This window comes from Arenibacter troitsensis (assembly GCF_900177645.1).
In the GTDB taxonomy this organism is placed as follows: domain Bacteria; phylum Bacteroidota; class Bacteroidia; order Flavobacteriales; family Flavobacteriaceae; genus Arenibacter; species Arenibacter troitsensis.
In genome coordinates, this window is sequence record NZ_FXAO01000002.1 from 346,027 (window position 1) to 403,697 (window position 57,671).

33 protein-coding genes and 1 pseudogene (1 of these 34 running past the window's edge) are annotated in these 57,671 nt (G+C 37.8%); 17 read left to right on the top strand and 17 right to left on the bottom strand.

Features of this window, described 5'->3' with window-relative positions; all coding sequences use genetic code 11:
• Nucleotides 1-307: 307 nt before the first annotated feature.
• A complete protein-coding gene (locus B9Y87_RS06170) occupies nt 308-2,173 on the top strand; it encodes an AAA family ATPase (protein ID WP_085497213.1) in 1,866 nt (621 codons plus the stop codon).
• Between the two features lie 284 nt (nt 2,174-2,457).
• On the top strand, nt 2,458-3,099 hold the full coding sequence (locus B9Y87_RS06180; protein WP_139827173.1) for a hypothetical protein: 642 nt from the start codon (nt 2,458-2,460) through the stop codon (nt 3,097-3,099).
• 432 nt (nt 3,100-3,531) lie between these two features.
• On the opposite strand, the gene B9Y87_RS06185 is transcribed toward B9Y87_RS06180, so the two are convergent.
• From B9Y87_RS06185 to B9Y87_RS06220, 8 genes are all read right to left on the bottom strand, one after another.
• The gene (locus B9Y87_RS06185; protein WP_085497219.1) at nt 3,532-4,167 is read right to left on the bottom strand and encodes an MCP four helix bundle domain-containing protein; all 636 of its coding nucleotides are present in this window, start codon (nt 4,165-4,167) and stop codon (nt 3,532-3,534) included.
• A gap of 79 nt (nt 4,168-4,246) precedes the next feature.
• The gene (locus B9Y87_RS06190; protein WP_085497220.1) at nt 4,247-4,615 is read right to left on the bottom strand and encodes a hypothetical protein; all 369 of its coding nucleotides are present in this window, start codon (nt 4,613-4,615) and stop codon (nt 4,247-4,249) included.
• Nucleotides 4,616-5,238: 623 nt separating this feature from the next.
• Complete coding sequence (locus tag B9Y87_RS06195) at nt 5,239-6,642, bottom strand: sulfatase-like hydrolase/transferase (protein ID WP_085497222.1); 1,404 nt, start codon at nt 6,640-6,642, stop codon at nt 5,239-5,241.
• A 13-nt stretch (nt 6,643-6,655) separates the two neighbouring features.
• Nucleotides 6,656-8,317, bottom strand: coding sequence for a sulfatase family protein (locus tag B9Y87_RS06200; protein ID WP_245808660.1), 1,662 nt, complete (start codon nt 8,315-8,317; stop codon nt 6,656-6,658).
• Nucleotides 8,304-9,851: a sulfatase family protein gene (locus tag B9Y87_RS06205; protein ID WP_085497224.1), complete on the bottom strand. Its 1,548-nt coding sequence runs from the start codon at nt 9,849-9,851 to the stop codon at nt 8,304-8,306. Before B9Y87_RS06205 ends, B9Y87_RS06200 begins: the two co-directional genes overlap by 14 nt.
• Nucleotides 9,852-10,031: 180 nt before the next feature.
• Entirely contained in the window at nt 10,032-11,540 is a 1,509-nt protein-coding gene (locus B9Y87_RS06210; RefSeq protein WP_085497226.1) for a RagB/SusD family nutrient uptake outer membrane protein, read from the bottom strand.
• Between the two features lie 15 nt (nt 11,541-11,555).
• Complete coding sequence (locus B9Y87_RS06215) at nt 11,556-14,942, bottom strand: SusC/RagA family TonB-linked outer membrane protein (RefSeq protein WP_085497228.1); 3,387 nt, start codon at nt 14,940-14,942, stop codon at nt 11,556-11,558.
• Nucleotides 14,943-15,111: 169 nt separating this feature from the next.
• The gene (locus tag B9Y87_RS06220; RefSeq protein ID WP_085497230.1) at nt 15,112-16,278 is read right to left on the bottom strand and encodes a FecR family protein; all 1,167 of its coding nucleotides are present in this window, start codon (nt 16,276-16,278) and stop codon (nt 15,112-15,114) included.
• Between the two features lie 110 nt (nt 16,279-16,388).
• Here B9Y87_RS06220 and B9Y87_RS06225 point away from each other — a divergent pair, with 110 nt between their 5' ends.
• The 3 genes from B9Y87_RS06225 (at nt 16,389) to B9Y87_RS06235 (ending at nt 20,010) form a co-directional block, all read left to right on the top strand.
• Nucleotides 16,389-16,985: an RNA polymerase sigma factor gene (locus B9Y87_RS06225; protein ID WP_085497232.1), complete on the top strand. Its 597-nt coding sequence runs from the start codon at nt 16,389-16,391 to the stop codon at nt 16,983-16,985.
• A gap of 329 nt (nt 16,986-17,314) precedes the next feature.
• Nucleotides 17,315-17,779: a (2Fe-2S)-binding protein gene (locus tag B9Y87_RS06230; protein ID WP_085497234.1), complete on the top strand. Its 465-nt coding sequence runs from the start codon at nt 17,315-17,317 to the stop codon at nt 17,777-17,779.
• Between the two features lie 32 nt (nt 17,780-17,811).
• Nucleotides 17,812-20,010 (top strand): xanthine dehydrogenase family protein molybdopterin-binding subunit, encoded by a 2,199-nt coding sequence (locus B9Y87_RS06235; RefSeq protein ID WP_085497236.1) that lies wholly within the window; start codon nt 17,812-17,814, stop codon nt 20,008-20,010.
• A gap of 348 nt (nt 20,011-20,358) precedes the next feature.
• On the opposite strand, the gene B9Y87_RS06240 is transcribed toward B9Y87_RS06235, so the two are convergent.
• Complete coding sequence (locus tag B9Y87_RS06240; RefSeq protein WP_085497562.1) at nt 20,359-20,712, bottom strand: pyruvate kinase; 354 nt, start codon at nt 20,710-20,712, stop codon at nt 20,359-20,361.
• 203 nt (nt 20,713-20,915) lie between these two features.
• On the opposite strand from B9Y87_RS06240, the gene B9Y87_RS06245 reads away from it, so the two are divergent.
• Both B9Y87_RS06245 and B9Y87_RS06250 read left to right on the top strand, forming a co-directional pair.
• The gene (locus tag B9Y87_RS06245) at nt 20,916-21,494 is read left to right on the top strand and encodes a PhnA domain-containing protein (protein ID WP_085497238.1); all 579 of its coding nucleotides are present in this window, start codon (nt 20,916-20,918) and stop codon (nt 21,492-21,494) included.
• Nucleotides 21,495-21,599: 105 nt separating this feature from the next.
• Nucleotides 21,600-22,871: an MFS transporter gene (locus B9Y87_RS06250; protein WP_085497240.1), complete on the top strand. Its 1,272-nt coding sequence runs from the start codon at nt 21,600-21,602 to the stop codon at nt 22,869-22,871.
• Between the two features lie 51 nt (nt 22,872-22,922).
• Here B9Y87_RS06250 and B9Y87_RS06255 read toward each other — a convergent pair whose 3' ends face one another.
• Both B9Y87_RS06255 and B9Y87_RS06260 read right to left on the bottom strand, forming a co-directional pair.
• A complete protein-coding gene (locus B9Y87_RS06255; protein WP_085497241.1) occupies nt 22,923-23,384 on the bottom strand; it encodes a GNAT family N-acetyltransferase in 462 nt (153 codons plus the stop codon).
• A 36-nt stretch (nt 23,385-23,420) separates the two neighbouring features.
• Complete coding sequence (locus B9Y87_RS06260; protein WP_245808661.1) at nt 23,421-24,731, bottom strand: phosphoribosylamine--glycine ligase; 1,311 nt, start codon at nt 24,729-24,731, stop codon at nt 23,421-23,423.
• Between the two features lie 414 nt (nt 24,732-25,145).
• Here B9Y87_RS06260 and B9Y87_RS06265 point away from each other — a divergent pair, with 414 nt between their 5' ends.
• Together B9Y87_RS06265 and B9Y87_RS06270 are read left to right on the top strand one after the other, a co-directional pair.
• Nucleotides 25,146-25,886: a tyrosine-protein phosphatase gene (locus B9Y87_RS06265; protein WP_085497243.1), complete on the top strand. Its 741-nt coding sequence runs from the start codon at nt 25,146-25,148 to the stop codon at nt 25,884-25,886.
• Nucleotides 25,887-26,015: 129 nt separating this feature from the next.
• Nucleotides 26,016-26,756 (top strand): tyrosine-protein phosphatase, encoded by a 741-nt coding sequence (locus B9Y87_RS06270; protein WP_085497245.1) that lies wholly within the window; start codon nt 26,016-26,018, stop codon nt 26,754-26,756.
• 239 nt (nt 26,757-26,995) lie between these two features.
• Here B9Y87_RS06270 and B9Y87_RS22355 read toward each other — a convergent pair whose 3' ends face one another.
• From B9Y87_RS22355 to B9Y87_RS06295, 5 genes and pseudogenes are all read right to left on the bottom strand, one after another.
• Nucleotides 26,996-36,025, bottom strand: coding sequence for a putative Ig domain-containing protein (locus B9Y87_RS22355; protein ID WP_085497246.1), 9,030 nt, complete (start codon nt 36,023-36,025; stop codon nt 26,996-26,998).
• A gap of 470 nt (nt 36,026-36,495) precedes the next feature.
• A complete protein-coding gene (locus tag B9Y87_RS06280; RefSeq protein ID WP_085497248.1) occupies nt 36,496-38,877 on the bottom strand; it encodes a GumC family protein in 2,382 nt (793 codons plus the stop codon).
• A gap of 28 nt (nt 38,878-38,905) precedes the next feature.
• A complete protein-coding gene (locus B9Y87_RS06285; protein ID WP_085497250.1) occupies nt 38,906-39,676 on the bottom strand; it encodes a polysaccharide biosynthesis/export family protein in 771 nt (256 codons plus the stop codon).
• Nucleotides 39,677-39,731: 55 nt separating this feature from the next.
• Complete coding sequence (locus tag B9Y87_RS06290; protein WP_085497252.1) at nt 39,732-41,681, bottom strand: polysaccharide biosynthesis protein; 1,950 nt, start codon at nt 41,679-41,681, stop codon at nt 39,732-39,734.
• Nucleotides 41,678-42,769 (bottom strand): annotated as a pseudogene (locus B9Y87_RS06295) (DegT/DnrJ/EryC1/StrS family aminotransferase). Before B9Y87_RS06295 ends, B9Y87_RS06290 begins: the two are co-directional and overlap by 4 nt.
• Before the next feature lie 282 nt (nt 42,770-43,051).
• Between B9Y87_RS06295 and B9Y87_RS06300 the strand changes: the two are divergent.
• The 4 genes from B9Y87_RS06300 (at nt 43,052) to B9Y87_RS06315 (ending at nt 48,063) form a co-directional block, all read left to right on the top strand.
• A complete protein-coding gene (locus tag B9Y87_RS06300; protein ID WP_085497253.1) occupies nt 43,052-44,449 on the top strand; it encodes a nucleotide sugar dehydrogenase in 1,398 nt (465 codons plus the stop codon).
• Nucleotides 44,450-44,591: 142 nt separating this feature from the next.
• On the top strand, nt 44,592-45,632 hold the full coding sequence (locus B9Y87_RS06305; RefSeq protein WP_085497255.1) for an NAD-dependent epimerase: 1,041 nt from the start codon (nt 44,592-44,594) through the stop codon (nt 45,630-45,632).
• 76 nt (nt 45,633-45,708) lie between these two features.
• Nucleotides 45,709-46,707, top strand: a complete 999-nt coding sequence (locus B9Y87_RS06310) for an SDR family oxidoreductase (RefSeq protein ID WP_085497256.1) — start codon at nt 45,709-45,711, stop codon at nt 46,705-46,707.
• A gap of 75 nt (nt 46,708-46,782) precedes the next feature.
• Complete coding sequence (locus tag B9Y87_RS06315; protein ID WP_085497258.1) at nt 46,783-48,063, top strand: nucleotide sugar dehydrogenase; 1,281 nt, start codon at nt 46,783-46,785, stop codon at nt 48,061-48,063.
• A gap of 550 nt (nt 48,064-48,613) precedes the next feature.
• Here the strand turns inward: B9Y87_RS06315 and B9Y87_RS06320 are convergent.
• Nucleotides 48,614-49,720: an acyltransferase family protein gene (locus tag B9Y87_RS06320; RefSeq protein ID WP_317045114.1), complete on the bottom strand. Its 1,107-nt coding sequence runs from the start codon at nt 49,718-49,720 to the stop codon at nt 48,614-48,616.
• 1,563 nt (nt 49,721-51,283) lie between these two features.
• Here B9Y87_RS06320 and B9Y87_RS06325 point away from each other — a divergent pair.
• The 4 genes from B9Y87_RS06325 to B9Y87_RS06340 form a co-directional block, all read left to right on the top strand.
• Nucleotides 51,284-52,855 carry an Ig-like domain-containing protein gene (locus tag B9Y87_RS06325; protein ID WP_085497262.1) on the top strand — a complete coding sequence of 524 codons (1,572 nt, stop codon included), beginning with the start codon at nt 51,284-51,286 and terminating at the stop codon, nt 52,853-52,855.
• A gap of 1,083 nt (nt 52,856-53,938) precedes the next feature.
• Nucleotides 53,939-55,243: an oligosaccharide flippase family protein gene (locus B9Y87_RS06330; protein WP_085497264.1), complete on the top strand. Its 1,305-nt coding sequence runs from the start codon at nt 53,939-53,941 to the stop codon at nt 55,241-55,243.
• Nucleotides 55,240-56,430 (top strand): O-antigen ligase family protein, encoded by a 1,191-nt coding sequence (locus B9Y87_RS06335; protein ID WP_085497266.1) that lies wholly within the window; start codon nt 55,240-55,242, stop codon nt 56,428-56,430. Before B9Y87_RS06330 ends, B9Y87_RS06335 begins: the two co-directional genes overlap by 4 nt.
• Nucleotides 56,431-56,829: 399 nt before the next feature.
• On the top strand, nt 56,830-57,671 hold the 5' portion of the coding sequence (locus tag B9Y87_RS06340; protein ID WP_085497268.1) for an MBOAT family O-acyltransferase. Its footprint extends 544 nt past the window's final position; 842 of the gene's 1,386 nt are visible here — the first part of the coding sequence; its start codon is at nt 56,830-56,832; its stop codon lies off the right edge, out of view.

Genomic DNA, 57,671 nt, shown 5'->3' on the forward strand with positions numbered 1-57,671 from the left:
CATCATTAATATTTTTGCTGTTCATGCTCGATTGTATAAAGAAATTCTGTAGGGAACACAAAAGCTAGTTTTGAATCGGTAAATGAGCGCCAAAAGGTCACAGAAGGATAAACCACCAAAATGGCATACTTTATAAGCCGTATTTTTAAGGTATTCTAATTGTTGACTTGATTATAATTAACTTGAAATACAAAAGCCAACCCACTAAAAATATTTGCGATACCCAGGACCCGATGCAAAGTTAAAACCTTATAATAATACTCCACTTACGAAATATCCACTCCTACTTACTCTAAACTGCGATAAGATGCTCAAAGGAATCAAACTTGATAAAAAATTAGAAGAATCATTTAGCGGACCTAAATACTTTGGCATAATTAACAATATTGAACAGGTTAATACTCTTGTGGGTGTAAACAACACTGGGAAAAGTAGGTTTTTGAGAACAATCTTTTCTGAAGCGAAAAACGTAAAGTTTATTTTTGATTTGGACGAGAAAACAAAGAAAATATTTAAAAATTCCATCGACCCAATAATTTCGCAGATAGACAACTTAAAAAGGTATGGTATCAATTATAATTATATTAGTACCATAAAGTCTTATGCCCAAAACATATTTGATACCAGTGAACAAGCGCTTGATAGTATCCTTAATTTATATTGGTTTTTAAGCACAATTGAAGAAGATGAGTTCAAATTGACGAATAGTTCAATGGCCTACCATCTATCGCAAGGGTTATCCCAAGTTAAAACCTTAACCACCTCATTAGGCAGCACTATAGACCAACTAGGCGTTGAAAATGGTGAAATTGACAAGATTTACATTCCTATTTTAAGGGGGCTAAGACCAATAGCTCAAGAGAGTTCAAATTTTTCAAAAAATGACATTTATTTAAATCGAACTAAACATGATTACTTTAAAGATAAAATTTCGAAGGGTCTTATCTTTACAGGTTTGTCCATTTATGAATGGATTAAAAAACTTCTTTTGGGAGATGAATCGGAAAGAAATGAGATAAAGCATTTTGAAGAATTTTTGGAAAAAAATGTCTTTAAAAAAAGGATAAACCTTATTCCAAAATATGATGATGACGTCCTTCACATAAAAATTGGAGATGAAACTCAATTTCCAATTTATAAACTTGGAGATGGCCTCCAAACATTAATAATTATTCTGTTTCCTATATTTATCAATCGTAAGAAACCTCACATAGTTTTTATCGAAGAACCTGAAACACATTTGCACCCTAAATGGCAAAGACTTTTGTATAGATCAATTTGTCTCTTTGAAAAACATACATATTTCTTATCTACGCACTCATCCGTTTTCATCAATTCTTCTAAGAATTCGATATTCATAGTTTCGAAAAAAAAAGGGAAGACCCATTTGCATCATTCTGAAGTTAAAACCGAAAAGATTTCTATACTCAAAGATCTTGGATACAAGCCGAATGATTTGTTTCAAACTAACTATTTATTGTGGGTGGAAGGGCAAAGTGATAAATTGTATTTAAACTATTTAATACAGAAAATCGATGATTCCTTAGTTGAAGGAGAAGATTATAGTGTAATGTTTTATGGTGGAAGTTCTTATAAACATTTTTTAATGAATAATGGAGATTTAAATCTAGAATTTATAAGATCTTTAAATCAAAATTATGCACTAATCATGGATAGTGACAGAATAAAATCAGGACAAAGATATAATATCAAAAAAAAAGAAATCGTTGATTTGTTTAAGAAACATAAAGCGATTTGCTGGTTAACTAAATTGAGAGAAATAGAAAATTATATACCCTACAACAATTTCGAAAATGCAGTCAAAACTGTACATAAGATTAAAAATATTGAAATTGATAGAGGGGATTTTGGAGATAGATGCAAATACATTGACTTAGATGCAAAACCCACATTCAAGCCAAATATAAAATTGAGTAATGAATTTTTTAGTAAGATACAAAAGAATAGAGATAGTACACTTATCGGAGTAAAGGAACAAGAATTACGTGAAGAAATAGAATTGTGCTTAGAAAACACAAAAAAAAACTTTAATCAAATCGATAAAATTAAGGTAGCCGAAAAAATAGTTCAGAACGGGTTTGCCATTCAAAATGATGAACTACAAAAAGTACTTACTAGTATTGTAGAAGATATTAGGAAAGCGAATGAATAGTATTAATAATAACAATTCGAATAACGATTTGCCCTAAAACTGCAACAATCTGATTATAGGGACAAAACACCATAAAATAACACTTACTGTATTTTCATCAATGCCAAATGTTCATTATATATTAGTGTTCATTGTCAATGAACGCAGCATACAAATGAATATTTATGATTACAACCCGATGAATTCGGTTACCCTCCAGTTGAACGCGATGAAGTTTACAAAGAAATTTTTGAGCAAGCTGAGAATTTTAAAAAATACAATAAAGTATAAAAAAGTAAAGGCTTATGCACCCAAGAGCAAAGAAACCAATAGAAATGCTATCCGAAAGTTTGAACGAAATATTAATGTCAGTTAAATTCAGTATGCAATATCGTAAAAGTTATGACTCAGAGTTTTGGCAAGTAGCTAAAGAAAATGATGGAATCTTAGGATTCCCTTCTTGTATGTTGCTCTTTTGTATAGTTGATACTTTAGGAAGTTATTTTGAAAATAATCCAGAATTTAAGATAAATATTAAGGGGTTATCCAGTCCACAAATAATAAATAATGAAAATAGGTCTCATTTTTACATACTTAATTCGGAGCTATTCAATTTAAATTTATCCAAAGGGGATATCGATAGACTATATGAATGTAGAACTAGTTTATTACATAATAGCGTATTAACTGATGGTGTAATTTTGAGGGAAACAAACAAAAAGGATTTTATAGAAAAGATAAAATTTGGAGAGAAAACATTAATATCTATAGGCATAGAAGATTTTTATTATGCTTGCCAAGATGCCGTTGAGAGTTTTTTTAATTATCCAATTGTAATAAACGACCAATTAAAGCATAGGTCTAAATTTCACTATAAGGGAATTAGTAATGAAAAAGGATTGTGCAAATTAACTCATGGGGAATTTTGGGGTATGAGGACAACATAGATTCAGAGCTATTTGCCACTACAAATAATGAAATAGGAAGTATATCAACTAAGTAAAAATTAAATTGAATTAAATCAAACAATATCACTTTGAAAAAAATGAGTTGAGATTTTTTAAAAGTCCCTTTCTGAATGATTCCCCTTTTAAGTCCAATCTATGTGAGGCGAAACAGTGGGATACAATTTTAGTAGTTTTCCGAGGAAGGTTTAAAATAGGATAACTTTCTCGCATTCTTACTAAACCAAACCAAAATCCCATCCACCTTCAAATCAAATTTACACCCCATTTTTCCATTTGTCCCCCATTTACACCCCAACTGCCATAAACCCCTGTAAAATAAGGGTCCGTCACTTCCTGTATCGGGAAGTAACCTCACCAAAGGGTCTACTGAAATAGAATGAATATAATATAGAATTGAGATGCCGGAATAATCTAAGCATCTTTCCCTACCATTTTTATAAACGGTTTTTCCCCATGAAAAATAATGAGCACCATCAGAAGACCAATAACAATCAAAAATACCACTTGAAGCTTGGACAGCAATAGATTCATGCTTAATGCCTTATTGGATAAATAGGTCAACTGACGCCCTTCAGAAAGCTGTACTTTGGAAAGTTTATCCAGATTGTTGCCGATTTTTTCAAATAAAACACTGAATTCTTTTGTGCTTCCGATTTCCGTTGTTGCTGGCGTTCTAGAAAAACTATTTTCCAAGGTTTCTAATTCCCTATAGTTATCCTTCAATTGTGCAAAATGGACCGATTCATTAGGTGTTAACTTGGTATTAGAGAAATTCTCCAGTAGTTCCTTAATGCTTTCGCTTTTGCCGTCATGGCCCCAGCTTCCTTTTGCTGAAGACAATTCCAACTCTTTCTGGTGAAAAAGGTTGTTAAGTCTATAGATGTACTCTAAGGCTACAACCCGATCTTCAAAAACAGAGTTAACGGTATGGTCTGCGGTAGAGAAGTTTCTTCTGTTTAATTCATTTGATGTTAGCACCAATAAAAATGCTACGGCCAAGATAAAACCGGTATTAAGACGCTGTTTTAGAGTCAATTTTTTGTGCATTTTTTTGTTTTATTAGTGTTTACATGGAATTATTAAAAAGTATCAAATTATACACTGGGATAAACCAACTATTTATATATTAAATTCCACTAAGTTCACCTGATTCAAGTGCATTCTTTATATCTGCAGATACAACACTATGGATACCAAAAAATCGTCCACCATCAGTCCTTTTGATCTTGACCTGTAGGGTTCCGTCCTTTTTTTCCTTAACATCTGTAACCACTACTTTGACCCCTTCCATTTTTTTATAGTTGGCAATACCCCCGGATTTAATAATAGTATTAGCCCTAGGAAAATCGATATGTTTAAAACTAGGAGCATCGGGGCGACCAATCTGAAGTATATCACCCGCCTTTACCTCTTTAAGGACATCGGAACTGCCACTTTGTGCGTTAATATTTAAGGTTGCCACCACAAATAAGACTGCAAAAAATAATTTTTTCATAACACTGATTTAAAGGTTTCTATCAATTTTTTCTGTTTTTAATTTAGTTCTCAGAATTTCTTCAATATCCGTTTGTTATATCAATCGAATATTATACGAATCGCTCTCTAAATATTTATCGGTCTAGCGCAAAGGTTGTGCCATGAACAATGACATATTAAAAACACAAACCGTAATTGCCTGAAATTCAGTAAATAAAATTTATGCGAAGATTGTAAGCGGAAATTTAAACTGGGGGATTTCGCATCAATTGGGTAATTATACCCCAGTTAAAATTTAAGCCTTTAGTAAGGGTTCATTTGATACATTCCTACAATTTTGCCTAGACCCAATATTAAAATCTAATAGTTTCGATGCTAACCTTCTTTACATGCTGGGAACACTTTTTATTTCAAATTGATTTTTAACGGATAGGATTTATTGTTACGGTATCTCAACCATCGATCTACGTCATTACTTCCAGTTTTTTATCTCAATTCCAACAATACCCAATTAACATAGGATTTTCGTATTTCTTCCCGGTTAAAAAAAAAGGAACAATGGCCTCCCATTGTTCCTTTTGCAACTAACATAACTCTAAACGTAATATCAATAATATAAATACTATTTACTTCTAATTTGTATTATTTCGATATCAACGCTACCCCTTTAAAAACATCTTTTTGCCAATTTTTGAGTTTTTTACGCAATTGCTTAACTATTTTCGGATAGTATACGGCAATATTATTTTTTTCCGAAATATCTTTTGACAAATCAAACAACTCAACTGTTTCTTGGCCGTCCAAATTAATGGTTACAAGTTTCCACCTGTCACTTCTTACTGCATTTTTGTTTCCAAAATTCCAAAAAAGATCTCGCTTTGGTAATGCCTCATCGAATAGTAAAAGATTCTTTATACTCAGTCCGTCTATTACCATACTTTCTGGTTCTTTCCCAATAAAATCTAAAAAAGTGGGGAGAAAATCCATCGTAAGTACAGGAGTTCCGATAACGGTTCCTGCATTAAACTCTTTTGGATACCACGCAATGGCAGGAACACGGTGTCCACCTTCGTACAAACCGGCTTTAAACCCTCTTAGGTTCCCGTTGCTGCCATTTTGTGAGGCTCCGTTATCAGAGCAAAAAATTACGATGGTGTTCCTATCGAGTCCGGTATCCTTGAGTTTTTGCATGATCTTGCCCACACCCTCATCCAAAACCTCAACCATTTCCTTGTAAATACCAGGTATACTATCTTCCAGTACAAGATCGGTGCCTTTTTCCCCAACCCTGCGAAGGGCCTTATCAGTTCTTCGCTGATATGGGTAATGAGGGGACTCATGTGGAAGATATAAGAAAAACGGTTTTTCAGTTTTTTTAGGGTTATTCCTATCTATAAAATCCAAACCATATTCTGTTATCAAGTCGGTCGTATAGCCTTTATCATCCTTAATTTCCGTGTTATTCCACCAATCAAAATATCCTTCCTGGTCTATATGTGCGTGGTAATCTACGTTCCCACTCACAAAACCACTAAAATCATCAAACCCCTGTAGGGAGGGATTAAACTTGGGGTCGTACCCTAAATGCCATTTTCCGAAAACCCCTGTGCTATAACCATGTTTTTTTAGTTCATCGGCAATGGTTATCTCCTCAATAGCCAGGCCTACTTCCCTGTGGCTTGCTGCCGTAATGACGCCTCCTACCCCGGTCCGCTGCTGATATTTCCCTGTTAATAGTGCTGCTCGTGTGGGACTACAAACTGCCCCATTGGAATGAAAGTCCGTAAACCGTATTCCTTCCATGGCTAACCTATCAATATTTGGGGTATTGATGTAAGTATTACCATAACAGGAGATGTCACCATAACCCAAATCATCGGCCATGATAAGAATAAAATTAGGTTTAAGGACTTTCTTATCGCTATCTATACTTTTATTTTCCTGCGAGAAAACCGAATTCAATGTTATTAAAGTGACAAGAAAGAAAAATACTGTATTAGGTGTTTTATTGATTATCATTCCTAAGACAATTTTGATTCCATCCATTTTGGTGTATTTTTTATTTGGCAGTGACAGGGGTTCGTTCTACGGAATATCCTTGTTCCCTATATTTTTGTAAAAGCTGGTCCATCGTATTTATTTTCTCTGAATGTTGAGCAAATAAATTGATGCGTTGCTCGGGGTCTTTCTCCATATCGAACAATAGGCCTTCTCCTTCAAAGTCAGTATAATTCCTTAGATTTTTAAAGGAGTCCGGCATTTTTGTATGTTCGCCAGAAGGAGCATTGATATAAAGCCACTTACCCTGCCTCAACCCCCATGCCTTTTCAAAGGTGTTGTGAACTGTAGCTTCGCGTAAGGGTGAAGTATATTTTTCCCCCTTAAAAACCGGTAGTAAATTATAGCTATCCGGAGCTGCTCCTTCTGCCAAGGGAGTATTGGTGGCTGCCGCCAGTGTGGCCATGATATCCACCTGGGATATTACCTCCCTGGAAACGGAACCGGCACTGACCTTTCCTGGCCATTTTACAATAAATGGCACGTGGTGGCCTCCTTCCCATACATCGCGTTTTAAACCCCTAAAATCACCCATACTAAAGTGGCCATATTTTTCTGCCCGTTCAAACGCATATTTTTCGGGGCCATTATCAGCACTGAATATAACAATGGTATTCTTATCTAAACCTTTCTCTTTCAAGGCTTTTAACACCTGTCCGGCAACCCAGTCCGTCTGTACCATAAAATCTCCATAACCCCCTGCTTCAGAAGTTCCAATAAACTCATCATTAGGAATTATAGGTGCATGCGGCGAGGGAAGTGCAAAATATAGAAAAAAGGGTTTGTCCTTCTCTTGTCTATTTACGTATTCCACTGCTTTTTGGGTAAGGGTAGGTAATACCTTATAAGGGTCCCATCCTTCTACCATTGGTCCCGGACGAAATTCCCAATTCCCTTCCTTAGTCTCAAAACCTCTCTTAACAATGTCTTGATCTTTTGTTGGCAGTTCTACGAATTTATTGTTTTCAATCCATGCATAGGGTGGGAAATTTATGGTTCCATCACCAAAATAGTAATCAAAACCTCGATCTAAAGGTCCGCCTGAAATTGGAGCACTCCAATCTAAATCCTCAGGAAGGTAGTAGTTTACTACTCTTTCCCCTTGCTCCGTTTTTCCTGATGGCTCATTCTTAAATTTCCAATCCCATCCCAAATGCCACTTACCGATACAAGCCGTAGTGTAGCCAGATTTTTGTAAAACCTGTGGAAGTGTAACATCGGACTCCTTGAAGAAAGGTTGGCCAAATGAATTTACTATTCCATGTTGATTTCGCCAATGGTATGTCCCGGTTAACAAAGCAAAACGACTGGGAGAACAGATTCCAGAAGAACTGTGGGCATCCGTAAAACGCATACCTTCCGAAGCCAATTGATCAAGATTAGGTGTAGGTATTTTAGAGTCTGGATTCTGACAATTAAGATCTCCGTAGCCCATATCGTCGGCATAAATTATAACAATATTGGGCAAGTCTTCTTTTTGCATTGCCCCCTCTTTCTTGGATTGTTGATTACCTCCACAAGAGGTAATGAGAACCATAAGAAAACACGCCGCCGAACGTTTAAGGATTTTATTCATTTGATTCTTTAATTGTATGTTTAGGTCGATTACATTTTTTTTGTGGGCCAATATGCCCCAACTTAAATAATTATTATTTGGCATCATCCAAAAGCGTTAAAAGTTCCGCTACAACATCAGGGTGCTCCCCATAAACATTGTTGGTTTCCTTTGGATCCTCTCTCAAATTATACAAGGTTGCGTTTGGCTGTCCATCTTCGGCAAGTATTCCATCCGGTTTGGCAAAACCTCCCGAACCTAAAGAGGTGGTTAGTTTCCAGTCGCCCTTTCTAATAGCAAAAAAGCCGTTTAAGGAATGGTGCACTGTAAAATCCCGAATTGGATCCTGTGCCTTTCCAGTAAATGCCGGTAACATATTGTAACTATCCTCCCCTGCTCCTTTTGGCAAATCTTTACCGACTATACCCGATAGTGTAGCCAATAAATCTGTAGTACAAAGAACTTGATTAGACACACTACCTGGTTTTATTTTTCCTGGCCACCGTGCAAAAAAAGGGATGCGATGTCCACCTTCATATATATCCGCCTTCTGGCCTCTGTAAATATAATTGGCTCGATGGTCATATTGAGCTTTGTCTTCCTCCGTCCAATTAGAGCCGTTGTCCGAGGTAACAATAATAAGGGTATTTTCTGCCTTGCCTGATTCCTCCAAAGCCTTTAGGACGGCACCAACAGTATCGTCCACTAGGGTTACAAAATCGCCATAGCGCCCAGCATTCGATTTTCCATTGACCTCCTCCGTTGGTAGCCAAGGTGTGTGTGGTGCAGTTAGTGGAAAATAAAGAAAAAAGGGGGTTTTTACCTTCTTTTGTTCGGTTATATAATTTGTAGCCTTAAAAGTTAGATGATCCATAACCTTATTAAAGTCGAAGTTTGGAGCAACTTCTCCTGGTCTCCAAAAAACACCTCTTCCATCCTTGGCCTGACTTTTACCTTTTGTATAGGCTGTAGGAAGTTCGGTAGCTTTTTCATTCTCCAAATATAGGTATGGGGTCATATCCAAAGAAGCCGGAATAATATAAGAATAGTTAAACCCCAAGGTATTTGGGCCACTTACCTTTTTATCGAAATCTACATTGCTATCGGCCCCTTCTTCAAAGACTTTGTCCCACTCATATTTCGCAATGGGCTTATCCAAATTCTTTGCTTTCCACCCCAGCCCCAAATGCCATTTGCCAATACATGCTGTATTGTAACCGTTATCTTGCAGAAAGGAGGCCACCGTAGTACGATCGGATTCAATTAGTGGCGGATCATAACCCCACAAAACACCTTCCTTTAATCTGCTCCTCCAAGCATAACGACCTGTGAGGATACCATATCTTGTGGGAGTGCAAACTGCTGAATTGGAATGGGCATCTGTAAAATGAATTCCTTCATTCACGATCTTATCCATAAATGGCGTTTGAATTCCAGAATTTGGGTTGAGCGAAGACAAATCGCCATATCCCATGTCATCTGCTAAAATATAGACGATATTTGGACGATTATCTTCCGTCTTTTCCTCTTCCAAAGATTTTTTGGAGGCGTTTGAACCACAAGAAACAATTACCATAGAAAGGCACGCTACCACAACTGGCCATTCACGTAAAAAATCGTATTTTTTATTAGCTAAAGTCATAATTCCATTGTTTAAATTTACATACAGATTGTTCTAACATACTAAATTTTCGCCTTTGCGTTCAAGACATTATAAAACTTGGCTTGTGCATACAAAATATGCCTTCAAAGGGTTTCTATGAATGTCTAGAAACCCTCATCGGCATTTTAATTTAGTTATGTAAGGACCTGAAAAAGTATACTAGTACCCAGGATTCTGTTCTTGCAGGTTGGCGTTGTTGGAAAACTCTACCAAAGGTATTGGATATAGAAAATATGACTTCCCTGTAATAGGGTGCGAAATTAATCTATTGCTTGGAAATGTTAATTCCCCCTTAATATCCATTTGAAATTGGATTCTGTCCTTTAAAATGCCCCATCTATTCAAATCAAAATAGCGTTTGCTCTCAAAAGCCAGCTCTACCCTTCGTTCCTTTCTAATGGCTTCCCTAAACTCCTGTTGAGTGGTCAATGATAATGCATCATGTGCTCCAAGTCCAGCGTTCAACCTGATTTCATTTAGAAGGTCGAAGGCTTCTCCATTAGGCACATAACCAATTTCATTTAATGCCTCAGCCCTCATTAATAGCACATCCGCATATCTCATAATAGGAAAGTTCCATGTACTTTGATTTATGGGTTGATCAACCTCATTAAAATACTTATTGATATATAGAAGACTACCCTTTGGTTGGTCGGGAAACAAGAAATTATCCAAATCATAACTGGCAAGGGTAACATCTTTCCGCTTATCTCCTGGCTCATATTCTTGAACAATGCCATTACCAGAAGACAAACTACCGCCTTCGCCGTTCCATGTATCATCTGTGGGCAAATTAGCCGAACCACCCTGCAATGCAGGAGGTGCAAAAATATCACGGGTATTAATTGTTGTAGCCCCGGTCTCCCCTCCATATTGCACTTCAAAAATGGAGCCTGGACCATTTTCTTGCGAACCGTTAAAATTATCCGCATAATTCTCTAAAAGACGTCCCTTTCCTATGATTTCACTGGTATTTGAAACTGCCCCTTCCCATTCTTCCAATTCTAGATTTACAGTGGCCATCAATGCCAAAGCTGCATATTTCGTGGGCCTACCTACTTCTTTTCCGCTACCACCTGTATAGGCTGTAGGCAGTAGTGTTATCGCATCTCCCAAATCCAATTTTATTTGGGTATAAATCTCCTGTATGGAAGATCTGGGCAATTCGGCGTCCGCAGGCGTTTTTATCTCATTTACCAATAAGGGTACGCCTCCATAGAACCTTACCAAATTAAAATAGTAATAAGCACGCATAAACTTGCATTGCCCTTCTATTAAACGCCTCATTTCATCACTTGAAAACGATTCAACCAACGGCAATCTTTCCAGCACGGTATTGGCCCGGGTAATCCCACGATAATGATTTTCCCAAGTTGTCTCTATAAGACCGAATGCTTCGTCAATATTAAAAATATCGGATTCCGTTTCTTTACGCCAAGTCCAAGTATCGTCACTTGACCTTCCGGCCATCTGCACCATGGTACCACCTGCATAAATATTGTGCAAAGGTTGAAATATACCATTGACACCTGTAATTAGTCCTTCTTCCGTCGACAATAGCGCATCCAGAGCTACTTGTCCTTCTGGCTCTGGTTCTAAAATTTTACTACAGTTATGGAACAATATTCCGATTAATACTAGACCTATATATTTTATATAATTATTCATGTTGTCATTTTTACGTTAAAAACCAATTTTCACCCCTAAGTTATATTGCTTGGTATTGGGATAAGGTGTATAATCTATACCAGCAGACAATAGGCTTTCCCTACTTGATGCCTCAGGATCCAAACCTGTGTACTTTGTAAAAGTCAGTAGATTGGTGGCCGATATTGTAAATTGGGCACTACTAATAAAAGATGTCTCGAATATTTTACCGGGAAGGTCATATGTTAGAGCAACGTTCTTAACCCTTAAAAAACTTGCATCTTCCAGAAAGCGGGTAGATGCCAAAGTGGCCAAGGTGGTGGTTGTACCTCCTTGGGAAGGTCTTGGGGAGGTCGCTGATGGATTATCAGGAGTCCAAAAATCGGCAGCTTCCGCAAAATTCTGGACAAAAGGAACTCCTCTAGAGAATAGGTTTCTAGCTGTGTTATAGAGTTTATTTCCTGTTGCAAAATTCATAAAAACAGATAAAGAAAGATTTTTATAAGAAAAGGTATTGTCCATTCCTCCAATAAATTTTGGGTGAGGGTTACCTACAAAAGCTCTATCTCCAGCATCTAAAAGACCATTGTTGTTAAGATCCTTGTATTTTGGATCTCCCGGCACCGCATTAAACCATGTAGCTGCCTCAGCCTCTTCGCCCAACTGCCACATTCCGTCAAATATGTACATATTAAATGCACCCACTGGTCTCCCAGCTACCGTTAAATTCGTTGGAACATTGGATAAGGGTATATTCTGGCCCGGTATTTCCAAAGGTTCCCCAGCGGAATTGCTCCCTATGTCCAATACTTCATTCTTATTGTAAGAGATATTGAAATCTGTAGACCATTTAAATTTTCCTGTCAGGTTTCTGGTGAAGATGGCAAATTCGACACCCGAATTTCGCACCGAACCAATATTCACAATAGGAGGATTGGGTACACCCGCTGTCAAAGGAATTGGGTTCTGAATCAATAGATCTTCCGATTTCTTATCGTAATAATCTATGGTACCGCTAATTCTGCTTTTGAATAAGGCAAAATCAACACCAATATCCAATTGCTTGTTCGCCTCCCACTGTAAGGATGGATTTCCAATATTGGATGCCGAGTTGCCGACCACCACAGAATTACCAAATACATAGGGTGTGGAAGCCGCTCTTGTTATAAACTCGAAATTACCAATATTCTGATTTCCAGTAAGACCATAACTTACTCTAAACTTAAGATCATTCAAAGTAGTGCTGTTCTTCAAAAAGTTTTCCTGCGATACCCTCCAGGCAAGTGAGGCCGAAGGAAATACACCATATCTTTTATCCGGTCCGAAACGTGAAGATCCATCCCTTCTTACCGTGGCAGTTAATAAATACCGATCATCATAACCGTAATTCATTCTTGCAAAGGTAGAGGCCAGTCCCCCCTTCACATTACTTCCTGTACTATTAAAACTGGTCTGATTTGATAACTGATTCAAAGCATTATCAATGGTCCCCGTTCCAAAAGCAGAAGTCCTGCGCAATAGGAATTGTTGAGCGGATACCCCTACCAATAATTTTAAATCATGCTTATCAAACTCTTTAGTATAATCCAAAGTGGCATCTGCCACCCAGTTGGTATCACTGTTATTGGATACTCTAACCGAGCCTTGGGTGTTGATCATTCTTCCAATTGAATAAATCGGATTATAGGTGTACCCCTCAACACGGACTAAATCGCCACCCAAATTGGTGTTAAAGAAAAGGCCTTCCATAAGTCTGATATTCGCTTGGAAATTCCCCAGTAATCTTGTAGTGTTCAATTCTTTGGTAGGTAATAAAAGTGGAACCAAAGGATTGGAATTTGCACCAAAATATGGAGCCGATGCGGTATCTATATTGGCAAGTTCACCATTCTCATCATATGCCGGTGTGTAACTATGATGGTAAACAAAACCTCTATAACCAGTAGCACCCCAGTCATCCCCATCGGAATAGTTTTGAGGCTGGAAGCTCCCGGTAATATTAGTACTAATTTTAAGCCAATCGTTAACTTGTGAACTTAAATTGGTTCTTAAAGAATATGTTTTTATATCTGTATTCAACAAAATACCGGTACGGTTCTGGTACGAGGCGGAAGCCGAATATTGTGTGTTCTCGGTACCTCCAGAATAATTTAAATTATGAATTTGACGAATACCGGCACGTGTACCTAGGTCTTGCCAATCGTTATCTACTTGCCAAATAGGGTTACTTGGATCATCATAAACGGCAGTACTTCTATTGGAATTTTTAAATGCCTCCACAAAAAGTAATCTCTGCTGTTCTGTAGACATAACATCATAGCGCTCTGAAATATGTTCTATACTCAAATCTGAACTATACGTTAGTTGGGGTTTGCCAACCGTTCCTTTTTTAGTAGTGACAATTACAACTCCGTTTGCAGCCCTAGCCCCATAGATAGCAGTTGCTGAAGCATCTTTCAAAATATCTATGGAAGAAATATCTTTAGGGTTTATAGTAGAAAAACTTGCACTGACCAATGGAACCCCGTCCACAACGATCAACGGTTCATTACTACCGGTCACTGATCCAACACCACGGATAGCTATTTGAAACTTTCCGTCCAGATCTCCACCGGATTGTCTAATTTGAACCCCACTACTGCGCCCCTGTAAAGCATCTGAAAAGTTTGCCGTAGGTCTACTCTGTAATTTTTCTTCGGAAATATTGGACACAGCTCCGGTGATATCCGACTTCTTTTGCACACCATAACCTACCACAACTACTTCATCAAGTCCCGCAGCACTTTCTTCCAGAACAATATTAACACTGGCCTGTCCATTAAGTGGAATTTCCTTGGTAGAGTACCCAATATAGGAAACCACTAAAGTTGAATTGGCATTGGCTACATCAATGGAAAAATTTCCATCAAAATCGGCGGTAACACCATTGGTAGTACCCTTTTCTACCACATTGGCACCTGCCAAAGGAATACCGTCGATATCCGTAACAAGTCCGGAAACTAAGCTCTGAAGTTTGATTGGACCACTCTGGACCTCCTGATGGAGAGTACTGGTCCGAGCCTCACGTTCTTTGAGGAAAATTTGTTTATCTACCACATTGTGGGTAGTCTTAGTGTTTCCAAATATCCTTTCAAGGATACTGGTAACCAATTCCTTATTGGCTTTTACACTAACTACACGGTTTAGATCAACTTCCTTTATTTGGTATACAAAATGAAAATCGGTTTTACTCTCTATTTCATCAATAAGCCTTTCTACGGTAACATTGTTAAGGTTCAATGTAATCTTTGTACGCTGGGCATAGGATGAATTGGCCTGCATGGTAAACAGTACCAAAAACATGAATAACATACTGATCTTCATCTTTAAACTGAGTTTAAGCAATGGGTACGACCTTCTCTTTTGGTCAAGAATTTTTTTCATACTTTTATAATGTTTGATTGTGGTTATACTTAATGGTTAATCACTTCTACCGATCGGGAAATGGTGACGCATTTTCCGATTTTTTTATGATCCTTTACAAGGGCGGTACAAAGTGGTTTTTTGGTTGTTTTTAGTTCTTCATTGGCTGTTTTTATTTAGTTTTTATTATTTAGTTTACAATTATTTCGCGCTCATTAATTACGGAATAATCAATATTGTACTCTCCCTTAAAGTAGTCCAATATTTTATGGATAGGCATATCCCCAAAACTGGCATTGAATTTGGCCGAAGCCAGTTTTGCATTATTATTGACGATATTTACATCGTAATGTCGCTCTAGTTTTTTTAGGATATTATCGAAGGTCATATTCCTAAAAACCAATACCCCATTAACCCAGGAAGTATATATACTGGTGACCACTTCTTCCGTTGTAATATTTCCCTCGGCCTTATCATAACTACCTTTATGGCCTGGAACAAGCAGTGTTCCTTCTCCTCCATCGGATAATTCCGTTCCTGGATACATCCCTACAGAACCCTCTACCAATACCACCTCTTTCAATTGATCTTCTGGATAAGCCGACACATTGAACTTTGTTCCAAACACCTTGATGTCCAAGTCAGCAGCATTTAATATAAACGGACGGTCCGTATCCTTAGCCACTTCAAGAAAGGCTTCACCTGTTAGGTAAACCCTTCGCTCTTTACCTATTATAAATTCAACGGGATACCTTAGGGACGAACCCGAATTTAAATAGGCCACAGAACCATCCGACAATTTTAGTTCAAAGTGCTTGCCATATGGTACATGAAGTGTGTTGTATATAGGTTCTCCCGAACCAGTCTTGCCCCCATTGGTATATACAAGTTGATTGCCCACTTGGGAACCGACTACATTGCCTTCTGAGTCTATTACTTCTGAGGTGCCGTCTTCAGATATTACTTGGATATTTCCATCCTCCCGTTCCAGCGTAATGAAATTCTCTTTAGGGCCGAATTCTTTGACAGGATTATCTTTGGTTACATTTTCATTGACAAAGTACCCCAAAGTCATTGATAATATTACAATTGCCGCATATTTCAGAACACTTCTGTACTTGAATCTTTCCAGATGGCTTTTGTCTTTCTTAATTTTATCCAGCAAAAGGCGTTTTGATTTCTCTGTATCGTAGGATTTCATTTTACGGTCAATTCTATAATTTAATCTTATATAATCACTAAAAAGCTGATTATTCAAAGGCTTCTTCAGTTCAATTTCCAATTGATCCAATTCCTTAGCTGAAATCGAAGACGTAATATATTTTACTATTAATTTATATACCTTTTTTGGTTTCATTAGCTACACAATTCACATTTATACGAAGCCATTTTAAGAAACCCTTATTTTTTTCACATTTTTTTTTCATATTTACCATATTATCGAACCAAAAAAAACCAAATCGAGAAATGAGGGGGAATTTTGAGAGCCAATCCGTTCTAATAGAAGGCCTAAAACAGGGCAATGAAGGTGCCTATGAATATTTGGTGGAACATTATCACAATAGACTATGTGTCTATGCCCACAGTCTTATAAGGGATGATCTTATGGCCGAGGATATTGTACAAAATGTCTTTGTTCAAGTTTGGGAAAAGCGACACAAACTGAAACATGACTTTTCCTTGGAAAATTACCTTTATAAATCCGTTCATAATAAATTTATAGACCAGTACAGAAAAGGCAAAGCGGTTATGGCCCTCGAAAAAAAGTATATCGAAGCCTTGGAGTTGGCGGTTGAGGAACAGGACGAATTACAAGAACAAAAAATATTGGGCATACTTTTTAATGCCATATATGAACTGCCCCCTAAATGCCAGCAGATTTTTCTAATGAGCAAAAAGGAAGGCCTTACGAATATTGAAATATCTGAATACCTTAACGTATCCAAAAAGACTGTGGAGGGCCAGATCACCAAGGCTTTTGGCATTCTTAGGGAGAAATTGGGCAAGAAATATGAGGTGATCATGATGGTGGTTTTTGGCAGTGAAACTAAACGCCTAATTTAATGGACTTCCTACACTATTATCGAATATATTTGACGACAAAATCTCTCGGCTCATAAAATTGGTACTACCATCACTAATATTTTGGGATAAATTATTGTTCGATCCAAAATTCTAAAAATCATTTACTCAAAGAATTGGGCAAACATTGGAACTAAATATTACCTCTTAAATTACCGCCATCCATTTTATAGTTGAACTTAGGAACCTAGATCCTAATTGGGAAATTAAATACATAATAAGGTACATTCTTGATAAAAACAATGGTATACCCCTAATATGAATCCAATAATTTCGTAAATTGAACATAATCACACTCTTATATTATAATCATGGCAAATTTCAATCTAAAAATCAACGGAAAAACTCAGCAATTGGATGTGGATCCCACTACACCCATGCTTTGGGTATTACGAGACCATTTGAAATTGGTAGGTACCAAATACGGTTGCGGTATTTCACAATGTGGTGCATGTACCATACATCTTGGCGATAATGCAGTACGTTCTTGCCAACTGCCTGTTTCAGCAGTGGGCAACCAAGAGATTACGACCATCGAAGGTCTGTCTGAAAACGGCGATCATCGCGTGCAACTGGCCTGGCTGGAGGAAGATGTTTATCAATGTGGTTATTGTCAGGCAGGACAGATCATGAACGCGAGTGCATTTCTAAAAAAGAATCCAAATCCCACCGATGAAGAGATCGAAGGAGCCATGAACGGAAATATTTGTCGCTGTGGAACCTACACACGAATCAAGAAAGCTATCAAGACCGCGGCTAATTCAAAAATCGCTTAAAAATTACCTGGTACATCAAAATAAGTAAAATCATGACACTGATAAAAACTCAATATAATCGTCGTTCCTTTATAAAAGTTTCAGCCGCTGCAGGTGGTGGTATGCTCATAGGGTTTAGCTGGCTCAACGGCTGTAAGCCAAATACACCTGAACCGGAGGCGGGAGTGGCAATGCCAAAAGAATGGTTCGAAATCAACGGATATATTAAAATTGGGGACACCGGTATGGTAACCATTTATTCCCCCAATCCGGAAATAGGACAAAACGTGCGTACCTCCATGCCCATGATTGTAGCAGAAGAGTTGGATGTACCTTGGGAAAATGTGGTAGTGGAACAGGCGCCTCTAAACACAGGTTGGTACCAGAATCAATTTGCGGGTGGAAGTCTGTCCATTCGTTTAAGCTGGAATGCCTTGCGAATGGCAGGAGCAACTGGCAGAAGAATGTTATTGGAAGCAGCTGCAAAAGAATGGGGCGTACAGTTGTCTGATCTGACCGCTAGTAATGGGGTAATCAAAGAGAATGTTGGAGAACGAACAGTTACCTACGGGGAGATAGCCTCCAAGGCTGTTGGAATTGAAGTACCAAAGGAAGTGGAGCTAAAAGGAGTCAAGGATTTCAAATTGATAGGCAGCAGTATCAAGAATGTAGATGGCAAAAAAATAGTTACGGGCCAACCTTTGTTTGGACTGGATTTCCATAGGGATGGTATGCAACTGGCCATGATACAACACCCTCCGGCATTTGGCATGACGATAAAAGACTTTAACGAAGCAGAGATAAAAAGTATGCCCGGGGTAAAAGATGCCTTTATAGTTGACACTACCCTTGAAGAGCCTGGTGGGTTCGACGAAAAAGGTTTTAAACAGTTAATTGCCATTGTTGGCGAATCTACCTGGCAATTAATGCAAGCCAAAAAGGCCCTAAAAGCTAATTGGGAAACTACCGGAGAATTGGAAAGTTCCGAAATACATGTAAAAAGACTGGAAAAGGCACTGATGTCCGGGGAGGTACAGGAAAGTAGAAGGGATGGAAATCCGGAAGCCGCCTTTAAAAAAGCTACGAAAATTATTGAAAGAACCTATAGTGCCCCTTTCATTGCCCACAATACCTTGGAACCAATGAACTTTTTTGCCAATGTCACGGAAGATTCGGCAGAACTTATTGGTCCAACACAAACCCCGGAAGCCCTGGAAGGTTCGGTATCCAAATTATTAAACCTGCCGTTGGAAAATGTAACGGTAAACATGACGCGTATTGGTGGGGGTTTTGGAAGAAGACTTTATGTACATTTTGGAGTTGAAGCAGCTGCCATTTCCAAAAAAATAGGGGCTCCCGTTAAACTTATCTATAGCAGGGAGGATGATATGACCCAAGGAACCTATCGCCCAACCTATCGTTCTGTCTATAAAGCGGGACTCGATGAAAACAATAATCTAATCGCTTTCACCGTAAAGGGTGCCGGGTTGCCCGAAGGTCCCGTATTTCCAAACCGATTTCCGGCTGGGGCAGTTGAAAATTATTCTGCCGAAAAAATTAAGGCGCCAACCAATGTTACCACTGGGGCCTGGCGGGCACCAAGATCTAATTTTACAGCGGGTGCCGAACAATCTTTTCTTGACGAAGTGGCTGAAGCCGCAGGCAAAGATCCTATTGATTTTCGTTTGGAATTATTTGATCGTGCCATAAAAGATCCTGTTGGTGAGAAACATGAATACGAAGCAGAGCGCTACGCAGGAGTTTTGAAACTGGTCAAGGAAAAGGCCGATTGGGGAGCTACAAAACCTAATGTTCATCGTGGAGTAGCTGCCTATTTTTGTCATTCAACCTATGTCGCCGAAGTATTTGATATAGTCCTCAACAATGGACAGCCAATTGTGGAAAAGGTATGGTGTGCCGTGGATTGCGGAATTGTAGTGAACAGGGATGCCGCCAAGAATATGATTCAAGGTGGTGTTATCGATGGTATTGGACATTCCATGTATAGCCAGCTAACCTTTGAAAATGGGGCGCCCAAACAGATGAATTTCGACAAATATCAGTTGATCAGACATTCACAGGCACCAAAGGAAATTGAGGTTTTCTTTGTTGAAAACGAAATAGACCCAACCGGATTGGGAGAACCAGGCCTACCTCCAGCTATAGGGGCCTTGGCCAATGCCCTATACAAAGCAACCGGACAACGGCATTATCATCAGCCTTTTGTGACCGAAAAACAAGTAGTGGGATAAGAAAATTGGATTTGGTGGAATTCCCGTATATGTCTTAAAAACTGAAATTATGGAAACCATTAAATTTTATTTTGAAATATAACAGGTATTAAACCTCAGGGCAAGCCCTGAACCCAATAATAGGAATCGACCCAAGGGTAGAGGTATTGTACCTAGATTCCGCCGAAAAAAGGAGGGATTAATTCAATTTTCAGTGGGTCTTACTGACTTCTCAAAATTGAATTTTACTAATAATATCCAATATCAGGATTTGAGCAGGTGTCTATCAAAGAATATTTATTATATATGAAGCTTCACAGGCATTAGTATGCTACATTTTGTAGCAACTGTTAAAAGAGCTGCATTTAACTAAAGTATTCCCTTTTCCTTAAATATATTATAGATCATTGTTTTTTCTAAAAAATTAAAGGAACGATCCCTAAACCAGTCGTGTATGGCAATCATTTCATTCTCCTTTTTTGCTTTGCGCAAAATCTCATCGGAAACTATATGCCAATATACCCATCTGTTTTTGGCAAGCGCATAACCAATCTCATCGTTGATCAAAGATCTTACAGGTTTATTTCTTAACCTTACGCCATTCTCCAAGACTGCCAAAGTTTTGGTAAGACGAACAACCTCCGAAAAAGAATACCTGTAAAAATCGCCAAATCCGTTCTGACCTACATTATATAATTTATCCCCAACTTTTAAATCTTCCATAAAAAAAGGAAACAAAAATAATGGTCCATCCAACTTAAATAAAGTTTAGGTGTTAGAACTTATAAACAATGCCACAGTTAAACAACAATTGAACATGGATAACCATTTTGATTTTACCCTAATAAACATCGACCCATTTTTTACATTTCCATAGCAACCATTTATTCAATTCGTTTACATTTGTCCCTATAAAATCTATTACAATGAATATTGAAAGGGAATTGGGCAAAAGAAGCAATCATCAATGTGAGTTATGTACCAGTACTGAAAAATTAAGTGTATTTGAAGTTCAACCTCCTAAAAGTGGAGGTTTGGAAGATAATTTATTCATTTGCGAAACCTGTAGTGATCAAATTGAAAATCCGGATAACACGGATCCAAATCACTGGCGCTGTTTAAATGATAGTATGTGGAGTGAGCATACTCCAGTGAAGGTAATTGCCTGGCGTATGTTGAGCAGATTAAAAAATGAAGGATGGCCACAGGATTTGTTGGATATGTTTTATTTGGAAGATGATGTCTTGGATTGGGCAAAAGCCACCGGTGAAGGTGCACCTTCCGAGAATCAAATTATACATCGCGATAGCAATGGTGCCGTTATTGAAGCAGGAGATAGTGTTGTCCTTATAAAAGACTTACCGGTAAAGGGATCTAGTATGGTAGCTAAAAGAGGTACTGCCGTAAGACGTGTCTCCCTTGATCATGAAAATGCGGAGTACATAGAAGGTAAAGTAGATGGCCAACAAATCGTTATCCTAACTAAATTTGTTAAGAAAATATAGTACCTCCTTACCAATAAATAAATTGTGTATCCTAATTCACAATCATATTACTAATAGTCCACCACTGGAATATACTTTTAGACCTAGGCTAATACAAAATGGTTCATGGCAAATAGAGATCCCTATGCCGCACTAAGATATAAGGAATTCAACGTTTTTTTGTTGGTCCGTTTTGCCATGGTTTTTGCGTGGTCCATGCAATTTGTGGTTATAGAATGGGAAGTATATTCTTTAACCAAGAATCCCCTCTCTTTGGGGATGATAGGACTTATGGAGGTTATTCCCGCCATATCATTGGCGTTGTTTGCCGGGCATATTGTAGATCAAAAGGAAAAAAAAGGATTGCTTCTTAAATGTATTTTAGGGTTTTCCATAATAAGCCTGGGACTATTTTTACTTACTTGGCCCCAAATAGTACAGGATTGGTCCAAAAACACCATTTTGTATTACATTTATTTTTTAGTGTTTTTGGGTGGAATTGTAAGGTCGTTTTTAGGGCCTACCATATTTTCCCTATTTGCACTGATCGTCCCAAAAAAAGTTTATCCCAATGCCGCTACATGGAGTAGCTCTGTTTGGCAAATGGCGGCTGTTCTAGGCCCTGCTTTAGCCGGATTTAGCATTAATTTAATCGGTGTGCATTGGTCCATGTGCCTAATTTTTGCCTTTTCTTTAATGGCACTATTGATTTTAACCAAAATCAAAAAGAAACCGATTTTGAACCCAAATATTGGGGAGCCGGTAATACAAAGTTTAAAAGAAGGGGTGAAATTTGTATTTGGAACCAAAATTATTTTGGGGGCGATTACCTTGGATATGGTTGCCGTACTTTTTGGAGGAGCCATAGCGCTGTTACCCATTTATGCCCAGGACATACTAAAAGTGGGGTCAGAGGGATTTGGAATTTTACGCGCTGCCCCGGCTGTAGGTGCATTGATAATCATGTTTACCTCCGCCTATTTTCCATTAAATAAACACGCGGGTTTAAAACTCTTGGGATCTATTTTTGGATTTGGCCTCTGTATAATTGTCTTTGGACTTTCCACTTCGTTTTGGATTTCCGTAACTGCACTTTTTTTTAGTGGTGTTACCGATGGAATTTCCATGATCATTAGACAAACTATCTTACAGTTAAGGACGCCAGATCATATGCGTGGTAGGGTAGCTTCCGTGAATTCCATGTTCGTTGGATCTTCCAATGAGCTAGGGGCCTTTGAAAGTGGACTAACGGCCAAGTTGATGGGAACGGTCACCGCCGTCGTTTTTGGCGGTTGTATGACCCTAATTACAGTATTATTCACTGGAGCCATCTCCCCTACTTTTAGAAAACTGGATCTTAGTAAGGATTTGGAGGAACATGAAAAAGATGAGGTATAAATCCTACTTCAATGTTCCTCTTAATATTTCTTACTCCCCAAAAGTTTAATACTAATTGCTTTTTTCCGGTTGGTATATTAATATCCATTCCGGGTTATCCTCATCCTTGCTTTTGGAAACACACCTAAAACCATTTTTCTCGTAGAAGGTTCTTAATCCCTCCTCCTCTATCGTTAGCCAATAAGATTGATCCGGAAATTGCACCTTTAGGTCGGAAAGCCATTTTGAACCTAAGGATTGACCACGATACTTCGGGTCGACAAATAAAAAACCAATATAATGAAAATTGGCGTCCACGTATTTTTGCCACTCCTCAACTTCAAAATCGGTCATATTTGGAGGGGCCGCGCGGAAAACAATTCCACCAGCGGTGATGTCCAAGGCCTCTTTAAATACATAGATACTCGCATTATCCTTGTAATCGTCCCAAACAGATTCAATTACATCTTGCCAATCATCTGGAAGAATATTAAAAAAACGGTGTCCGTCATGTCCTAAATTTATCAGTCCCATATAAAGTTATCTACTTGTACTAATACCAGCTGCTCTTTATAACAGTCCCCACGACCACAAGCGGTCAAAATCATCGGACCACCTATCACCTATGTCCGTTCTGTAATAAACATTATTAATAATGATATTACTTATCCTATTCTGCATCATTTTTTGGGCATCCTTCATAGTGAGGCCGGTTCCTGTAACCAACAAAGCTATACCCGTATTTCCGGTAATAAGCCATTCATCATTAATTTTCTTGAGATGCATGGGATGCACCCCATCTTTCATATCCTTTTTAAAAACGATAACAGAATCCTTGGAGAATAGTTCAAAGGTTTTTTTATCTTCGAAAGGAAAAGGGGGGACCACCATGTAGGCTCCAACCTGAAAACCTTTTCTAACATTGATCCTAAAACTTTCTCCGGAGGCCAACTTATAAAACATATTCCCCAACGGTTCCAATATTCCGGCACGTTGTATAAATATCTGTGGGTATCCAAATCTGGAAGTGAATTCCAAGGGATATATACCATTGCCGTTCACAATACAATTAATATCCAATTGACCTATAAAACCACCCTTGGCCAAAGAACTTTCAAACTTCTTTAAGGTCGCCTCAAAAATAGGCGAATCCTTGGTCCAGAACATACTTGATCCCATTTCCCCGGTGGATACTCCCAATTCTTTTGGAAAAAGCTTCTTATGCTCGAAGGTAATATTAATCGGATAAATAAACTCCTTCCCATTAAAATAGGCAGACGCGGACACCTCTACCCCTTTTACCTTGCGCTGCAATTGAAAATTTCCAAAATCATTGCCCCACGATTTCTCATATGCCTTTAAAACCCTAATTACATCCAATCCTTCGTCATCACTGCCAACAAACAATAATTGTTTGTATTCTTGGGTTTCTCCAGATGGCTTTATCACATAGGCATTTGGATTGGCCTTAACATAGTCGATAGCATCCTGAAAATTGAAAAACTCTTTGGATGGCAATATTTTTATGCCATGTTTCTTTAATTCTGCCTGTCCAAAATTACGGTCCAATTCCAAAAGATCGGAATATTCCGTACCCCCAACCACTAACTTACCTTGCGCCCTTAGTTCTGAACATATTTTACCATAACCCGTATAATCAAAAATAAGGACATCCGCCCAATCGATATAACTTTTCCAGTCTTTGGCCTTTTGCACAAAACCATAGCCTATTTCTCTGGATGCCTTATCCTCAATATACATTTTAACGGCGTGGCCTTCGTTCATAATGGCTACCGCCATATCCAATGTTTCTCCCCATCGTGATACGATCAAGAAATTGCGTTTAATTTCTATTTGGGCTTTTAATTTCTCCTTTTTCAATTTATTGGGATATATTTATTTTTTAAGAATTAGTTAGCAAATTTGTTTGAAAGCACAATGTACGAAGTAAAGTTTTCAAATGTAAAATAGACTGAAAACCAGCTATTTTCCCATTTAAAACAAAACAATTTTAATAAATATTCGTTAATGTAATTCGGCGTCCTATGTTGGGGACAGTAGAGCATAACCACGGTATGCCCAGATTGGAGTGTAGGTTTCAATATACCAAGCTAGTGCCCAATAGTGAATAATTTTGAAGCAAATATATGTGAAAATTAAATATCTAATAAAAATAAAGAGCAAAAAATTACAGTCAACTTAATACCCCTTTGCATCGTACATAGACCATAATTGATTTTGACCAATACCTGTCTTAAGCCTATTGATATACTTCATAAATATCAACTACTACAAATGTTCCAAATACTAATTAAGAAAAATTTTCTGGTAGACTATCTAGGAAACTTCGTAGACATCCACAATCATATCTTACCCGGACTCGATGACGGGGCTAAGGATATTTCGGACTCTTTGGCTATAATAAAGGGTTTTAATGAAATTGGCATTACGCATATAATAACCACTCCCCATGTAAATCAAAATTTCTACCCAAATACAACTGAAAGTATACGTACTGCATACAACCTGGTGCAGGATGAATTGTTGCATTTAGGCCTAAAGCACATTGCCTTGGAATCGTCCTCCGAATATATGATAGATTCAAATTTTGAAAATTTATTGGAACAAAAACTTATAGCCCCGATCCGCAATAAATTTTTATTGGTGGAAATGCCCTTTCTACAAATCCCGATCAACTTTGACCAAGCCACTTTTACAATAGCCACCAAGGGCTACAATCCAATATTGGCCCACCCAGAGCGCTACTTTTTTCTACATAGCAATTACAACAAATATGGAGAATTTAAATCCAAAGGGATTTCTCTACAATTAAATTTACTGTCTCTTGGTAATTATTACGGAAAGCAAGTGTCCAAAATTGCAAAAAAGCTTCTAATGGACGATTATATAGACTTTGCGGGTACGGATATACACAATGTTAATCAATTGAAGTTCCTAAAAGACATAAAACTATGCAATAGGACCTTAAATAAATTAATCCCAATTCTAAATAGGAATGTGGAAACATTCTATTAAATTTTTTAAAGAAAACCGTCCAAAATAATCTGGACATCGCTTCTGTTTGTAGTTAAAAACATAATGTTGATTAAGGTTATTCATTAATAACAATTATTAAAATCCTACCTTTGCCAGAAATTAAAATTCATGTTTTATTTTTTTCAGAAGAAAAAATTCTTAGTTGACTCCCTTGAAAATTTTATAGACATACACAATCACATTCTACCAGGAATAGATGATGGTGCCAAAACTGTTGAAGACTCCATTAATCTTATTAAAGGGTTTGCTGATTTTGGGGTTACTACTTTTATTGCCACGCCGCACATTATACACAACTACTACCCCAACAATCCGAAAACGATCAACGATTCCCTTTTAGTACTAAAAAGCGAGTTGTCAAAGCAGAATATGAATAATGTTTCAATACAGGCTGCAGCGGAACATATGATAGATGCTAACTTTGAGTCACTCCTAGAAAAGGAATCTGTAATGCCAATAAACAAAGGTTATTTGTTAGTAGAAATGTCTTACCTACAGCCTTCGATAAATTTCAAGGATGCCATACAATCAATTTCGGAGCATAGTTTTTTTCCCATATTGGCGCATCCAGAACGTTATATTTACTTGCACAATAACTTTGCAAAATATAAAAAATATAAAAAGCAGGGTATTCTATTTCAAATGAATCTGTTATCCTTAAGTGATTATTACGGCAAGGATGTACAAAAAATGGCCGTTAGGTTGATAAATGAAGGATTAATTGATTTTGTGGCCTCGGATATTCACAATTTACAGCAACTTACCATGTTACAGAATATGAAGATAACGGATAAATTACTTACTCGCATATTACCTTTGATTGAAAATACCAATATTAATTTTGATTAAGACACTATAGTTAACTTTCTCGTCTAGCTATCCAAATAAATTAGATGTGTCCCTTATTATCCTTTTACACATCCAAGCCATTTAATAACCATTAAGGAAGACTACTACTTTATACTTTGTTCTCTTAATATAAGCAATTTCATTTTTCTTTCTGTTTTCCTATTATAATCTCCTTACATTAATAAAAAAAGGGAATAGACATATACATGAATATTCCCTTTAATAAAACTAAGATTCCTTTAATTTTTCACAAGGAGCCTCACAGGCAATTCTTCATTACCGTCTAAAACCAATGTGATGTAATATACGCCATCCGTCAAAGAATAGATTGGTATAACATAGTGACCATCTATTAATACAGGGTTGGAAATCACATTAATATATTTCCCAGTTGAATCGTGGAGGTACATTTCACGTACCAATTGACTACCAGGCGCATTGAATATAAAGACGTTAGCTGTTTCCTTTGCTGGATTGGGAGCTATAACTGCTTTCATTTTTTCCTCAACCTCAGGTTCTGTAACAGTTATTGTAACAAATTCCGTATCTGTTAAGAAACCATCAGATACCGTTAATTCAACCCTATAGATACCAGGCTCTTCAAAAACATGAACTGGGTCGGCCGTCGAACTGGTAGGAGTTCCATCTTTAAAATCCCATAAATACGAGGTTACTTCTTCATCATCCATAGAATTACTTCCCGTAAAATTCACGGTTAACGGTGCAGGCCCTGATTCTACATTTGCACTTGCAACAGCTATTGGAGCTCCGTTGACAGGGCCAAGCGTTACATTCCAAGTAAAGGAAACCATAGTAGACTCCTCAGGAGTGCCGTCATCCGTTACCGTTATCTCTACCGTGAAAGGACTATTGGTCGCTGCGCCAGTGGCGATAGTACCACTAATAAGTCCCGTGGCCGTATCTATGGACAGTCCAGTGGGAAGATTCATAGCCGAATAGGTCAAACCGTTATTTTCTGGATCTGTAGCTACAACCTGTAGTGATACTGTGTTACCCACAAGATGGTTCTGTGCCCCGGGATTGGTGACCACAGGAGCCTGGTTAACAGGATCCACCGTTACGTTCCAGGTAAAGGAGACCATGGCAGATTCCGCTGGGGTACCGTCATCGGATACAGTTACCTCTACAGTATAAGGGCTGTTTGCTTCTGCTCCGGTAGCGATGGTTCCGCTAATAAGTCCAGTAGCGCTATCTATGCCAAGGCCGGTTGGAAGCCCAGTGGCCGAATAGCTCAAGCCATCGTCCTCAGGGTCCGTGGCCGAAACCTGTAGGGAGACTTCTTCGCCTTCAATGCTGTTCTGTACCCCGGGATTGGTGACCACTGGTGCCTGGTTAGCAGGATCTACGGTAACGTTCCAAGTAAAGGAGACCATGGCGGATTCCACTGGGTCGCCATCATCGGTTACCGTTACCTCTACCATATAAGGACTGTTTGTTGTAGCACCGGCAGCGATAGTTCCACTAATAAGTCCGGTGGCTGTATCTATACCAAGACCTGTAGGAAGTCCAACGGCAGAATAGCTCATGCCATCGTCCTCAAGGTCCGTGGCCGAAACCTGTAGGGAGACCACTTCGCCTTCAATGCTGTTCAGTACCCCGGGATTGGTGACCACTGGTGCCTGGTTAACGGGATTCACCGTTACGTTCCAAGTAAAGGAGACCATGGCGGATTCCACTGGGTCGCCATCATCGGTTACTGTTACCTCTACCGTATAAGGACTGTTTGTTGTAGCACCGGCAGCGATGGTTCCACTAATAAGTCCAGTGGCAGTATCTATACCAAGACCTGTAGGAAGTCCAACGGCAGAATAGCTCATGCCATCGCCCTCAGGGTCCGTGGCAGAAACTTGCAGGGAGACCACTTCGCCTTCAATGCTGTTCTGTTCACCTGGATTTGTGACTACTGGTGCCTGATTAACAGGATCCACAGTTACATTCCAAGTAAAGGAGACCATGGCGGATTCCGTTGGGTCGCCATCATCGGTTACCGTTACCTCTACCGTATAAGGACTGTTTGCCGTAGCACCGGCAGCAATGGTTCCGCTAATAAGTCCAGTGGCTGTATCTATACCAAGACCTGTAGGAAGTCCGGTGGCCGAATAGCTCATGCCATCGTCCTCAGGGTCCGTGGCAGAAACTTGTAGGGAGACCACTTCTCCCTCAATGCTGTCCTGTTCACCTGGATTTGTGACTACTGGTGCCTGATTGGCAGGTGCATTAACTGTTATTGTTAAAGTGGTAGAATTCGAAAGAACCCCGTCACTAACGGTTAATTCTACTTCATATGTGCCAGGGGTATTAAATATATGTACAGGATCTGCAATGGTCTCTGTTGGAGTCCCATCCTTAAAGTCCCACAAATATCCTGTTACTCCTATATCATCGGTTGAATTACTTCCTGTAAAATTCACGGTTAAGGGCGCATCACCAGAAGTGATATCAGCTTCTAATACTGCTACAGGAACTTGATTTCCTGACTCACCAATATTCCACACAAATTCAAGAAGTGTAGATTGAGACGGTACACAATCATCGGTAACCGTAACCTCTACATTATAAGGACTATTGTCAGCAGCACCATTGCTACCACCTCCTTGTGAAGATTCAGGAGCATTAAATAATTGGGTTGTAGTATAATTTTGATCTACTTTATGCAAGGTAGCCCTATCAATAATATGCCCATCGGACCTAGACGATATTTCCATTGTATAAGTACCAGGGTTATCAAATTGTACAAAAACAAAATGTGCGTCATTGTCACTGGTTTTTGTATCCCAATTCCAAGCCAGGGTATTGGTATATATTTTAAACCACCCGTTCGAAGTTGCTCCATTGACAACTGGTGTTTTACCAACTCCTCCAGGATATGCGATGTTTGCCGTTCCTGCTGCATTCGTGGCTCCGAAAAAATCATCTGCATCATTAAAACGTAACCATGCGTCGTTATGCTCTGTTGTCGGGTTGGAAGCTGCAGTAATTCCAATTTTATTGTGCCATTGAAATCTGTATAGTCCGGGAGTTGAAATATTAATCTGGGTCGAAATAGTTCCATTACCAGGAGTATTAAAACTGTCTACTGTATTAAATAAATAACCTGTTCCTTTAAAGCCAGTATCAGTCGATTGTTCGGTCCAATTGTTTCCAAAATTCAGATTTTCCATTTCTATTACCACCAAACCATTACTTTCCTCATAGGCACCACTACCTCCACCACCAGCAGAAACGGTACCAGAAATTAAACCCGTATTTGCATCTATAGTTAAACCCTCAGGTAATCCTGTTGCACTATAGATTACATCTGTACAAGATCCACTGGCGTCAATTTGTAAAGAGACAATTTCTCCCTCAACATTGTTTTGGGTTCCCGGATCGGTAACCGCAGGAGCTTGCTCTGTGTTGGACAAATTGATTTCTTTAGAAGCATTATTTCCATAATTGATGGTTAATATTGCGCTTCTGTTAGCTCCTGTACCATTAAGAGTAATTTGAATTGGATGTGTAGTATTGGGATTCAGCAACTGATTGGTTAACTCACCGGATACAATGCTAAAATCAGCCGCATTGGGACCGGATAGTACCATTGAAGTTACGATTACCCCCACATTTCCATTTTCTATATCCAAATCAATAGATTCGGTTGCTCCATCTGCAATCAATAAACCTCCCAGGGCATTAACCTCACTAGCTACACTTGGACTACCGACAGGCGCATCTTCACCAAAATACTCCATATTCTTTTGGTTTCCACCACCTTGTACGGGTGAACCGGCCAAAATAAAGATTCCGTTTCCGGAAACAATAGCTTGCGTACCATGTCTAGGTGAATTTAACCCGGGTAGTGTACTCCAAGATTGGGATAAAGGATCATACTCTTCCACAGTGGTTAAAGAGGGACCTGCATTTTCACTTTCTCCGCCAATTACCATTAATTTATCGTTAAACTTAACCGCTGAAGAACCACCTCTTGGCGTTGGTATATTCTGACCGGCGGGTAAGGTACTCCAACTTTGGGCGGCAAAATCATATACATCCACCTCAGGAATAGTAGGTGCAAATGTTCCTCCAGCTCCGCCTGAAAGACGCCCCCCTGAAACATATAGCTTATCTCCAATAACCACTGCAGCAAAATGATCTCTTGCTCTTGGCGCATCGGCCAAAGCCGTCCATACTCCTGTAGCTGGATCAAATTCATCGAAGTAGGGTACATAGCCACCATTATGTCCTTGTGTGTTACCGGCCACAACGTAAAACTTATTATTGTGCAGAACCAAACCTGCAGATCCCCTTCTCCTATTGGTAGGAATTTGAGGGCCTTGAATCCATTCTTCATTTGCCGGATCAAATGCCCATACATATTCAGCTGGCGTTTCGGTAGGAAAGGCATTATCCTTAAAAGAGCCTATTACCCAAATTAATCCTTGGTACTCAGTGGCTTGGAAATGATTAAACTCAAATGGAGCCGAATTAACCAAAGATGTCCAGGAGTTTGCAGTATAATTGTAAACATCAATGGTTTTGGCACTCTCCCTTCCTCCCATTAGATAGAATTTATCACCTGCCTGTACAAACGAATTCTCGTGTCTTGCAGTGTAAGTCTCATCTTCATTTTTATTGATCCATGTTGAAGCTATGGTCCATGAAAACACTTTACTTGAAGGAGCCGAACCTGGTTTGGTTACGGTTACTACTACCTGGTGTACCCCATTATTATTAGGGCCGCCACTAGAAGCTATTGGATCAATAGTACCTGTAATTTGACCACTGATTGAGTTTATGCTAATCCCTTCAGGTTGACCCGAAATAAAATAAGTTATATCTTCACTTGGATCCCCCCCGCTGGCCGAAGCTGTAATATTCACAACTTCGTTAATATCATTGGACTGATTAGTAATAGCCGATAAAGTTAAAACTGGATTTGTTGTATCTACCTCATATATTTCTATTCCACTAACTATTGGATTCTCAGCAATTCCATGCAAAAACAAAATGTTTAATTCTCCATCGCTCAGAGTAACAGGAAAGGAAAGCATTGCAGCAACATTGTGCCCAAACTCTGCAATTAGATCGAGATCATCTTTTACTATAGCTCCTTCCAAAGAAATATCGAATATTCTATCCCCAACCTGATTAGCCAACTCATAACTATTTCCTAAATAAAGATTTACAATATAATCTCCATTTTCCAGTGGAAATTTGAATTCCATTTCGGCTCCGCCAGCTGCATCATAGCGCTCCCTCCCAAAAATGCTGTTGAACGTGGTGTTATCTATATAGGCCGGCACAGAACTATGTCTTAGATTATATGGTAAACTTGCATTAATAGAATAACCGGTATTTACAGAATACATACTTGATGCATATGCCCCATTGGTATTATTAAACTTCCAATCCACCCCATTGTCTGTAGCGGTGACATCGTTACCACCAACATTGACCCTATAGGAAGTAGCATCAAATATGATCCATTCAAAGGAAATGCTTACCGCATCATTGGTTAAACCATCACTATCATCAACGGTTATTGTTACATTATATGGGCTATTCACCTCCGCACCAATTGCCACTGTTCCTCCAATTTGTCCATTGGTGGGCTCAATAACCAATCCTGGCGGAAGTCCTTGTGCTGAGTACTGTTTGTTCCCATCTCCACCATAAGCTGTAACCCCAAAACTCCCTATCAACTGCTCTCCAGTACTGGTTTTTTGACCAGCAATAGGATTTACGTAAATGGGGGTTTCCGAATCGGAGGCATCTAGAATTTCAATTCCATTAATCATAGGATTTTCAATACTACCATGAACAAATGAGATATCAATTGTACCATCGGTTACTTTAATCACATGACTTATTACCGCACCAACTTGGTGCCCATAGGTCCCAGACAGATCTATATCGTTCAAGGCAGGATACGTAATCCCTTCCATTTGAACATCAAACAAGCGTTGTCCTGCGGCAGAAGTTCCTGACCAGCCATTCCCCATATAAAGTCTTACTTCATAGTTACCAGGTTGCCCAACAGGAAATGAATACGTCATATTGGGTGCGCCTGCAACATTATCTGCCCTTTCCGTACTAAAAATGGATGCTGGCGTTGTAGCAGGAACACTTGGCCCACTATTAACAGTAAAAGCAAAGGCTAAATTGCTACCAGCAACAGCAAGATTGGTGGAATTGTTGGCTGGAGTATCCTGTTCCCAAACAATACCTCCGTCAATGGCGGCTATTTCAGGTCCACCAGCATTCACCCTATATAATACAATTGGAGCATCAGTAACAGTTACTGTAAAGGTCTGTTCCACAAAATTGGTATCGCCATCAGTTGCACGTATCGTTATATCAGACACTGCCGTAGCTCCAGGATATGACAAGGTCAATTCATTAGCATTGATAACTGCACCTATATTCGTATTGGTATTGCCCTGAACAGTATAGGTAAGGTTGGCCGTTCCGCCATCGTCATTGAAAAAATTATCCAAAGTTAATACCTCATCGGCAGAATTGATCATTCTATCCAAATTTGGAATACTATTTACTATAAAAGGATTACTGTCCAAGACATTAAGGAAATCCCAAGTCCCCTGTAATTCTACTCCGGTTGCATTGGATGTACCTATTAGTCCAACAGCCACATCGGTCGAGGCTTGTTGCAAAGCTGTCAACAAATTACCAGCTGCCGTTATAGTTCCTAAAGTAGTACGTGGTGCAACGCCTACTAGTGTATACTCGCAAACCACTTCCCCATTTGCTGGATTAACCACAAAATAGAACACAACACCATTAGGGCGATCTTGAACCGGAACCACAACATCCAAAGAAGGCTGCGGTACATCGTTAATTTCTTGTTGAGCGGTTATTCCATTCTTGGTAATAACTATTTTAATATAGTTACTTTGAGTACCATCTCCCATAAAAATACCAAGCTCCCCATTAGGTGAAGCAGTATTTCCATATAACTGTAACGGATCGTTAAAATTGGCTAAACTACTAGCTACAGTAAATATGGCACTAGTTTGCTCTACCTGTACACCATACTGAAATCCTTTTTCCTGAGTATTGGTAGCTCCCAAAGCGGTTCCAGCAGTCATATTCATAGTCATTGCTCCAATGGCTCCTCCTAAAATATCATTTGGATTGGGGTCATTTGGATCATCTTTTCTATCTATCCAATTTAACCAATTGGGATTGGCATCTCCATTATTCATTAAACCGGTCATTCCAAGTCCCAAATATCCGCCTAGGCTGGTATCTGAAAATAGCTCATTAATAACGGGTATGGCAAATGCATCACTGCCACCAGTAATGGGGTCTCCCAATTGAAATGGGTCTTGAGCATCCAAAATACCGTCATTGTCATCATCCAAGTCATTAAGATCCGAAATATACGGAGCACCTGCATTTTTATCAAAATCATTTGGCTGCGAACCACCATTACAAGGATCGCTGCCATTTTGTTCCTCATCCTGATTGGTATAGCCATCGTTGTCGTAGTCCGCATTGGCATCATATCCAGGTTCTCCTGGTGCTATACAATTCACTAGGTCGGCAGGTTCCAATACAACAATTTTGGAAATTGTGTTACCATTTCCTCCACTTCCAGTGTATATGCCTATCCAAATAGTTCCTGGAAAAGGATCCGAGTCCCCGTTACAACTCACCCCAAGTGCATTACCCCCTAAATTAGAAGCAAAAACTGGAGTCAATGTTTCCAAGCTTCCATCGGGATTAAGTTCCACCCTCCTCAACTGGCTAAAATTAGTACCGGCGAGCAGATCTCCTTGCATGGCTCCACCAAAATTGGTAGCTGTATATTCATCTATACCATTGGTGTTGGTACCCCAAATAGTTACTATATCATCAACTGGACCATCTGGATTGGCAATTCCCGGACCTCTCCAATCTCCTTCTACCGGATTGGCTGAAGGCACTGGCGGCCAATTGGCCGGAAGTCCTATACTTGCATCAGTGGTAGACCCTGGTGTAGATCCATCAGGATCATATATTAGTGTTCTAAAAACAGCACCTGCATTACTTGTGGCGTTTGGAGTGGTATACAATCCAGCTCCATTGGGATTGGCCCTAACCGGGTTAGGATGCCCTCCGTAATAACTACCAAAAACATAATTTTGAATATCTGTAGTAATCAACTGAAGGTGATCCTCATTATTGATCTGTTCACCACCTGATTGTGACGAACTTCCAGGTTCCCCTGGAACATAGTTATTGGTCACAAAAGCCGTACCTTCATTCTCGGGGAAACCGCCCCATCCTCCGTTGGCCCCATTATCGGTAACATATACGGCCCCACTCTCTGTAATTACTAAATCATAGGCATTTCTATACCCCGGGGAAAAAATTTGAACAGGACCATTGGGTACAATCATGGCCTGATTAAGACCATCATTCCCACCGAAAGGATCATTAACATCTATCCCATTGTACCCAGGAGCATTGGGATCCGTAATGCCATTTGCATTGGCACGTGTTGGATCGTCCAAGGTAGGTATATCATATATGAAGTTACGACCGTTGTCATTCTGGATAGGCAAAGCTTCCAGCATATCCAGATTTATGGATAAAATAGCCCCAGATAGAGCGTATTCCATTGCATAATTAAAATTAATGGAGGGACTTCCACCATTGGTATGCCCTCCTTGAGCCACAATTAAATAGTCGATGCCACTAACTGTAACGAATTCCAACCCGTTGGTAGCATGATTTTCCTCGGATCGTGGCAGTCCCCTAACTATATCGACCACATCCCATGTAGACCCGTTCCAAGAAAACCGGGTAATAACTCCAGAGTTCGTATCGAGACCAGTATCACCAGAACCACCATTAGTCCCTCCGCCAATCCTAAAATCACTGGAAGTAGCATAAATAATTGGATTTGAAGAAGTTCCTGTAACCGTGATACCAGTGGTTTGCCTTAAGGTTGAGGAATCCGGGGAGCCATCATCATTATGATTTTGAATTCCATTTATTCCAGTGATAACTTCAGTATTTATAACCTTATAATCACTTGGTCCATTCCTTTCGATGGTGAGTGCCTTGATGGTACCAGAATACTCGGCAAAATACAAACGTCCATCTGGACCAAACTTCAAGGAGGTGGTGACCAATGCATTGCCATTTCCGTTAAAATCCAAGTTGCTCTGGGAAAAATTAACCTGCGCATTTATCAGATTAAACCCTAGGATGAACAAGCAAACAAAGATAAATGAAAGCGTTTTAGAGTAATTGTGTTTCATATTTATGCAGTTAAAAAACATTCTAATTTCAAACCGCATTGGGCGGTCTATTAAGATACAAAAAACAAATATAAAGTAATAACAATCGTGAGGGAAAATACCCTAATCTTATTCGTTTAAACCCGAATGTTCATCGACAAAATACAGGCACAAAAAATATAAACATCCGGAACCTTCCCCTGAGCCCAACAAAAGGCATAGCTATATCCTAAGAACAGAAAAATACTACTTGCCAATGATTATAGCTCTTCCCAGGATTTCAACGGAAAGGCATTGTAGAAATTCCTGGCAAAATTTGGCTTTAACCAAAAAAAAGGGAAGGCGTTTTTGCCTTCCCTTTTTTACATCATAAAAGTCCATATTTAACTTGATGAATATGCTATTACAATTCCATTTTGTTATACCAATCCATTAGACTTCGGAAGCAAAGTTTAAACTAAAAAAATCGCAAGTTCCAAAGCATATAACTATTAAAATTTCCACCACTTTTTCTGACTTTTTCCATAGCCATAACCGTACTTCCCGCCATACCCTAAATTGGAAACTTTCACATCATTCACAACAAAGGACAGCCCCTTTATCTTTCCATCTTCCTGTAATTTCATGGGATACTGTACAGCCTTCTTTTCCGTAACACCTGCTCTTGTAACATAAATAAGATGGTTGGCATAATCACTTATCAATAAAGTATCCGTAACCACCATAAGGGGTGCGGTATCCACAATTACATAATCGTATTTCTCGGAAATTTCCTCAAAGAGTTCTTTAATGCGTTTGCTCATTAACAATTCTGCAGGGTTGGGAGGTATTCTGCCTGAATATATAACATCCATGGTATCATTAAAAACCAGCATAGGATTAATGATATCCTTAACCTCCAAAGTATTATCATAAAGATACTCAGTGAGACCCACATCCTTTTTTCTATTTTTAACGGGCATTTTATTTATTTCACTTCCAGTAAAAAAAGAATACAATTTAGGATTACGAACATCAGCTCCCAACAACAGAACCTTTTTATCTGTACTAGCCATGGTCATAGCTAAATTAGTGGAAAGAAATGACTTTCCTTCACCTGGAACACTAGAGGTGACAAAAATAATATTATTCTTTCCGTTTTCTGCGCTTTTTGTCTTGATCAAATAATCCAGATTGGTCCTAATAATCCTCAAGGATTCAGCCAGAACGGAGCGGTCTTCTTTAACAATTACCTTTTGCTCTTTCTTGGAAAGTCGGGGTAATTCCCCTAATACAGGAATGCTACTGGACACCTTTTCCAAACTATGCATATTATTCACTTTATTATCCAATAGATTTCTCACATAAATAACAGAAAAAGGAATTAAGCCTCCAATTAATAAAAAGGCCAAATAAACAATTTTTCTTTTCGGTGAAATTGGTAACGGACTGGGATTATATGCGTAATCTATTATCTTGGATTTAGGAGCAGTAGAAGCCACGGCGATCTGCGCTTCCTCCCTTTTTTGCAATAGGTATAGATACAGTTGTTCCGTTGTTTCCTGCTTTCTAGTTATATCCCTTAAAGCCCTCTCATTTTTTGGAGCGGAATAAATCTTAGAATTAAAGATGGCCTGCTGATTGCTCAAAGCATTCACCTGCAAGCCCAAGTTATCAACAGTACTGCTTAAACTGGACTGCATATTTCTTTTTAAACCACGGATCTGTTGGTCCAGGTTAACAATAACCGGGTTTTTTTCGTTGGAACTTTTCAATAATCGGTTTCGTTCCAAAACCAATTCGTTATACTTGGAGGTAGTACTGTTAATGGTTGGGTCTGTTAAGCCCACATTTCCAGGAAGCACTTCGAAACTATCCTGTTGCTCCACAATATCTTTCATGGACGCGGCAATGTTAAGCTGGGTCCGCATATTGGCCAGTTCCTGCTGATTGGCAACCCCCACATTTAAATTAATGTTGGCTTCCGAAGCAATGTCCGTAACCCCTTTACCCGTCTTAAAATCCTCGGCTGTCTGATCAACAGAGGAAAGGTTGGTATAAATCTCCGCAATCCTATCATCAATAAAATTAGAAGTCCTATCGGCTATTTTTCTTTTATCATCAATGGCATTTTTATTATAAACCCTAATGAGTTCATTCAAGATTTGCACTGCCTTTTCCTTAATCGGATCCTGCAAGGAAATACTGAGGATGTTAGACATTTGTTCGTAAGTACTAATACTTATTTTGTCCCTGTAATTTTGGGCTACCACGGTCACAGGATCCACCACCACTTTAATTCTGGCCTCCTTAAAACGATCAAAATTTTCCATATTGGGGGTTACCACAATATCCCCAATTGGGGTAGGAATATTAGTCCCAAACGACAATACCTTCAACGGCATATCCTCTTCTTCCGCATAACCAAAGGAGGTAGTAGAGGAAAGTTGAAGATAGAACTCGAAACTGGATTTGTTAATAATAGAATCGGCAGCAATAAAATTAATCTTTACCGGCGGATTGGTATACAATTCAGTATCTATTATATTCCCTTGGGCCATAATCTTTGTATTTAACCCCAAGGTTTTGACCACTTCAATAAAATTAGATCTGGAATTGATTAATTCAATCTCATCGGCAACCTGTTTATTACTTCCAGACAGCAACTCTAAATCCTGAAACAGACCAAGACCCGCCCCAGAGCTATTTTCATCAAGAATTTGGATTTTGGCTTCTGCAATATACTCCGGTGTTGTATACCTCAAATAAAGAACGGCAGTTGTTAAAGCAACGATGCCCGAAAATACAAACCATTTCCAATGCTTGGTATACGCACTTATAATTTCATTAATGTCGAAATTTTCTATAGTATTAATTTTAGAGTCTATGCTCATGAGGCAAGGAGAAATATTTTGTTTGTGATTAATTTCTAGTTATAAAAAGTATGGTAGAGGTGATCACCAGCGACGCCAAAGAAATGGCTATAGTAGCCCTATTGTCCAAACTGGATGCAGTAACCGCAGATTGATTGGGCTCCACATAAACTACATCGTTCTGGGTCAAATAGTACACAGGGGAATTCATAGCCTCCTTTTGGGTAAGATCTAGACGGGTATATACTTTGGTTCCGTCAAAATCCCGAATTACCATCACATTTTTCCGCATCCCCTTAATAGTTAAATCCCCCGCTAAGCCCAACGCCTCTAATATGGTAATTCGTTCACCACTTACAGGATAGGTACCTGGTCTTTGAACCTCTCCCAAAATTGTTACCGTAAAATTAACCAACCTAATATTTATTATAGGATCCTTTAAATAGTCCTTTAATCTTTCACTCAAAAGAAGTCTCACTTCTTCTGGTGACAACCCGGATATTTTCAATTTTCCAATCACTGGAAAATTTATATTGCCTTCCTGATCGATTAAATAATCTACTTGTTCTGGCCGTATTCCTCCCTCCGAGGCACCCCTAAATAAATTAAAGGGAACACTGGCCTCATTGTCCAGAGTAGAAACATTGATACTGACAAGGTCATCTACCTTAAACTTTGGGGTAAAACTGTTCTTGTCCACTAGCGTTTCAAAATTACTGGCATTCTGAAAGTAGACTACCTCCTTTTTTGAGGCACAGGAAGAAAGCAGTAATGCAAAAATTATTAAAAGATTAAATAAGCCAAAATATTCTTTTTTCATGAAACCAAGTATAAAGGAATTGATAATAAAATTTCTAATGCAAGTATAGTAAAATTTAAGGCTGCAAAATTTTCTTGACGTCTACATTTTCTGTTTTTTCTACTACTTCTTTCATTTCTTTCGCCTTGTCCAGCTTACATAGGTCAGAATTGTTGGAGACATATTCGGGTACAATAGCCTTCATTAGTGCCACAGGGTTACCATTGAAGAACATATTAGTTACACATAATTCATTGATCTTCGACCTAACATCTTCGAAGTCAAATTCCCTAGACTTGCTGATCATAATTTTCTTATGATAGGTAGGCATGGTATTTTCCCCATTAGCCAATAGCTCTTCATACAATTTTTCACCTGGTCTCAGACCTGTTATCTTGATATCTATATCCTCCGGATATCGTAGTCCTGATAATTTAATCATATTCTTGGCCAAATTGAAAATCCTGACCGATTCACCCATATCAAAAATAAATATTTCGCCGCCTTGCCCCATTCCTCCAGCTTCCAATACCAATTGGGCCGCTTCTGGAATTGTCATAAAATATCGCGTTATGTCCTTATGAGTCACGGTTAATGGCCCTCCTTTTTCAATTTGTTTTTTAAACAGCGGGATAACCGAACCATTGGATCCCAAAACGTTACCAAAACGGGTAGTAATAAACTTTGTCTTGTTCTGTTGCTGTGAACAACTAATATACATTTCCGCTATCCTTTTGGTGGCCCCCATTACATTAGTTGGGTTTACAGCCTTATCTGTAGAAACAAAAATAAATTTGTCCACATTGTTGTCCAAAGAAAGGTCTACAATCACCTTGGTTCCGGCTACATTAATTTTTACCGCCTCGTAAGCGTTGTATTCCATCAATGGCACATGCTTGTACGCAGCAGCATGAAACACCATATTGGGCTTGTACTCCTGAAATAAGCCGGACATTCTATTTTTGTCCCTTATATCCCCAACAATCGGAATAAAATTATGAAAACCGTTCTGTATCAGCTCTTGCTGCAAATCATACAAGGCGGACTCGGCCTGATCGATCACGATTAGGGATTTATATTCATAATTGGCTATTTGCCTTACCAGCTCGCTTCCTATGGAACCAGCTCCTCCGGTAACCACAATTACTTTATCTTTTAACTCTTTGGAAATGCGATTGTTCTTAATATTGATAGGTACCCTGTCCAACAAGTCCTCAATTTGCACTTGCTTAATCTGGGATATCTTCAACTCTCCATTGATCCAATCCTCTATAGGAGGAACTATTTTCACTTGTACCGGAAAATCCACCAACCCTTCCACCAACTCCCTTAATCTATTATGTTCTATGTTTTGAATAGAAAATATGATTTCATTAATTCCATTGGCCTTTATAAAATATTCCGAAAGAACTTCAGGGGCATATACTTTGACCCCATTAATACTTTTACCTACCTTTTCATAGTCCCTATCTATATACCCTACAACTCTTGACACACTTCCTGAATGACCAGTCAAGGCATTGTGAGTCAGTATCCCAGACTCCCCGGCCCCATAAATAATAACATTTTTAGTAATCTTAAATTGCTTTACTAGGTTATAATAGGCATTCTTAAACATATATCTAGAAGCTGTCAAAGCTATAAAACTCAATAGACTATGAATGATTATTATAGATAAGGGAACCGTAAAACCTTCCATAAATTCCATTTCCCTGTTCAAAATAATCATAAAAATGGTGATTATACTGGCTAAGCAAATGGCATTAAATATATTGTAAACATCCCTTACCCCTGTATGTCTGACAACCCCCTTGTAAGAACCAGTAACAAAAAACGCAACCAACGAAATCAAAACTATAATGGGCAGTTGCAAAACCAACTTACTTATATCAAAATCAAGGGTTAGATTAAATCTAATTAAATATGAAAAAATAAAGGTTATGGCCACCAAAATTAAATCTATCGCCAAAACAATCCATTTAGAGGTATATTTCTGCGCTCTACTTGTTAGGTAATTATGTATCATTTGGTCAATACTTTTAAGATTATCTTTATAACTCTATCCAAATCCTCTTTTTCTAGATTGGAACCGCTGGGAAGGCAAAGCCCCCTTTGGAACAACTCTTCCGAAGTGCCGTCTACATATCTCTTACAATTTACAAAAACTGGCTGCAGATGCATTGGTTTCCATAAAGGTCTGGACTCTATATCCTCGTCCAATAGCGCCAATCTAATTTCTTCACGTATCTCGTAAGAAGGCAATAATATACAACTTAACCAACGATTGGATTTTAAGCCATTGGGCTCTTCCAAAAATTCTATTTCGGATAAGTTTGACAACTCATCTTTATAATAATTATAATTGGTCCTTCTACTATAAACCCTGTCCTCAATCACTTCCATTTGGCCCCGACCTATTCCGGCCAGCACATTACTCATCCTATAATTGTATCCAATATAGGAATGCTCATAATGCGGAGCGTTGTCCCTGGCCTGGGTTGCTAGAAAAACAGCCTTCTTTTTTATATCTTCATCCTTGGTAACCAACGCACCCCCTCCAGAGGTGGTTATAATCTTGTTACCATTAAAAGACAATATACCTATTTTACCAAATGTGCTACATGGCCTATTCTTATATTTACTACCCAAGGCCTCAGCACTATCCTCAACAATAGGTATGTCATATTTGGTAGCAATCGCATTAATCTCATCCACTTTATAAGGCATACCATATAAGTGTACCGCGATAATTGCCTTAGGCTTTTTGCCCTTCGCCAAGCCATCCTTTATGGCCTGTTCCATCAATATAGGCGAAATGTTCCATGTATCCTTTTCACTATCTACAAATATGGGGCGCGCTCCTAAATATGTTATAGGATTGGCAGAGGCAGAAAAAGTAAATGTCTGACAAATAACATCATCACCATAAGTTACACCAAGTAACTCCAAAGCCAAATGAATAGCAGCAGTTCCAGAACTAAGTGCCGCCACCTTCATGGAATTGCCTAAATAATCTTAAATTGAATCTTCAAAAGCATTTACATTGGGACCAAGTGGCGCTATCCAATTAGTATCAAAGGCCTCTTGAACATAATTTTGCTCGTTACCACCCATGTGCGGTGATGAAAGCCATATTTTAGTTTTTGTAATCAAAACTTGGGGTTGTTTAATTAATTGCAATGTAAAATTAACTATAGTTTCGAGTAGAACCGCATCTTGCTCGAATAATTCGTTCAAGATTGAAATATATCGATTAAATACTGCTCGTATTAATATCTCGAGGTTTTATCGAGGTTTCTGAACAATTTATCTATAAATATAAGCTTCGTTGCGCTAAAAGCCTAAGTCATTTGAATTAATTTTTAATCTTTGCATTAAATAATTATCCTAAAACTAATGAAGAAAGTTACCAAGATTTGTTGCATAGGGGCAGGCTATGTTGGCGGACCCACCATGTCGGTCATTGCCAGTCAATGTCCAGAAATAAAAGTTACTGTTGTGGATATAAATGCAGAACGTATTAATCAATGGAACGATTCCAATCTAGATAATTTACCGGTTTACGAGCCCGGTCTTAGTGAAATTGTGGCAACAACCAGAGGTAAAAACTTATTCTTCAGCACAGAGGTTGACAAAGCCATTGATGAGGCGGAAATAATATTCATATCCGTTAACACTCCCACAAAGACCTACGGGAAAGGCAAGGGACAAGCAGCCGATTTGAAATTCATAGAGTTATGCGCACGTAATATTGCCCGAGTAGCTAAAAATGATAAAATAGTAGTTGAAAAATCTACACTTCCGGTAAGAACCGCAAGCGCCATAAAAAGTATATTGGACAATACAGGTAATGGAGTGGCTTTTGAAATTCTTTCGAATCCTGAATTTTTGGCGGAAGGAACCGCTATAGAAGATTTATTAAAAGCGGACCGTGTTTTAATAGGCGGGGATGAAACTGCTTCTGGAAAAGAAGCTAAGAACACTCTAAGTGCCATATATGAGCATTGGCTTCCAAAGGAACGCATTTTACAGACCAACGTTTGGTCTTCGGAACTTTCCAAACTGGTTGCCAATGCCTTTTTAGCACAAAGAGTTTCCTCTATAAATTCTATCTCTGCATTATGTGAAAAAACGGATGCCAATGTCGCTGAAGTCTCCAGAGCCATAGGGTATGACAGTAGAATAGGATCCAAATTCTTAAATTCCTCAGTAGGCTTTGGGGGATCCTGTTTTCAGAAAGACATCCTTAATTTGGTTTACATTGCCAGTAGTTTTGGCCTTCAGGAAGTTGCGGATTACTGGGAACAAGTAATTATCATGAACGATTACCAAAAAAGACGTTTTGCCGAAAATATTATTTCTACGCTGTACAATACCGTCTCGGGCAAAAAAATAGTGTTTTTTGGCTGGGCCTTTAAAAAAGACACCAATGATACTAGGGAGTCCGCAGCCATATACGTTGCCGATGCACTCTTGGAAGAAAGAGCTGAAATCGTGGTTTATGACCCAAAGGTTTCTGAAAAACAAATTTATGCAGACCTGGATTATTTAAATACCAGAACGCCCGAAGAAAACCGCCGCTTATTGAAAGTTACCAAACAACCTATAGAGGCCATTCAGGATGCCCATGCTATAGCCATACTAACAGAATGGGATGAGTTTAAGAACTACGATTGGTCCGAAATTTTCAAAAATATGCTAAAACCAGCCTTTGTTTTTGATGGGAGAAGACTTTTGGATAAAGAAAGTATGACCGAATTAGGGTTTAACTACTATAAGATTGGAGAATCATAGGAAGCGGTAAGAAAAATGAATTGACATTTACGACACAGGATTAGTATAAAAATATAGGCATGCAAAACTAAAACACTATTAAATGTAGGGAGAATCCAACCCACTTGTCAATTTTTCCGATATTTGTGAAAAACAAATTCTTTTGAAAATACTAGTTACTGGTTCTGCGGGTTTTATAGGGTTTCACGTTACTCGATCTTTACTGAACAAAGGGCATCAGGTGGTCGGGATTGATAATATTAACAGGTATTACGATATTGAACTCAAATACGCACGACTAAAAGAATTGGGCATTTCCAAGGACAAGGCCGAGCTTTTGCACCTTGGTTGCACCGGAACATTATACGGAGACCAGTTCCAATTTATCCGTATGGACATTGCCGACCGGGAAAGGCTTCCCAAAGTTTTCGAGAGAGAAAAATTTGACAAGGTATGTCATTTGGCTGCCCAAGCAGGAGTACGTTACAGCATAGACAACCCCGAAGTGTACATAGATTCCAATGTGGTCGGCTATGCCAATATTTTGGAATGTTGCAGGCACCATTCAATCCAACATTTTATTTACGCCAGTAGTTCCAGTGTGTACGGTCTTAACAAAAATATCCCCTTCCATGAAGATGATCAGGTAGACCACCCCATAAGCCTTTATGCAGCAACAAAAAAGAGTAACGAACTAATGGCACATACTTACAGCCATTTATATAAAATTCCTACTACGGGACTACGCTTTTTTACGGTTTACGGGCCTTGGGGTAGGCCGGATATGGCACTTTTTCTTTTTACTGAAGCTATTGTAAAAGGAAAACCTATAAAGGTCTTCAATAATGGTGAAATGGAACGTGATTTCACCCACATAAATGATATAACGACGGGCATTATAAGTGTAGTTGAAAAAAAATGGACAAACCAGACAAAGTTGTACAAGATTTACAATATTGGAAACAATCAATCTGTTAAATTGTTGGATTTTATTAGGGAAATTGAAAAGAACTTGGGCAGGGAGGCTATCAAAAAAATGTTACCCATACAACCTGGCGATGTACGAAAAACTTGGGCCAACATTGATCGACTTATTCAAGATTACGAATACCAACCAATAACCGATATAGCGGATGGCGTTAAGTCCTTTACCGATTGGTTCTGTAATTTCTATAACATACCAAAAAAAGAGACAAAAGCTTAATTTCTATGTCCTCCCCTTTATTTTCTAACCTTAGAACACTTTTTAAACTACAAAAGAATCTTCCTTTAAAACAAATATGACTATTAAAGAATTAAAATTCCCAAAAGAATATTCTGTACTGGTAACAGGAGGGGCTGGATTTATTGGATCCAATCTATGCGAATTTCTTGTAAATAACAGCAACAAAGTATTGTGCCTGGATAATTTTGTAACAGGAAAAATTGAAAATATTTCCCATCTTCTGAAAAATAAAAATTTCACGCTTTTGGAAGGGGATATAAGAAGCCTAGAGGACTGTAAAACAGCTTGTAATAATACGGATTACGTATTGCACCAAGCGGCTTTGGGATCGGTCCCAAGATCAATAAAAGATCCTATTACGACCAATGAAGTAAATGTAAGCGGATTTTTGAATATGCTGGTTGCCGCAAGGGATTCAAAAGTAAAACGCTTTGTGTATGCAGCTAGCTCCTCCACCTACGGAGATTCCAAAGGGTTACCAAAAGTTGAAGAGGTTATTGGAAAACCTTTATCCCCTTACGCAATTACCAAATACGTAAATGAACTTTATGCAGATATATTTACAAAAACCTATGGTATGGAAACTATAGGTCTGCGTTATTTTAATGTTTTCGGAAGAAAACAGGATCCCAAAGGAGCTTATGCGGCAGTTATCCCCAAATTCGTAATGCAATTTATGAAAAACGAATCGCCCAACATTAATGGCGATGGAAGCTTTTCCCGGGATTTCACCTATATCGATAATGTTATTCAGGCCAATATTAAAGCCCTGGCAACAAAAAACAAGCAAGCAGTGAACAGTGTTTACAACATTGCTTTTGGCGAGCGTACTTCTTTGAATGATCTAATAACAATACTTAAGGATTACCTGTCTAAGTATGACCCTAAAATAAAGGATATTGATACCACCTACGGCCCATTACGGGAGGGCGATGTACCACATTCCCTAGCCTCTATCCAAAAAGCTCAAGATTTATTGGATTACCAGCCAACCCATAATTTAAAAGAAGGCCTAAAAGAAGCCGTATCCTGGTATTGGGATAATTTGAAATAAATCAAAATGTAGCCCATTGGTCCTAGAAAGCCGGAGAAAGTATTGTACTTAAAATTAGTTTTAAATAATGATTGCATGAACGATATCAAAATCGCCATAATTGGTTTGGGTTATGTAGGCTTGCCATTGGCACATTTATTCGCCACCAAATATCCTGTAGTAGGATTTGATATTAATACGTCAAGGATACAACAGTTGCGCCAAGGAATGGACTATACCAAGGAAGTGTCCAATACCGCATTAAAATTAGTAATCAAGGACACACCCAATGCAAAAACAGGACTTTTTTGTACAGAGCTAATTGAAGATATAAAACACTGCAATTACTACATTGTTACCGTGCCCACCCCAGTGGACAATGCCAATAAGCCTGATTTAACTGCTCTGTTTAAATCTAGCGAAACTATCGGGAAGGTTATAAAGAAAGGAGATATTGTAATCTATGAATCCACCGTTTATCCAGGTGCAACGGAAGAAGAATGTATCCCAATTATAGAAAATATAAGTGGACTAAAATTCAACCTTGATTTTTTTGCCGGTTATTCCCCCGAAAGAATCAATCCGGGCGACAAGGAACACACTGTTGAAAAGATATTAAAAGTAACTTCAGGTTCCACCCCGGAAGTTGGAAAAAAAGTAGATCAACTTTACAAATCGGTTATCACCGCCGGAACCTATTTGGCCCCGAGTATCCGGGTGGCCGAAGCTGCAAAAGTTATCGAAAATTCGCAACGGGATATCAACATTGCCTTTGTTAACGAATTGGCCAAAATTTTTAATCTAATGGGGATCGACACTCAGGAAGTTTTGAAAGCAGCTGCCACCAAATGGAATTTCCTCCCCTTTAGCCCAGGTTTGGTAGGAGGCCATTGTATTGGGGTAGACCCCTACTATCTAGCCCAAAAAGCTCAAGAATATGGATATCACCCAGAAATAATTTTGGCAGGGCGACGAATGAACGACAGTATGGGCAACTATGTAGCGGCTGAGGTGGTAAAGTTAATGGTACAAAACGACCTTAAGGTAAAAGGTGCCAATATTTTGGTTTTGGGCATAACATTTAAAGAAAATTGTCCAGATGTACGTAACACGAAAGCTGTAGACGTAATTAACAATCTAAGTAGCTATGGTGCAAAAATAGACGTTTTTGACCCTTGGGCCTCTACTGAAGAGGTTCTACACGAATACAACTTAATTACTTATACCCAGCTACCAAAAAAGACCTATGACGGTATTGTATTAACTGTAGCCCATAATCAATTTTTAAGCCTTGACCTAAATTCATTATTAAGAACAAACGGAATAGTTTATGATGTTAAAGGAGTTTTAGGGGGAAATATTAATGGTAGGTTATGATTTTGCCAATGATGTATCATTAAGTAGAATTACAAATTAGTTCAAGGAAATGATTAACGGCATATTTCTAGTTGTACAAGAACACTATTTTTTTTCCGGCACAATATGCTTTACGCCATTAAATTATCAATAAACGAAGAGAACAGAAGGTAAAAAAATAGACGAACAATATACAACTAGGACCAAGGTCAACTACCATAGGCAGTAAAATAAATGGAGCTAATACACCTCGGACAAAACCTATTTTGCAATCCAGTTTTCCATCAGAACGTAGGAGGAACAAACGGGTTAAGCCGAGGAGTCCAGACGACCACTACCTACCAACCCCTCATGCTACCCATAGTGCGTTTAGTTCTTTCCATAGACATATCCTATTAAGGCGTATTATCAGCGGAAGGACTCTTCAAGGTTGGAGAACAAGAGAAAAGGCCGGGAAGATAGTCGAAACAAGGTCTGTTATAGAAAATTGTTTGAAAAGTTGGCACAAAAAACAAATTAAAGAAATTGGGGAACTCAGCTACAAAACAAAACATCACTGATTTTCTCAAAACTAGTATCCTGTAATATATACGGCGTATTTTGGAAATAGTTTTTTCATCAAAAGCGCTAAAAGCATACTAGAGGCGACTATTATTCCCGATATCACAAAGTATATCGGCCAATTATAGCTTATTTTTATTTCAAATTCAGTTTTTAACAAAGTTAAAGCGTACAATACATACGCATGAATAAAATAAATACCAAAACTCGTAGAAGCCAAAAGCATTAGCAACCTATTACTGGAATGCTCAAATTTGTATAAAAAGACCATAAAAAAGATACATAGAAACGATTTTTGCAGAAGAATCAAATCAATACCATCGTAAATAAAAGGAAGTTTTTGATAATTGTTATGCCTCCCTAGAAGTGCCTGAACAACCGCCAAAACTATGGCCGCTGTCAAAAACAAAAATTCCTTTCCTTGTAGTTTTGCATAGATAAAAGCCTTGTTCATAGAGCACAGAATACCTAATAAATATGCGGGAGTAAAATACAAAACCGATTGTAAAATGGCAAGGTTATTTATTGGCCTATGAATAAGCATAGCTGTCATAAAACATACCCCAAAAATAATTACTTGATTTCTCAACTTGGTTTCTATGAATTTTATATGCAAGGGATACATTAGAAAAAGGCACAATGCAAATGGAATGTACCAATACGCCACCAAATGATCACCAGTGATATAGAACATTAAGCCAGGGATTACATATTCATGCAAAGCACCGTCTCCCGTAAGAGGTAAATGAGCATTCCAGAAATCAGGCTCAGCATAGATTTTAAATAAAATTGGCACAATTGACAGAAAAGTATAGGGTATCAATAATCGCTTCACTTTAGACAAGAAAAAACTGTTCGTTTTTAACTTCTGATAGAAAATATGATGAAAGAGGAATCCGGAAATAAAAACAAAATGAATTGTACTACCAGATATAATATTCGAGAACACTTTTTCTAAGGTGGTATCTATTCGAATACCTGCTATAGAATAGCAATGTGCTAGAACTATTAACAAGATAGCCACACCTCTGTACGTGTTAATCGAGTTTAGGTACAATTTAAGGAATATAATTAAACAGGTATTGGAATGTAATAATACCCAGTAATATTTAAGCAAACAAATATATCTACTTTATGCGTATAAAGCAAGTATTGAGCAAATTGAATTTAGTTAGCTTTTCACCTTAATTAGCAGAATCCCCATAATTTGTGAGTATTAGCATACATTTCCACAAGATCCATTTCAATAGCAAGCTTTTTAATCATTTTGACTATTATAACATATAAATGAAAAAATTGATGAGCAATCAGGTTAGGGCAACTTTTATGGCATTGGTTTGCTGACAGAGTAAAAAATATGGGATTTCATTATTTTGCAAGAGATAGGAATGGGTGCTGGACCAAGATTAAATTCTAATTCAAAAAATAGCAAGGAATGGTCTTAAGAATTTTACAGGAGCGATTAAGACTGTCATTGCACAAGAGGATTTCCAAATACAAACAGATTCCTAAAACTGGTCGCTATGGGGCAGCTGACTAGGAACTAGTGGCTCCAATGAATATATTTTGGCGAAAAATGCACATAAAAAAGTATTGAAAATAAACTTATACAACTTAGGGTAAGTCGAATTATTAGGTGTTTAGCCGAATTTGATTCCCCTACAGCTCTACCACGGCATTTGATTTATGCCACCTATAAGTTATATTTATAATGAGTTGTAAGTAAATTGAGGACACTATTAATTTTTGAATTTGCAATTAACTATATTGCACCCTACGGTATATTAGCTGATCTTCTAACTATTGGTGGCCAATTCCATAATTCACAAAGTAACATCGTATCTATTTTTTAATTTACTGAATCTTACTTATGTAACATAATCCGTAAATAACAGCCTTAATTAAATTTGTAGGGTTGAACGCAGTAAAGGCCAGTTAAATTGCATGCCGGGTTAATTTCAGCAAACTTAAACAGTCGCACCTAGAATATATACATATATTCCATTTTAAAATCCTAAGGAAAAATAAACTTCCATAAGGTGATTTGCGTAAAAATAGTGACGCACGGTATTAATAAGCAATTCCAGACCAATAATAGCCAAATTCAAATAATTAGTAGTTATACTGCAAAATATACAGACTTAGAATCGGACCTTTCCAAAGCAACACTTACACCATCAAAAATAAATAGGCCTTACTTTATGTCGGAACACTTTTTTAAAGTTTCAATATCTCTTATTCATTAGAATACAAAACCGTAACTCATAGGCTTATAAAAACTTCTTTCCACTGTACACTTATTTCTATATGTAAAGAACTAAAATATTAATTATGTTTTTAGCGTTAGTCTTTAACGGTATAGGCATGAATAATTTTGGTGATATCACCCATTTTAATATGGAAGTGACATCAATTCCAATTCAACTTTTAAAAACCACTAAACATAGTTAAAAAATTAACAATTACCAGGTATTATGCGGTCCAAATCTTAAAGAAATGAGCATTTCATCGAATAAACTTATTCTAAACATCCAAACCCATAGAACCATTCGTAAAACCACCATTGCACTCAATTTGTGCAGTTCATCGAAAATAGCTAGTCTTTTAACGATGATGTTAAAAAAATAAATAATATTTGTAAAACCCAAATGATTATCATTTAAACAAAAGTCTTAAACTTATGAAATTTCGCCCCTCGAATTTTATTCAATTGCCCCTAATTACTATTGTCTTAATTTTAAGTTTTTCCTGCAACAAAGATTCCGATCTTTTAGCAGAATATGTAATAGAACAACCTCAAGCCTTTTTAGTCAATGATGTTGTAGTTACTTTAGCCAACAATCCAATTGTAATTGAACCTTTAAACAACGACACCTTTAAAGAACCTGAAAAGGTAACCATTACGGAGGTAACACCTCCTAAAATGGGAACCGCAGAGGTACAAGAGGACAATTCCGTTGTTTATACACCAAATCCGGATGAAACTGGCACCGATGAGTTTGATTACACAACCACGGTTACCAATCCCGACAATTCCGTTTCTACCGAAACCGGAAGTATAACGGTCACAGTTACACCTACCGATAAAACTCCTACAGATCCTAATGCAGTAAATTTCAGTAAATATGGAGCCGTTGGCGATGGTAAAACAGATGATACTAAAGCCTTGCAGGCAGCTTTAAATGCCGAAGGCTCCCTAGTCGCGAATGCAGGGGCCATATTTAAGATAAATAGTACACTAAATATTACCCAAGGATTTGAACATACAATTGATTGGAGCGGAGCAACGATTATAACCGATGTCGCAAATTTAACAATGATCAACATAAATAAAAAGACTTCCAATGGTGGGACAACAACAATGCAGGACTTATTACTCGATGCAAATAATAAAGGGACGATAGGCCTTGCAGTATATAGTAGGACGGTTTTAACAAATGTAGACGGAAAAGATTATGGGCAGACTGCAACGGCAAATATCAGCCCCACTCACATCATGGCTCGATTTGAAGGTAATGATTCGGATGCTCACGGTGATTGGATTTTTGATGGGTGTGACGCGGACGGGCTGACAGGATATGGTACAGAATGTGATTATTTGGACGGTGTCGGTGCTGCTAATGCCTATCTAGTGTATTGGATGACAGTGCCAACAATTGCAACAACTATTACGTTTAAGAATGCCACAGTTAAGAATGGATATGGACCTGATGGACAAAATGTTGGAGTCTTTTCTCCAGGACAAAATGTTAGCAATACACCAGCTCTAACGGTATTCGATAATATTACTTCTAGTGGTTTTGAGAGAAGAAGCTGGAAATTATTTTGTGGCAACCTTATTATAAGGAATTGTACAATCAATAACGATTTGGATTCAAACGGGCTTACTCAATGCGTTTCAGCAGGTATGGTGGCAGTTGGCTCTGGTAGTGGCTCAAAAGGGGCTTCAAATATTATTTTTGAGAACACAAATTTCGTTGGTAGGCCATCAGGTGGCAGGGATAATAGAGTAATTCCCGTTGATACGCACGATATGCATTTTAATAATTGCACGTGGTCAAATGGTGCTAATTTAAGTCTAACCCTTGGTATAGATAATATCAATGTTACTTCATCAAGATTTGAAGCAGGATCCACCATAAATGAGTATAATCTAAGAGCCCCATACGGAACAATTAACCTCGCCAAAGATAATGTGTATATCGGATTTACCCCATCCTTAAAAAACACTTTCATTAAATACGTGAATTAAGGACTAAAAAATAATCTGCAATATCAATGAACAGGACAGCTTCATGAGATTTCGGGATAATCTTTAGATGACCTCACCTTGCTGGCCTTCTGCATATCCGATTTCTATTTCAGCCAATTGAACTATAATTCGGTTGGCTATTTAAACTAAGAGATCGCATCAAAATTCAATTCCTGGCCACCCTAAAAAATTTATTAAAGCCTCTACTTTTCCCTTGATGACCCTTATTGGATTCAGCTTATCCCCTATTATAATTATCATTCAAATATTGAAAAAATCATGATATTTATAACTTTTTCACTAAGGAGTATCTGAACATTTCGGACAAAGTTTCCTTAATAAACCTTTGGCGACGACCTTGGTCAATGTAAGCATTATAGGTTACGAATGTGGCAGCCTGTTCTTATAATATAATCCTAGGGTATTAACCTTAAATACGTGATAGTACAGACTTTAGTAGAGTAATTCTCCTTTCGGATTATTCCAAGAGCCAATTTGCTTTAAGTTTTTCCGTAGTAATATAACTGACTTGGAATCCAATAGACTTATTCCATGTAATAGGCAGCAAGTACAAACTCCGATAAAATCCCTATGAACTAATTCATAAATAGATAAATGGCCATTACCCCCTGATAGGTAAACCCGGACCTCTAATTATAATGGAACAGTTTGCACTATTACTGTATATTCAATTAATATTTTCAACATGTACAATCATATATTTTCACTAATTTATAATGCCGGATTTCAGATGTCCGCATCTAAAAAATACTATCTTAATTTATTATTAAATTATTGATTATCAGCAATTTAATAAGTATAGTAAATTGTATTTTAACTTGTTTTTTTAAATTTAAAATGAACCAATGATTCCCATAAAATACTATTCCTAATAAATGTCAAAATTTTCCCATAAAGTTATTCACCGAATTCTATTGTATTTCATACTGATAATGCGTTATTATCAAAAAGGTATTATCATCTTTGTCAACTTAAGATAACAATAATAACACAAACCTCGGCGGTCTATCTTACGAATTATTTTAATAGAATTCTATCATGTTAGGTAAACGATTATGCTAAATGTTTAATGTTCAGAAATTACATAAGCGACTAATTAATAGTAGATTGGTGAACGACTCATTTTGGGCTATTTTCGGAAATGTTTTGGGCAAGGGACTGTCCCTACTTACTGTTATTATTATAGCAAGAATATTAGGGAAGGAAATATATGGCGAGTTTGGTATTGTGCATGGCACTATAGCTTCCATTTTAATCTTTACAAATTTTGGACTCAACTATACCTCAACAAAATATATTGCGGAATATCATACCTCCAAACCCGAATTGCTATCACAAATAATTAAGTCTTGTCAGCAATTAACAGTCTTATTTAGTGGTTTTGCAACTATAGTTTTATTTTTTGCAGCAGAATACATTGCAATACATTTACTTAAAGCGCCTAAACTAACTTTTTTTCTTCAATTAATATCGATTAATATCTTAATTGGATCTATTTGTAGAACCCAAGAAGGCATTCTTGCCGGTTTAAGCAAATTCAAAGACTTGGCTAAAATCAATACCATCATAGGAGTTGGCAACTTTTTGTTCGGAGTGTTATTAACCTATTTTTATGGACTCACAGGGGCGTTCATATCCTCCATCTTATTACAAATTTTAGACTACTTTCTCCTCAGATACTTTATTAACAAATATGTAGTTGCGCCAGATAAGGATTTAAACAAAAAAATATCTTTAAAGGAAATTCTTAAATTCTCCACTCCAGTTGCATTGCAAGAGGCCTTTTACTCAATTATCACCTATTCTACAGGATTGTTGTTGGTGCAGTTGTCAACATATGGAGAGGTTGGATTGAGTTCTGCTGCCTTATACTGGAGTGCCATAATACTATATATACCAGGAATCTTAAGAAACGTAATTTTATCCCATTTATCTGCTAATTTAAGTAATGACAAAGCCCGTCTTAGAATACTAAGAATAATTCTAGTTTTTAATTTTTGCGTAACTTTTTTACTTTCTGTAACCATTTATTTCTTATCAGATTTTATTTCTTCTTCTTATGGAGATAATTTTTCAGGATTAAAAGATGTTATAAATATCTCAGTGTTTACCACTATTTTTGTAAGCATGAGTAATGTATATGCCCAAGCCTATATGTCAGAAAGCAAAAACTGGCTTATGTTATTTTTTAGAATCATCAGGGATGGTTCAATTTTCGGAATTGCGTATTATTTATTAACGGTGAATGACGGTGTTCACGGAGCATTATTATTGGCCAAAAGTGCACTTTGGGCCAATATTCTGTTTCTAATCTTAATGGGAGTGGTATATGAAATAAGCCTGCACAGAAAACTAAAAACAATATGAAAAGGTTAATATTTATTATCGCCTTTTTTGTATACAGTGGATTCTACGCTGGACTGGCTATATTGTTAAGCTTTAATCTTTCAGGGGTATCTAGATTATATTCCGTCCCTACAAGGGTATTAATAGCATTTTTAATGTTGATAGTAATTCACCAATCTAGAAATCGACTGATAAAAAACAACAACTACCATTATTTAGTGCTATTTACAGTTTTTTGGGTTTTTTATTTAATTAAAACTCTTTATACCGAATATTTTTCGAAAGGTTATGAATTAGGAAAAACTTGGTATGAGTATCCTATGTATGCATTGATATATGTAGTAATTCCTTTCTTAGCATTCTATACCATAGACATTGAAAAATATAAAAAAACCATTATAAATGGATTTATCTCTTCTGGATTCCTTTTAGGAATAGCCAGTATTACCTTATATGGGAAGTATTTAATGCAAGGCATTGGACGATTAAGTATGGTGAGATATCAATCGAATGAGGAAGTTCTCAACCCTTTGATATTATCGTATGCAGGAGTATTAACGATTGTTTTATGTATATACAAATTAATGAATTTAAAAAGAAATAATAAATTTCAAATAATATACCTCTCCACTAATATCGTTTTATCATTTATTATGTTTTTGTTAGGATCTTCAAGAGGCTCCCTTATTGCGATTATGCTTACCATTCCCATATTTATATCCTTTAGCGCGTTGAAACAAAAGGTAAAATTTATAACTCTTTCAATACTATCTATTCCAGTAATTATTTGGGCGATGGAAGCTAGTGGAAGTAGCCTATTCGAAAGAATGGGTAATACCGTGGAAGACAAAGGTGGAGGACGAGAATCACTGTGGAAAGACGCTTTTGCCCATTTCCTTGATAATCCAATATTTGGAGGAAAAATTGAAATCGGCGGTATTTATCCCCATAATTTCTTACTCGAAATAGTAATGGCTACGGGTATTATTGGCTTGATGTTGATTTCTCCAATTTTCATAAAGGGAATTATTCTTATAAAAAACCATACGAAAAAAAATAAGTCATATCTATTCGTCCTTTTGCTATTGATTATTGGCTTAATACAACATCTTTTCACAGGGAGTATATATATGGCAATTTTATTGTTTGTTCCATTAGGCATGATATTTGGAATTCAAGGTAATTCCTTCTCTGACTCCAGCAGATAAATCATTAATAATTAACTTCCTATTATTAATTTGGTAAAGAACATGATTAATGTACAAAGACAAGAAAAATAATTTTTGCCAACTTACTTCTTCTTTTTGTTTATTGACATTCTATAGTCTAACTTAAATTCCAATTCCTAACATGATTAAGACAAAATGCAATGCGTATTTAACAGATAAAAGTGTGTTAAACATGCCTGACTATTTGATGGAAGTCAATACAAACTTATTGAGCTGAGATGTTAGACGAACATGACCCAAATTCTAAGTAGTTGCCAATTATCCATATCCATTGATCTAAACCAATTGGATTATAATAAAGCTATTATTTATTCGTTTATCTCATCTAAGCGAAATAATTCGTTCTTTTAACAATTATTCCCTTTAAATTTTTGGATTATGCTTTTCAATTCGATTGAATTTCTTCTTTTTTTACCAATAGTATTTGTTTTATACTGGTTTGTATTCAACAAAAAATTAAAAACACAAAATTTTATAATTCTTTTAAGCTCATATATTTTTTATGGTTGGTGGGATTGGCGTTTTTTGTCCTTAATTTTAATATCGACAATTGTCGATTATTTTGTTGGCTTAGAAATTTATCACTCGACTAACTTAAGGAGAAGAAGAATATTTCTTTGGATCAGTATCCTGTTTAATTTAGGATTGTTAGGATTTTTTAAATATTATAATTTTTTCATTGATTCTTGGATAGAGGTGCTTGGTAATTTAGGTTATGAAGTAATGAATACATGGACCCTAAATATAATTTTACCTGTAGGAATTTCTTTTTATACTTTCCAAACTATGTCCTATTCAATAGATATCTATAGAAGGCAACTCGCGCCAACCAGGGATTTCATTTCATTCGCCTCCTTTGTTTCCTTTTTTCCTCAACTAGTTGCCGGACCAATTGAACGAGCTTCAAATCTTTTGCCTCAAATGCTAACATCACGCAGGTTTGATTATGAAAAAGGTTTGCAGGGTCTTTTTCTAATTCTTAATGGATTTTTTAGGAAAATTGTTTTAGGTGATGGCTTTGCCGTTTATGTAAACAACACGTGGGATAATATTGAAACCTCTTCTGGCTTATCATTAATTATTGGTTCATTTTTCTTTGGGCTTCAAATATATCTGGATTTTAGCGGTTATACCAACATTGCCCGCGGGATCGCCAAACTTCTAGGGTTTGAGCTAATGGTGAATTTTGATCGCCCTTATTTAGCTAAAAACATTAATGA

Bases quoted from the DNA above. Each gene is read 5' to 3' on its own strand.
- B9Y87_RS06200 (WP_245808660.1), bottom strand. From the start codon at position 8,317: ATGATGCCAAATAATAATTATTTAAGTTGGGGCATATTGGCCCACAAA.
- B9Y87_RS06335 (WP_085497266.1), top strand. From the start codon at position 55,240: ATGAAAAGGTTAATATTTATTATCGCCTTTTTTGTATACAGTGGATTC.
- B9Y87_RS06310 (WP_085497256.1), top strand. From the start codon at position 45,709: ATGACTATTAAAGAATTAAAATTCCCAAAAGAATATTCTGTACTGGTA.
- B9Y87_RS06255 (WP_085497241.1), bottom strand. From the start codon at position 23,384: ATGGGACTGATAAATTTAGGACATGACGGACACCGTTTTTTTAATATT.
- B9Y87_RS06195 (WP_085497222.1), bottom strand. From the start codon at position 6,642: ATGGATGGAATCAAAATTGTCTTAGGAATGATAATCAATAAAACACCT.
- B9Y87_RS06280 (WP_085497248.1), bottom strand. From the start codon at position 38,877: ATGAGCATAGACTCTAAAATTAATACTATAGAAAATTTCGACATTAAT.
- B9Y87_RS06240 (WP_085497562.1), bottom strand. From the start codon at position 20,712: ATGGAAGATTTAAAAGTTGGGGATAAATTATATAATGTAGGTCAGAAC.
- B9Y87_RS06210 (WP_085497226.1), bottom strand. From the start codon at position 11,540: ATGAATAATTATATAAAATATATAGGTCTAGTATTAATCGGAATATTG.
- B9Y87_RS06290 (WP_085497252.1), bottom strand. From the start codon at position 41,681: ATGATACATAATTACCTAACAAGTAGAGCGCAGAAATATACCTCTAAA.
- B9Y87_RS06185 (WP_085497219.1), bottom strand. From the start codon at position 4,167: ATGCACAAAAAATTGACTCTAAAACAGCGTCTTAATACCGGTTTTATC.
- B9Y87_RS06190 (WP_085497220.1), bottom strand. From the start codon at position 4,615: ATGAAAAAATTATTTTTTGCAGTCTTATTTGTGGTGGCAACCTTAAAT.
- B9Y87_RS06270 (WP_085497245.1), top strand. From the start codon at position 26,016: ATGTTTTATTTTTTTCAGAAGAAAAAATTCTTAGTTGACTCCCTTGAA.
- B9Y87_RS06220 (WP_085497230.1), bottom strand. From the start codon at position 16,278: ATGAAACCAAAAAAGGTATATAAATTAATAGTAAAATATATTACGTCT.
- B9Y87_RS06205 (WP_085497224.1), bottom strand. From the start codon at position 9,851: ATGACTTTAGCTAATAAAAAATACGATTTTTTACGTGAATGGCCAGTT.
- B9Y87_RS06285 (WP_085497250.1), bottom strand. From the start codon at position 39,676: ATGAAAAAAGAATATTTTGGCTTATTTAATCTTTTAATAATTTTTGCA.
- B9Y87_RS06250 (WP_085497240.1), top strand. From the start codon at position 21,600: ATGGCAAATAGAGATCCCTATGCCGCACTAAGATATAAGGAATTCAAC.
- B9Y87_RS06315 (WP_085497258.1), top strand. From the start codon at position 46,783: ATGAACGATATCAAAATCGCCATAATTGGTTTGGGTTATGTAGGCTTG.
- B9Y87_RS06225 (WP_085497232.1), top strand. From the start codon at position 16,389: ATGAGGGGGAATTTTGAGAGCCAATCCGTTCTAATAGAAGGCCTAAAA.
- B9Y87_RS06230 (WP_085497234.1), top strand. From the start codon at position 17,315: ATGGCAAATTTCAATCTAAAAATCAACGGAAAAACTCAGCAATTGGAT.
- B9Y87_RS06325 (WP_085497262.1), top strand. From the start codon at position 51,284: ATGAAATTTCGCCCCTCGAATTTTATTCAATTGCCCCTAATTACTATT.
- B9Y87_RS06170 (WP_085497213.1), top strand. From the start codon at position 308: ATGCTCAAAGGAATCAAACTTGATAAAAAATTAGAAGAATCATTTAGC.
- B9Y87_RS06300 (WP_085497253.1), top strand. From the start codon at position 43,052: ATGAAGAAAGTTACCAAGATTTGTTGCATAGGGGCAGGCTATGTTGGC.
- B9Y87_RS06245 (WP_085497238.1), top strand. From the start codon at position 20,916: ATGAATATTGAAAGGGAATTGGGCAAAAGAAGCAATCATCAATGTGAG.
- B9Y87_RS22355 (WP_085497246.1), bottom strand. From the start codon at position 36,025: ATGAAACACAATTACTCTAAAACGCTTTCATTTATCTTTGTTTGCTTG.
- B9Y87_RS06330 (WP_085497264.1), top strand. From the start codon at position 53,939: ATGTTTAATGTTCAGAAATTACATAAGCGACTAATTAATAGTAGATTG.
- B9Y87_RS06265 (WP_085497243.1), top strand. From the start codon at position 25,146: ATGTTCCAAATACTAATTAAGAAAAATTTTCTGGTAGACTATCTAGGA.
- B9Y87_RS06180 (WP_139827173.1), top strand. From the start codon at position 2,458: ATGCACCCAAGAGCAAAGAAACCAATAGAAATGCTATCCGAAAGTTTG.
- B9Y87_RS06235 (WP_085497236.1), top strand. From the start codon at position 17,812: ATGACACTGATAAAAACTCAATATAATCGTCGTTCCTTTATAAAAGTT.
- B9Y87_RS06215 (WP_085497228.1), bottom strand. From the start codon at position 14,942: ATGAAAAAAATTCTTGACCAAAAGAGAAGGTCGTACCCATTGCTTAAA.